Consider the following 57,671-nt stretch of genomic DNA (forward strand, 5'->3'; position numbering starts at 1 on the left):
TACGTAACTGTTGACTTCTAATTGAATTCAAATCTGGATTAGATGACATTGAAACAACCGTATAGTCTAAAGTTGATAATTCTTCTGCATCTGTCACACCATCTAATTTCAATTCGTAGTTCTTCTTTTTAGCAGACCGAAGTAATTGTTCTGCTAGTGGTACTAAATACTTAATAGGGAAAGAAGCTTTAGCAATCGCTACTCCTGCAGACATCGTTAACCCACGCCAATTGGGATCAATTTCTCGTTGATATTTAAACGTTTCTTTTGAATAAATCGCAAACTTTCTCAAAAAAGAACTAGCAAATTCCATTGCTTTATTGGATGGAACAGCAACAATTAAATCATCCCCTGCAGTAAGAATAAGTTCAATTGGCAGTACATTCACTTTGTCAGAGTCATCAGTGCCTTCATCATTATTAACTAACAGTGGAAAAGAGTCAGTTGTCGGATAAAGCTTAATAATTGTATCGATTACTGATTTTCTAATGCAGTTTTTTAAATGCTTACTAAACTCTCTGTAACCTTCAGAAGTCTTTATCTTTTTTAGTAATTTATTCATACTATTTCCATCAAAATACAAGAGACCAATTTCATTATTACCAGCTGCTTTACCAATAACCGATAGTTGTTTTGGCCATTCAAACGAATCATTATATATCTCAGCTAAATTCTCTCTAATCGGCGAAGAAACTTCCTTATATTCATCATAAAATGCTTGTTTGATTACTGAAGACGGGCTTATTTTAGCAAATGGAACTTCTGTTTCATTTCTCTTTGAAAGAGTTTTATACTTTTGTTCTACTTTGTTCACTTCATAGAATTCCTGCTGAATATCCTCTACCATCTCATACCCACTGTGCGAACAACGATAAATGATTCCTAAGTGCTTATTTTGTCCGTAACTTCTTCCTGCTTGCTTTTTTTGGCGTAACTTAAATTCTCCTTTAGAAACACTTTCGTAATAAGCATCATGGTTAAGTTCAACTACTTCCCAAGAGATCGATGCTGAATTTGTCCATTTTCTATAAAGACCTTCTATTAACTCACCACAATTTTTAGCGTCTTCTTCTTCTGCAAATTCAACCTTTCCGCTTCCACCATCAAGATAGATTATTCTAAACTTATCATTTTCTTCAAGTTTATTTTCAGAAAATCCAAAATAATCTAAAATAACCTTTTTAGTCTTCTCTACATTTAAAGTTTCCAACAGCATACTTGCACCACGAATTTCTTTAAGTTTTGAAGATGCGAACACGTATTCCTTTATTTTATCGGTGTCTAACAAAAGCAAGTAATTTAGTAACATCTGTCATCCCTCCCTAATTTGATTTTGATTTTGATTGCTCAAGAAGAAGCCTTCTTTCATCGCAATTTTTTTCTCTTTTATCGAAACCATAAAGTAAATTGACCTAATCCGAATGTTGTTGCTTTCCCAACATGAAACTTTTCGGCAAACATTATTGCAGGCAATAGTTCATCTAGTTCCTCCGTTCTTTTTAAATCAATTCTTCCAATTACCCCACCAAGTTTCATATATCTTTTTTTATTGGTAGAGTAACGAAGGATATCTTCCCACTTGCTCCTTTTCATCAGATATGTATGCTTAGGAAATTGTAATTTCGAAGTGTAAGCCTTAAATGAACTTCTTTCAATAGCAGTATCTGTATGGATACCTAATTGGAAAATCCTATGGTGAACTTGCCAAAGAAATCTTTCCATACTAATCTCTTTTATTAAATTTCCATTCTGCTGAATACGGAAGGGAGTTTCAAATTCAATTCTGAGATTTTGATAATCCGGTATAGCATATGTGAAATTAGTAGCTTCAGGTTTTTTTATGAATTCACTAGTGAAAACCTCCATTTTATCGTCTTTCAATATTTGAAGCACATTATCTACAGCAAATTGCATTTTATATTTTCCTAATTTAAAGAGATGGAACTGTTCAAATACATGATACAAGTTGGTTGCAAAGAGCTCCGCTTTTTTTCCAAATAGTATTATTTCAAATGTTAATAGATCTCCCTTTTTATATTCCTGATGCCTCTCATTGCAACGAATAATATAAGGGTGGGGCACAGTACCTCCCCGATTTAAACTATCAATCAAAGTTTTAGGTGATTCGAAAATAGCACTATATAAGCAATTATTTATGTACTCACACTTTTCGCAATTCAGCTCAAAGTCATGACAAACATTTTTCTTTACCTTTCTTGCTATTACTCCTCTAAGCATTGAAGTTTTATGTTCAGGTAGCTTCCCATTATTCAAACTTTTTAAGTTAACTTTAAAATGTATATATGGGAAATTTTCTATGTAGTTTTTCATGTGGCTATAGCTCCTTCATATAGTTGTTGGTCTAATTCTATTAACACTGCCTTTTGGATTAGTTTTATTAACGATTGCTTAGGATACAAATCGAACATATCTAAATAAGGTTTAATGAATTCATTTGGAGTAACACCTTTGGAAAGTTCGATGTATTCTTCTTTTGTCAAGTCTTCAAATCCATGTCCACCTACACCGTTATGTCTTAAATCTAGTAATCTATTAAAATCTTTATCTTTAAAAAGAAAATAGAGTTGAGCATAAATCTTCTCCTCACCTTTTAAAGATGAAATTACTTCAGGTCTATCTTTACGAATTTTAATATTATGTTTTGTCTGTATATGCTTCAAATGATTTCTGAGCTCTTTCTCGTATTTATGCAAATATTGACCAATTTCGTCTTTCGGTAGATCGAGTCCAAACTTTCTATTACTTCTTATCCTAAGTTGTTTCTTTTTAATATCCCAACCAAGTGCAAAAAGCAAAAACTCTTCAATAAGTCGATAGTAAATTACTGAAAAATCAATTAGCCTGTTTTCCTCAAAATAAAAGTTACTTAAGTCATATAGGAAGTAAATAAACTGTCTTTGATCTTTTCTTAATAATTGCTTCATTTCCTCTATAAACTCTAATTCCTTTTCAAATGCACCGTGATTAGATAAAACATCAAATAATACTTCAAAATACTTTCCTTTAAATACATCCAACTGAAATAAACCATTTCCAAAATCCAACAATTCACTGAAACGCTCATTTCCCCACTTATTATTAATAATTTTTTTTGCTGATTTAAAGTTACCTGATACAACAAAGTCTTTTACATGATGATATATTTTTTCATCTGACAAGTAGTCATTTGCAGCAATAGCATAGAAACCTCTAGATTTTTCAGACAGCTCCTTCTCGTTACGCGAAAATAAAATTAAATCATTAATATTCTGTTGAGAAAGTTCATGCGCAATCATATGTTGAAACGTGCGATTACCATTTGATAAATCTAAATATATAGTTGAGTCAGGAGATATGATCTTTGATAACATTTGTTCTATTTGTTGGATAACACTTTGAAAATCTTTATTTAACCTAATTATATGTGGAGTAAAATTTACCTTATTGTAAAAGGTTATAAATTCAAACTGTTCTAATATATTTTTAACGTCTTGAACTATTTCTTCACTAAAGACAATATGTATTTCAAAGGGGCTGTCAATTTTATTAGTTGCAAAAATATCATGTAATAACTTTTCTATGTTTTCAGTTGGAGATGCCTGGTTACCCTCTAAATAGTCATATTGGTGAATTAATAAATGCCTCATTAGGTAAAATTCCTTTCACAATAGTTCGAAGAATGAATCGGTTAATTTTTGTTATATTTTCGTCCGTATTAACCCCTAAATCCCTAAGCAGCAAGCTTGTATCCGAAACAAATCTCCTTTTTGCTTTTTCTTTGGTTATACCAAAGTAACCGGTGTATTCTTTCCATAAATTTTGTTCACTAATACCACTTCGACCGTGACCTATAAAACTGTTGTTTCTAAATTTCAGAGTGTCCGCAACATTCTGACTTTTCATGAAAAAATAAGCTCCATAATATCCGTCCAATTCCCAACTTTCATACATTTCCTCCATTTGTTCTATTACACTATGAAAACTTTTCTTCTTTTTAACCTGCATTTGAACTTGATTCGTCTGTGCATAATGATATAAATAATGCATGATGGCTTCACGCGCCCTATAAAAGCGGATTAAGAATGCTGACATATCACCCATATCCAGATACACATCTAGTTGACGGAATAACTCTACAATTAAGGCAAGGTCCTTCTCTTTCTTATTTGTTGAGTTAAGTTTTTCAAAGACAGATTCTGTTTCCAGAAAAAGGCTGCGTTCCCCTAAATATTTTTTCGCTTCTTTTAAATGGATTGAAGCATCCTCAAAAGCAAAGTTAAATCTATCAATCATCATATGTAATAAACTCTTAAGCCCCTTTGAAAGATCACTAACAGGTAAGTCATCTACCATTAAAAAGGCAGCATAGTAATCGTGGTCTAAAATAAACGCTCGGAATTGTTTGGTCCACTGTTCAGTTTTTCCTTTGATCGTTGTATTAACTGTATGTATTGATGTCTCATTATAATAAACACTTTCATATCTATCTTCCCATTGACGTATGCCTTCCAAAAATAACGCTTGTTCCGGAATAGGATCTCCAAATGAAACGACATGTCCAAATTTAGAAAAGGGATATTTAATGGATATTTCATGTACAACTGGCTCAAAATCAACCATTATCTCTTCTAATGGACTCTCTTTAGAACCAGGTATGATATGAACACGTATGCTTTTTTCTACATTAATTGTTTTATCCAATTCTTTATGTAGGTAACTAATAATTTCAGGAAGAAATTTTGCACTTATAGTTTCTTCAATAATAAACCAACAATGTATCTCTTTAATTTTTCGTTCTTTATTCAACTGTATAATAATTAGGTCTAATTTATTTAAAATTTCAGATAAATCATAGTAATAAAAAGGCTTAATCGAGGAATTTTGAGAGTATTTACCTCTTGATTTCTCTATTAAGCCTGGGAAAATAAAGTGTGGAATAAACATTTCATCCCTCCTTCAACTATAGTTCTTTCTTATCATTACCTTTCCATTACACAAATGTAATAATTACCCATAATTTTGTAAAAAAATAATTAAAGTAAAGATTTGACCCTGTAGTATGCTATAAAAAAGCTTTCCTACTAATTCTATGTATTAGGTCTACGTTTAATGCTTTAGTATTAGACTTAATATGAAATAACCTACTAAAGTTTCATTTTAAATATGTTCAAAAAAGAAAAGGTTGAAGAAAAAATTACTTGTTTTTCAACCTTTCTAGTATTCTAGTATTAATTCAATATGTTTCGTTGATCTTTTAAATATTTATCAAGATCAACCGTCGTCCTTGTTAATTCTAGTAACTCATTATTTTTAAAATATCGAATTTGTTTATCGATATAAGGATTAAGGTTATCTACAACAGCTACTAACGTTTCGTCATCCAAGCGTCTTATCTCATCAGGTGTTAATAGATCGCGTTTTTGAGGGTTTGAGTTAATCCCAATATTGCTATTCTCACTTAATGCTAGCGATCTACTAATCGAGACAATCTCTTTTTGTCCAAATAGCTCTGAAAAGTATTTCGCACTATCTACAGATAATCCTGGAAAGACAAATTTCGTTTTTAAATTATCTAAAATAGTATGTGCTTTTTCTTTTCCATAGTTACTTATTAGCTGATTTATGCTTTGTATGCCTATTGATATACTAATTTTTCTAGATCTAAATGTCGCTAGAGCAGTATCTATATTTGGAATAATACCTATATTGGCAAATTCATCTAAGAAAAAGTAGACGGGGACTTTAGACTTTCTTTCTACTAAGTGTGCCATTAATTGCGTGTAGAAAGGAGCCATTAAAGGTGCTAATGTTGCACTTTTATGTTCTGGAACAATGACATATAATACTGTCGGGCTCTCACTAAAGTATTTTGGATTCAATTCATTGTAACTAGTCGCATTAACTACTGTGGGATCGACAAACAATTGCGCACAAGAAGCTAGTACTGTTCTAATACTAGAAGCCGTCTTTTCTGATTCAGCTGCTTGCATAAAAATATTAAATTGTTTTTTCGCTTCTTTTGATTCCCCTTTAAATAACACCCTTAAAGTTTCTATCTCATTTTCTACTAGTAAGTCCATAGCTGTCGAAATTGTATTTTTAGGAGGCTCTAAACTTCTAACAAATAGTAATCCGGCAGTTAACAATGGGGTAGCCATATTAATCCATTCTGCGCCTCCAGAAACTCCCCCAGTCATTGCCTCGACAGCTTTATTTCCATTAGTTAAAATCATTTGTGCCAGTTCTCTAATTTCAGTAACATTTCTACATAACGAAAGTGGATTATAACGCATAGTATTTTCATGATAAGGGCTAAAAACTAATACTCTCTTACCTTGAGCGATGTTTGTCGCAGCAGTAGTTTTGAATATCTCCCCTTTTGGATCAGAAACGATACACGATGCATTTGGAAGTGAAAGCAGGTTTGGAATAAAATAGCTAGCTGTTTTGCCACTCCCTGTTGGTCCGACACATACCGCATGCTCAAAACTTTTTCTCTCACTTAATCGTAGAGTGCTTCCAATAATTAAACCATCTTCACCGGTTACTTTCTTCATATCTTTAAGTTTCGCAAATGAACTTGTACCCAGTTTTTCTTGCTTTACTAAAACAGGTCTTGGAGCTTCTCCTACCAGCTGGTTAGTTTTATTTAATAATTCTTTATGAAGTTGATCATCATCTATATTTGTTTCCCCTAAGTACCATTTAACAACAACGTCTAAACTATGTAAGCATGGAGGTAGAAGCTTTCCATATTCCTCAAAGTCATCAAGATCATCGCTCAAGATTTGAATGGCATTTAAATGTATGGCAATTACTCTTGGAATAACATCATCATCAAGTAGTGTATCAATTAATGGTTCAAGAGTAATATCTCCTGGATTGTTATAGATAGATCTGCTAAATAAATCTCTACAAATATCCTCTGCAATTCTTCTAGCTAGTATTAATGAAATTTGTGGTTCTACTACTGAAAAGCTTTTTAATTTTTCATAAAGCTTCTTAATTCGATCCATCTTGTCATTAATATTGCCCTGTATAAATCCAATAGACATATGCTACCTTCCTTCTTCCACCGATTAGATATTCACTAATTTAAATATTCAAAATATTATTACAATTATTATATGCCTTTAATTTGACGAAAACAAGAAAATTATGCCAATTTTAACAATTTATTTGAATTTTAGAAAATAGGGTGGATTTTAAAGTGATAGTACCTAAATATGAATTATTAAGGGGATTTATAATGTGGAATTAATACTCTGGACGAGTCATGTTCATTTCTACAAAAGTAGATGGAAACTATTACATAGAAAAACGTGGTGTGTTAATACTCTGGACGAGTCATGTTCATTTCTACAGACGAGCTAGCGGATGATTATATCCGCATCGTCGTGTGTTAATACTCTGGACGAGTCATGTTCATTTCTACCCGAGCGCAAAGAAAAAATTAGCGCAGCTTGGTTATGTGTGTTAATACTCTGGACGAGTCATGTTCATTTCTACTACAAAAGGAAAAAGCAACATAGAAATATACACAAAAATGTGTTAATACTCTGGACGAGTCATGTTCATTTCTACCTTACTTGGAAGTTTTACCCGTCGTGACGAAAGGTGTGTTAATACTCTGGACGAGTCATGTTCATTTCTACAATAAAGTAGGCAGAAATGTCTACAAAATTCTTTATGATGTGTTAATACTCTGGACGAGTCATGTTCATTTCTACAACGCTACATCTGCGATTCGTGCTTTGATGGAAGAAGATGTGTTAATACTCTGGACGAGTCATGTTCATTTCTACGTGGAAGAAAGACGATTTGAAAATGAATTAGTGCAACTGTGTGTTAATACTCTGGACGAGTCATGTTCATTTCTACAATGTGGATATCTGGTGACAAAGAGTTAAAGTTAAAGTGTTAATACTCTGGACGAGTCATGTTCATTTCTACAACAAAACGAGGTCATCTTAAAAGGTTTCTTTATAGGTGTTAATACTCTGGACGAGTCATGTTCATTTCTACTGTACCCAAATTTTACCTTACTATCCCAAGGCTTTCAAGAGCCAAATTACATGGTGCAGATTTTTTCTGTTTTTCAAAAATATATTATGTAAACTAAAATTAGCAACCTTTCAAAATACTACACTTTTCGGGTTTATTAGACAGAAATCGACACAATAGTGCTCTATTTATAGCAAATGTCTCATTACATGGTAACCTGCAATTTTACCCGTTTTTTTAACCATACACAAAATAAACCAACTACGAGTTAATAGTGCAACGTTCACTTAAAATTTAAAGAATTTTATCCCCATTAGTATATGTTTTTCAATGGTTTCTAATTACTAAGTTTCACCAGAACTCAGCTCTTCTCCACCATTTCATATAACAGAACACTATAATCTCTAATTTTATCTTTCAGCACAATTTTCTCTCGCCACTCTTTTGGAATTCCACCAACCCCATAATAAGCTCCAGCAATTTGCCCATAGACCGCTCCAGTTGTGTCTGCGTCATTACCAAGATTTACTGCTAAAAGTAGCCCTTCCTTAAAACTTTCACTATTGTAAAAAGCCCAAAGTGCCGCTTCTAATGATTTCACGACATAGCCACTACCTACAATTTCTGGTGGATTGAGTTTTTTGAACGATCCAGACGCAATTTCGCGAATTTCATCTGCCCATTTTTCCTCAGTAAGTGTTTGCATTTCGATCGCAAATGCTTCAGTTAGAAGTTCCTCTTTTGAGTAATTCTTAAGCGCACCCGCAATAATAGCTCCCATATATTTACACGCATCAATTGCAAGTGGAGCTTGGTGTGTCGTGCGCGAGCTTTCACCAGACATATGGATTGTTTTCTTGAAATCTTTCCAATATAAAAGCGGGATTGGTGCTAGTCGCATAATTGACCCATTGCCAGCAGAGTATTTGTCTGTCGAACCTGAGTAAGGATTTCCAGTTTTTTTATAATTAAATAAAGCATCAGAAACTGTATTTCCAATATCAAAGCAAACACCATTACTACTTAAATAACCTTCTTGTTCCCACTTTACATACCTTTCCAATTGGTCTTTTGCATGAAACCCATCACATTTGATTAAACTTTCAGCAAGACATAATGCCATCGACGTATCGTCCGTCCACTCTCCTGGTTTTAGGTTAAAGACTCCTCCACCAACCATGTCATTAATCGGTTCAAATGTACCTGGCGCTTTAAATTCCACCGTTGTTCCAACTGCATCACCGACTGCTAATCCGATCATACTTCCTAAAAATCTATCTTTCTTATCCAATCGTTATTCCTCCTAAATTGTTCAACTGCTACTTCTCTTGTAATATACTTTCAACAGCAGGTATTAATTACCTTTTTATTCCTTTTATTAAATTAATAAAGAAACACAAAATTCATATATACTTTTAAAGAATATTCAAAATTTTATTGTTGACTTCTTGAAATCGCCTATGGTATATTTCTAACTAATTTAAAAATAAATCAGCTGCAACGAAGTAGCTTGTATTCTCCATAGCAAATAGAGACTGGATGGTTGCTGAAAATCCAGATGGGGTGCAAAGCGAATTACACTGCAAAAAACGAGCTGTTTACTTAATAAGTGGATGAGTATTTTACTCATCAATTAGGGTGGTACCGCGGAGTCTCTTCGTCCCTTTATTGGGATAGATGAGGCTTTTTTTATTCCTTAAAAAAGTTAATATTTAAACAGCTGCAACGAAGTAGCAGTTAACGTCATAAAATATAGAGACTGGATGGTTGCTGAAAATCCAGATGCGTTAACTAGTGAATTACATTGCAATTTACATGCTGTTACCAATGAAGTGGTTGGATGTTGTTTATCCGACAATTAGGGTGGTACCGCGGAGAGCTTCTTCGTCCCTTCTTATAGGGATAAAGAGGCTTTTTTCTATTCCAAGCCAAAATATAAGGAGGTATTCAAATGACAGTATTAACCGAACTAAAAGTGCCAAATCATTTAAAACAGTGGGTAGTTGATCAAAACTATTCAAAGTACACAGCAATTGATCAAGGTGTTTGGCGTTATGTAATGCGACAAAATCACAATTTCTTAAAAGATGTTGCTCACGAAAAATATACTACTGGTTTAACTGAATCTGGGATTAGCATTAATAAAATTCCTAAAGTAGAAGAAATGAATGAATGCCTTCGTCCTTTTGGCTGGAGAGCTGTAACAATCGATGGATTTATCCCTGCGGTAGCCTTCTTTAGCTTCCAAGCAAATGGAATATTGCCGATTGCATCAGAAATTCGTAAATTAAAAAATATTTTATACACACCTGCACCCGATATCATCCATGAAGCGGCAGGGCATGCACCTATTCTTTGTGATCCAGAATACTCGACTTTTGTAAAACTGCTTAGTAGTATCGGGGCAAAGGCAATCGCTACAAAAGAGGAACATGAGGTGTTCGAAGCGGCAAGAGCCTTATCCAATTTAATGGAAACTGGCATTGCAAGCGATGAAGAAATAAAGAAAGCTGAAAACCTACTTACAGAAAAGCAATCTGCCGTAAAAACTGTTTCCGAAGCTGAACAAATTGCAAGATTGTACTGGTGGACTGTAGAGTTCGGAATGATTGGAACAACTGATAATCCCAAAATTTTCGGTGCAGGTCTCCTCTCTTCCGTTGGTGAAAGTGCAAATAGCTTAACAAATAAAGTGAAAAAGCTTCCTTTTCAATTAGAGCATGTAATAGCAACTAGCTTTGACATATCTAAGCAACAACCACATCTATTTGTTTGTGAAAACTTCGAGCAGCTTACAAAAGAAGTTCTCCGTTTTTCAGAGACAATGGCATTCAAAAAAGGTGGCACAGAAAGTTTGGAAAAAGCGTTAAAATCAGAAGCTACTGCAACTGTCGAAATGTCTTCAGGTCTTCAAGTTACAGGTACTGTAACAAATATAATTAAAGATGAAAAAGATGAAGCAATCTTCTTTAAGATGGAAGGTCCGTCAACTTTATCTTTTGAAAATAAAACATTAAGTGGACATGGAAAAGATAGACACTTTCATGGTTTTAGTTCTCCAATAGGAAAACTTAAATCTACTAATAAACAACTAGAAGATTTCTCAGCGATTGACTTAATTCAACATAATATTGTTATTGGCGAAAGGACAACATTGTTATTTGAAAGTGATGTTCAAGTTAGTGGTACTGTTCGTGAAATAATGAAGAGAGATAATAAAATCATTTTAATTACATTAAAAGAGGTTACTGTTACTCATAATGACAAAATACTATTTGAGCCTGAATGGGGCGAGTTTGATTTAGCTGTCGGGTCTACAATTACATCTGTCTTCGGCGGAGCAGCTGATCCAGAAAACTTTTTTCAAACTGAAGATATAAACCAAAGTGTCGGACAAATTGGTGCCAATAAGTTAGAACATAACTGCCTCGACACGATGTATGAGTGGATCAGAAATATTCGTGAGAAAGGCCAAGTAACGTTCGAGGACGAACAAGAACTACGCCGAATTGAAAATACTTTAAAGGTAAACTTCCCAAAAGATTGGTTATTACGCTTAGAATTAGTTGAACTACTTCATACCAATAGTATTTTGCATGAAGTAGAATTGCAGCTCCGTAGTCAGCTTGATAAGTTAAGTATGGTTGACGACAACTTAAGTGAATTAATTAATAAAGGATTAAAACTATTAAAATCATAAGTACACATTTTTCTTGAGAGGAGTTGTTTTTAATAATGGATAATTCTTATGATGTAACAGTGATAGGAGCTGGTCCCGCAGGCATTTCCGCTGCAATCTGGTGCAAACGATTAGGATTAAATGTCATAATTGTTGAAAAAAGAAAGAAAATCGGCGGACAGCTCCAAAAAATACGTAATGACATTATTGATTATCCAGGGCTAATTTCTTCTAATGGAGATGAGTTAATAGATTCTTTTGAAAAGCATTTGCAAAAATTAAATATCCCTATAAAGCTTAATGAAAAAGTTCTTACGATTGATAAAGAAAACAAAGTAATACTTTCTGAAAATCATTCATGGTTTAGTAAATATGTTATTACCGCAACTGGTAGTGGTCCAAGGAAATTAAATATTCCTGGTGAAGAGCAATTAAACGAACACACTAAGTATTCTTCTACTAGTAAAAACGTTGATTGCTTTAGAGGTAAAACGGTCGCCATTATTGGTGGTGGCGACCATGCTTTTGAAGGAGCATTAAATATAGCAGGCGTTTCAAAACGTGTATTCCTCATTCATCGTAGTAATACATTTAAAGCAAGAAAAAAATTTGTTGAACAAGCAATATCCAACCCAAAAATTACGATAATGAAAAACAGCCAAGTGACAAAGATAAATCACGAAAATAACGCTGTAAAGTCAATAAATATAAGTAACAAAGAAAATCAAACACTAGAAGTAGATATTGTATTAATTAGAATTGGCGTATCACCAAACGGTAAAGTCCTCCCTATTGAAAGTCATGACAATAAGTCTTCATTAGTAGACGTCGATAAAAACTTAAGAACATCAGTTCCATGGATTTTTGCAACCGGAGATATTATAACTCCTCCAGCATTATCTAGTATTTCTACCGCTGTTAGTCAAGGAATGATTGCAGCAAAAACGATTAGTCTCGAGGTGTAATCTCTTGAAAAGTTTTACAGATCACTCAGGTTACAAAGTTAATATTACATTTAATTCAGCTGTATTTTCAGAACCGAGCGATGTTCTTATCTTTCCTCTATATAATGAAGGAATTATTTTAACAAACCATAAAGAGCGAGGAATCGAACTTCCAGGTGGCAAAATTAAAAATAATGAAAGTGCCATAGATGCTGCTGTGCGAGAAGTGTATGAAGAATGTGGTGCTTCTTTATCCTCCATTCAGTTAATAGGACAATATTCTATACCAGACTTCAATGCCTCTGGCTTAGTAAAATCAATTTTTGTGGCAAAAGTCTCGGAACTAAATGCAATTAAGCAAACTACTGATACATATGGACCGGTCATATTTGAAACACTTCCAACTACAGCTGATCTAATGCGTGAAGACTTTAGTCCGTATATTAAGGATGAAGTTTACCCATTGACTATTAATCATATTCGGTCAACTAAAAAGTTAAATTCATATCTAAAATTAATTCATATTTAAAGTAGGCAAGTAACAATGATGTTACTTGCTTTTCTTCTTTTAGTTAATGAAGTTTCAGTTCAGAAACTCCCCTATCTGTATATACTTTTAAAGGAGTTAAAAAGATTCTCCAAAACAACGTTTTATAAAAGGAGACATGAACATATGACGAAACGTTTTATGATATTAAGTATTGCATTTCTCTTATTACTCTTATCTGCATGCAGTAATGCTAGCGAAAAAGAGGCACAAAATGAAAACCCTAAGGAAGGTGAAGAAGAAACGAACGAAGACGCCACTAAAGATGAAGACGATCAACCTAATAATGAAGATGATTCTGGCAAAAAAAATGAAGAAGAGGCAAATAACAAACCAGTGAAACCAATTGTTATCGACTTTGATGAAACGTTAAACACGATAACTGTTAATGGAGTGAGAATTGGTGATACGATCGATACTGTTGAATCTTTAATTGGTGAACCACTAAAAGTGGACTACGATGAAGCATTTTCTATTCACACTTATGAGTTTCCAGACGCATCATATGCTGAAAGATTGGTGTTAATTTTTGAACAGGAAATATTAGTTGAAATTGCTGCATCAACTTCCAAGGAAGGCAATTTAGTTACGAAAAAGTTGATACGAAAGTTTCCAGGTGTATTTTTTATGGCTACACAAGTAGTTACAGACTATGAAAATATTCAGGCAAGATATGCTTTGTTGCTTTCAGAAGATGAGGTCATTGTAGTTGATACCCGCGAAGAAGATGGAGAAATTCGAAATTTCTTCTATGTAACACCTGCTTACTATTACGGAATGGGCGATGTAAATGGAACAAACTACTTTAAAAACAAGGAATATTTCACACAAGTAAGTAAAGACCTTTTATTAAACTATTAAGATATTCCTCCTACCGCACACTTTCTAACTAGCTCATATATATGAGCTAGTTTTTTGTTTGCCAAGATGTTTCTAATTCCCTCTCTCAAGCCGCTCTTGTCGAAATATGACTAATGGTTTTTTATTAATATTTCAATTCCTGTGTTGACTTTCTAGATAACTGCATATATTGTATTAAGTGTACTACATAATATAATACACCTAATACAAATTAACTGAATATAATAAAGCTGAAAGGAGGAAACAACTTGCTTTTCCAATTAAATGACCGTAGCAACACTCCTATCTGGGAACAGATTGTTAACCAAGTAAAGGAAATGATCTTAAAAGGAATTATGCAACCTAACGACAAGCTACTGAGCGTTCGTGAGCTCTCTTCTACCCTACTTGTTAATCCAAATACTGTTAGTAAGGCATATCAGGAACTTGAGCGCCAAGGAATTATAGAAACACGGCGCGGCAAAGGAACATTTGTATCAGAAAATATAAAAAAACAGATAGATGATGAAAGGATCATTGTTATGAAGGAATCATTAAAACAATTGATAGTTGAAGCATCATACCTAGATATTGACCGTGACACGTTAATGGACTGGGTCGAAGATATCTTAGATGAATTAGGAGGAACAGATCATGCTTAACGTTAACCATATTTGCAAAGTTATCGATGAGAAACCAGTATTACAAGACATCTCTTTTTCCATCGCTAAAGGCTCAATCGTAGGCTTGGTTGGAGAAAATGGTGCAGGAAAAACGACCTTACTCCGCTGTTTAGTTGGAATATTAGAACTAGATAAAGGTGAAATCACATTTAACAATAAAAATATTATGACAGAGCCAGAAGTAAAAAAAAGTATCATTTATATTCCTGACTCCCATCACAATTTTAATAGCTATAGTGTGAAAGAAATTAGTAGTTTATACGAAGCTATTTATCCTAATTTTGATATGACATATTTTCATTCCTTATTAGAGCGATTTAACCTACCTGCAAATAAACAACTACGGAATTTTTCTAAAGGTATGAAAGCACTATTTTTTATTATTCTTGCAATTTCAGCAAAAGTAGAATTAATCATTTTAGATGAACCTACAAATGGGTTGGATGCTATCGTCAAAAGGAATGTGTTGCAGCTTTTATTAGAGGAAGTTTCTGAACAAAACATATCTTTACTTATTTCCAGTCACCATTTAAATGAATTAGAAAAAATTACAGATACTGTTTTACTTATGAAAAACGGAAAAATTAACTCTACTTTTAACATGGATGAAGTAGATAAGGAATACAAAAAAATTCAAGTTGTATTTAAGGGCGACTTTCCATCTAAGTTAAAGAGTCTAACGAATTTACAAATTACCAACCATACAGGCCGTGTCTATACCGTCGTTTTAAAAGGCAAAGCAAATGAAACATTGTCGCTATTGAAAGAGGAAAACCCATTAGTAATCGAAGAGTTACCAATGTCATTGGAAGATATCTTTATTACGGAGATCGGAGGTTAAAACATGTTAAACAAAGCTTTGTGGAAAAAACATTATAAAGAAACGAAATATTTAATTTGGGGATTTTGGTTAGTGTCCTTGGTTTACCCTCTAAACATCATTAATTATGAAAGAATTGCAATTGATATAATGGAAAAGAACCTTTTAAACGGAAGCGAACCTCCTGCTCTTTTTTTCAACTTCGAGCCGAGTGGATTTATTTCCTTATTCCAAATGATTTTATTAGTTGGAATCGCTTCTATTTTATTAGGCTTAGAACGCTCTAATCAATCGATGGATTTCACGTTAACATTACCTTTTAAAAGGCACGTCTTGTTGCGTAGTAAATGGTCTATTGGAGTTATTACTATTCTTTCTGCAAATTTTGTAAGTTTTATCTTTACGTCAATTATTTTATACAATTCATATTTAATAACACTTATTCCTTATCACCTTTTTTTATTTTACTATACTTCCAGTGTTATTTATCTTATTGGTATTTACACGTTTAGTTTATTAATTGGAAAAATTGTCGGAAATCATATCGGTCAATTTGTCTTAACTTGGATATTTTTATTACTTCCAGCTGGGGTATTTACACTACTCTCACATGGAATCAGGTTTCATTACGAACACTTAACAGAAACGACTCTTAATAACAGTTTTTATATGTACGAGACTTTCTTTCATGCAATAACTATGCCGATTAGCTTAATAGCAACTGACTTTGCTATTGAAACCGCTCAACTTGATGGATTAGAGCCATATCGTTTCTATGCTTTCTTCATACCACTCGTTATTACTACCTTATTTTTAAGTACGACAAGGTACTTATCAAAAAATATGCGTAGTGAACACAATGGCAAATTAATTATTTATAAGCCATTCGAATCTTTATTCATTTTCGGAGTTGTTATTTGTTTCTACTTATTAGGAGGAACGCTTATTACTTCTATTATGTATCCATTGGAAACGGTAGTAGTTTATCACATAGGTGGCTTAATTGCTGGTGGAATTGCGTTTGTAACAATAAACTTACTTCTTAATAAAAACATTCGTTTTAAAGGTATAGGTGGGGTTAAAAATGTTTAATCGCTTTCTCTGGAAAAAGCATTATAAGCAATCAAAGTTCTTAATTTGGACATTTATCTTTGTTTCATTATTTTATCCTATAAACATTTATTTTCAGATTGGAAGACTACAAAGTGAACTACAACTTGTTCCAATCACAGGGCATCATTATTATTTTAATGCTAGTTATTGGATATCAATCATCCAAATACTATGCCTTGTCTTACTAGCTACCATCTTTCAAGGGCGCGAAAGATCCAATCAAAGCATAGACTTTGCATTGTCGCTTCCTTTAAAAAGAAAAGACATTCTACTAAGTAAATGGAGTTTCGGTGTTGTTACAATAGTAGCCGTCAACGTTTTAACGATGCTAATTACAACCCCTCTTGTTTACTATTCTATCTTAAGTAATTACTTGCCATTACACACGATTTTCTTATACTTTTTTGCAAGTACCATTACTTTAATTGGTATTTATACGTTATGTCTACTTGTTGGGCAAATTGTAGGAAATCAATACACGCAACTTTTTGCGAGTGCAATTTTGTTACTGTTTCCTTTCTTCTTTTGGATTCTCGCTTATATGGGATTTATGGTCCACTATGAAAATCTATTTGATATCACGAAAATCACCTTTCATTTTGAAGGACTAATATTATCATTAATGTTTACGACAACGATGCCTGTATTCCTAGTAAATTTGGATTTAGGAGCTATGTTGACAGCTAATACTCCTGTTAGAGAAGAACCATTTCGTTTTTTTCTAAAAGCTCTTTTTACGCCAGCCTTAATTACGGTTTTATATTTAAGTTTAATAGGTCTATTCTCTAAAAAAGTTAATAGCGAAAATAACGGAAAGTTATTGGTCTATAAACAACTTAATAAAATCATCAAAATTGCTATTGTTTTATGTTCTTACCTAATTGGTGGCTGGGTCTTTGCAGGCTTTATATTCGAAAAAACTGCACCAGTGCTATTTTATCATGCAGGCGGCATAATCTTTGCTTCAATCACCTATTTCGTTATTTGGATGCGAAATAGAAAGAAATAGTAACACTAAAATTAAAAAAAGAAAGGTGATTAATATGAACTTGTTCATCTATATTATTTTTATCTTGTTATATGGATTAGTTACATTATACGGTGTAGGTCCATTGTTACTAGCAGATGGTTCAAGTGAGGAAAAATTAATCTTGTTACTAGTAGTTAGCTTGATATATATTCTTTTAACTTTTGTCTTCGTGAAATGGCTCAAAAAAAGAAAACACTTGATTAACTGGGTTGTATATACAATTTTAGGGCTCCTAGTTATCTTTGCATCATATCTCAGCTTAGGCACACTTTTTATATCAGAAAGACCTTTTGATGAAAAAGTGATAACTATAGTAGTATCTATTTTCTTATATATTATTGCAGGAGCAACTTATTATTTATGGAATAGAAACAAATAAAAAACGATTACCTAATTACCAAAGGAAAATTTTTAATAAGAGAGGAAAACTAACTTGATTACTTTAGAAAATATTAGCCATAAATTTGAAATAGGAAAAAAAGGGAAAAAGACTATTATCCCCGTACTAAATGATGTTTCTTTACATGTAAGAAAAGAAGAAATCGTTACGATTGTTGGACGCAGTGGATCTGGTAAATCAACATTACTAAACATTATCAGTGGCTTCATTCACCCAACAGAAGGAAAAATTACGATCGACGGGACGGATGTTACGACATTTAATGAAGCAAAGTTCGCAGACTTTCGTCTTGAACATTTAGGGTTTATCTTTCAAAGTTTTCAACTTATTCCAAGTATGACAGCGTTTCAAAATGTTGAGTTACCCTTAATATTAAAAGGAGTTCCTGAAAAGGAACGAATTGAAAAAACGAACAATATGCTAGAAACAGTAGGTATAAAAGATTTTGCAGACCACTATCCTAGCGAACTATCAGGTGGTCAGCAGCAACGAGTAAGTATTGCGAGGGCATTAATTGTTAACCCCCCTATTATTCTTGCAGATGAACCTACTGGAAGCTTAGATAGTGAAACGGAAGAAGATATATTAAATTTCATAAAAAAATTAAACAGTGAATTGGGAATTACGTTTTTAATCATTACACATGATGAAAGGGTTGCCCAAATTGGACATCGCACGTTAGAAATTGCAGATGGAAAACTCGTTAAGGAGGCGGCATTAGTATGAGATTTAAAGACCAGTTTAACTTCGTCCGCCAAAATATGAAAAAGAATCGCTCACGAATATTTATGACTGTACTTGCAACAGCAATGGGCTGTGCCTTTCTAATCGTCCTTGCTTCTGTCGGGTTTGGCTTACATAAATCCGTAGTGACAGAAGTTACCGAGCGAAGAGCTGTTACTGAAATAAGTGTTCACGGTAAACAAGGTGATGATGATATTTATTATAGTATTACTGATGAAGATATTGAGTATTTTGAAAGTTTAGAGGATGTAAAAGCAGTAACGCGCCGAAAAAGTATCCCTTACCACACTGAAGTTGTTGTAGATGAATTCAAAGGTTATACAAATTCAATCGTTGCACATATGCCATCGGAATTAAAATCTGGATTTGAACTATCTGCAGGGAGACTACCAGAAAAGGAAAATGAAATTATTGTAGGTTACAACTTTATCGAACAGTCATTAAGACCTTCTGACTTATCAGAAGATACAAATCCATACGATGAAAATGGAAATTTAAAAGATGACTATAAATATAATGGCGACCTTATTGGCAAAGATGTAATAATGCTAGTTTATACGTCAGATGAAACTGGAAATAGACAAGAATTATCATTTCCTTTAACAATTGTCGGTATCGGCGCTGAGCCAACGAGAAATTGGATGCATGATATAAATGTTTATATATCAGAAGAAAAATATATAGAGATAAACGGTGCTATCTTTGAAAAAGATACGTTAGAAGATGATCGCCCTTATAATGAAGTTAACATTTATGCTAAAAACTTGGGTGCAGTTGAAGACTTAACAGAACAATTAGAGGAAAAAGGATATGGTGTTTGGTCTGTTGTTAGCGAATTAAAAGAAATTAATATTATGTTCACAATAGTCAAAGTCGGACTATTATTTATTGGAACAATTGCTATTCTTATAGCTTCGATTGGTATATATAACACAATGACAATGGCTGTAACAGAGCGTGCTCCAGATATTGGAATTATGAAGGCAATCGGTGCAAATCCGAAAACGATTAAAAACATTTTCTTAATTGAAAGTAGTTATATTGGGCTCCTCGGTGCAATTTTCGGAACCATTATCGCTTACGTCATAAGCTTTGTCGTTAACTTCGGACTTCCTTTCGTGATCAAAAGCGCATTTGGCGCTACACCACCAGAAGAATTGATGTTTTCTTACATCCCATGGACGTTACCGATGATTTGTATCGTGATTTGCTTATCAGTAACAATTTTATCTGGTCTTCGCCCTGCGAAAAGGGCAACAAAAGTTGATGTATTAAAAGCAATGCGTAGAGAGATATAATAGTTTTTGACCTCCCTCCTTCCTTTCCTAATGAAGGAGGGTTTATTTATTGTCACAAACTGTCATAAGTTTTTCAAGGGCTTTTCATATGAATCCTAGTACATAAGTTATATACTTGAATAGTAGAGATAAAGAATTTGATAATAGGAGCGATAAAAATGGACGTAAAGTTTAAACTCGGAAGATGGATTATACCTTTGCTATTAATAGCTTGGGGTCTTACTGGAATTTATATTGTAGAGGACTCTGAAAATGCTGTAGTCCTACGTTTTGGACAACATGTAAATACAGTAACTGACGCAGGAATTAACTACCACCTCCCTTATCCAATTGAAACCGTTTGGACGGAAAATGTAACTGAGCCTAAACGTTTTGAGTTCGGCTACCGTACAGTTTCAGGTGGAGACACGCAGCAAAATGCTCAATTTAGGAGTGTTGAAGAAGAATCAATTATGCTAACAGGTGACGAAAACTTAGTTGAAGTAGAAACTTCGATGCAGTTTGTAATCACAGATATAGAAGCGTTCTTATTTAATGTAGATGATCCTTATGACACACTTCGCATGGCAGGAGAAACAGCCATTCGCCGTGTCGTAGCAAACCATTCATTGGATGATGTTCTAACAGATAATAAAGAATTAGTTCAACAAGAAATCCAAGTATTAACGCAAACAATCATTGATGAATACCAATTAGGAATTGCAGTTCGAAATGTACAATTACAAGATGTAAACCCTCCAGAAAGTGTAAATGCAGCATTTAAAGATGTAATCGCTGCGAAGGAAGATAAACAAGCTGCAATTAACCAAGCAGAGACTTACGCGAATGATATTCTTCCAAAAGCACGTGGTGAAGCAGCAAAACTCATAAATGATGCTCAAGCTTATAAGCAAAAGCGTATTTCTGAAGCAAACGGTGATGTTGCAAAGTTCGTTGCAATATTAGAACAATACACGCAAGCGAAGGAAATTACACGTAAGCGTATGTATTTAGAAACTATTTCAGAAGTGATGAATAATCTTGAAATGTACTTCCTAGATGAAAATGGAAATACATTACCTTTCCTACCACTTCAAAAACTGCAATAACTAAAAAGAAATTATCGTGAGGAGCGTTAAACTATGGTAGATAACCAAGATCAACTTGAACAAAAAAGGCGTGAAAATGCAGCAATCCTAAGTGAAGCAAAAAAATATGGTTTTTTACTTGCTTTTATAGTATTAGGACTTGTTTTATATAATCTATTAACTTTCCGAGTTATTGAAACGGAACAATCTGTTGTTACTCGATTCGGTGAAATTAAAAAAGTTATCGTTTCAGAAGAAAACTATGAATCTGTAGTTGCACAACTAAAAGAAAATGAAAAGCTAGATGACGTTACTGTAGTAAAAGGAAAAGGACTTTTCTTTAAGTTACCTTTTATCGATGCTGTTAACGAGTTTTCTGACCGTTTATTAACTTACAATACTGATCCTCGTGAAGTTACGACACGTGATAAAAAGAAGTTAGTGTTGGATAACTTTGCACAATGGAGAATTACAAACGTAGCTCTTTTCAAACAAGCAATGAAAAATGAAAGAAATGCTCAATTACGTTTAGATGATCTAATCTATTCGAACTTAAACAAACAAATTGGTAGAACAAATGCACATGATATTATTGCTGATATGGAGCAACAAACTGCTATGATTGATGCAGTAATTGCTGAGGTTAATGCGGATTTAATTGCTTACGGGATGACAGTGGAAGATGTTCGTATTAGACGTACAGAACCACCTAAAGAAAACAATGAAAACATCTATCGACGTATGCGTACTGAACGTGAACGTATGGCAAAGAAATATCGCTCTGAAGGTGAAGAAGAAGCAACAAAGATTCGCTCACAAGCAGATAAAGAAAAAACGGTATTACTTGCTACGGCTTATGAACAAAAAGAAACAATCATGGGTGAAGGTGATGCAGAAGCGACACGTATTTATGCTGAAGCATATTCACAAGATGCAGAATTTTACTCATTCTACCAAACTTTACTAGCTTATAAAAAGCTTCCAGAAGGAACAAAAATTGTCGTACCTCTTCAATCTGAATTTGCAAAATACCTTTTAGGGAATAATTAAAAGATAAACGCCCTCACGTCTAAAAGTGAGGGCGTTTATTGTGACTATAATGGAGGTTTTTATGAAAATTCCATCACCAAAATAAAAGTTAATATTGAAGTAAGTGCTAAACTACTAGCAATCCACCAATTTTTATTCGTTTCATTTTTAAGTATCAATAAATTAAAGAGAATAAACAATAAAATAAATATTAGCATTGTTACAAGCGCTTCGATTGAAAAGAGCTGAAAACTTCCTCCAAAGCTAAACATTATCCATAAATAAAAATAGATGTAGACTGATATCAATCCTATGGCTACGTTTCCGAAGGCAAATAATATTAATTTGCTTAGTTTCAAGTTATCTCCCCTTTTTAAACTTTTGAAAGATATCTTACCTACCTCTAGCTTAACATATGGTTATTTGTCCTTATAACAATTTGTATTTTGTAGTTCCATTTTCTATTATTTAATAACTATTTTCTAAGTATTTGTAAATTGGATGCAACTGCAGCAGTTCAGAAATTGTAATAAAAGTATAACCACGCTCCTTAAGAGCTGGCAATACTTGTTGTAAGGTTTGTATTGTTTGCGTGCGATCTCCGCCAAAGTCATGGAATAAAATGATATCGCCATTCGTTGCATTCTTTAACATTCTTCGAACCATATAAGAAACTCCAGGGTACCGCCAGTCAAAAGAATCCATGTGCCAGGACCACATAATAACGGTAAAACCTAAACCGTTTGCAGTGTTAATAATTTTTTCATTATAAAAGCCCCCTGGTGGACGAAAGTACTTTGTTGATTTTCCAGTTAATTTAGTAATAGTATTTTCTGCATTAATTAGTTCCTCTTTCATTGCTTTTGTAGAGAGACGATGAAAACTTGGATGTGTAAATGTATGGTTTGCAATTTCATGCCCCTCTTGTACTTGTCTTTTTACGATATCTGGACTATTTTCCATTCGAGAGCCAACTGAGAAAAAGGTAGCTTTTACATTATGTTTTTTTAGTATATCTAATATTTTTGGTGTAAAAGTTGGGCTAGGGCCATCATCAAAAGTTAAAGCGAGCACCTTTTTATCTGTCGCTACCTCCCAGACTGCTTTCCCTTCCCTTTCAAAATAGTATCGACTTTTTTTCGCCTCAACAATGTGTTGGCTCGGTCCTATAAAAATAAATACAAATAATAACAATAATGAAATATAAATAAAAGCCTTTGTCTTCATAAACTCATCTCATCCCCCACCAATTCAATAATTCTTGGTCGGTTTAGTTTGTCAGGATAGTTGTTAATTTATGTATACAGAAAACTGTAGAAATAAAAAACCGCACCATTTCTGATGCGGCTTCCCCTTTTAAAAGTCCATTTGACCCATTATTACTTGTTGAATTACTTCCATAATATCGATTTTTTTATCTGTATCCGGGTTAATTTTAAATGTTACTGGCTTATTGATATTTGTATAATCCGTAATAATTGCAAAATCGATTGTAACACTATTCATCATCTCTGACTCTGTAATAGTAAAGCTAACAGAAATTTCATCTTCAATAATGTGTCCATCTTTATTAAATAATGTCGTAACCGAAAAATTATTAAATGTTAATTGATCAATGAAAGTCATATCTAGTTCTGCTGTTTCTTCAGGATCAAGTTTAGCCAACACATCTAATGCTATTGCTTTGACTTCTTCATTGCTCAAAGTAAGTTTCACTTTATTTTTAGCTTTTTTTGCTTTATCTTCTTTCGTCAACTCTAATGTAGTAAAGTTTTCTTTAGCAATGGAAGCAATAAGATCACTAGATTTCATTTCAGGAGCGATTGTTAATTCCTCTAAACTAAACTCTCCTTCCATTTCTTGCGACAGTGCCTCTAAATCAGCAAAAATAATATGGTCTTTTAAAATACTTAAATCTACATTTGGTGGTAGCATGTCAGCCACAAACATATAAAACTCATCATACAGTGCCGAAGCATCTACATACATCATATTGTTTTTCATATCCATTAATAACGTTGTTTTTATTGTAGGCTTAATAAAGCCGAATTCGATTGCTGCATCTAATGATAATTCATACTTTTCATTTTCTGTATCTACGACACTATTAACTTTAATATCTGCACTGTTAATAGTTTTGATGATTTGTTGTTCTTCTGCAGTTAATGGAACAGTTGATTCTGACTCTTCAATCTCTAGATTAAGATCAACTGTAGAACTACTTTCGTAAGTTTTTGCTTCTTCTAATAATTTATATCCATCAGCGTATAGCTGCTGAGGATCTACTTCTTTATTACATGCAAGTAAAGAAAAAGAAAGTGCTGCAGTAATAACAATAGCTAACAATTTTTTCAAATTCTCTCACCTCTTAAAGTTTTTATATTCTTGCTGTGAAACTATTATAGTCTACATTATTTTTTATAAGTTATAAAGTTTTGTATATTTACTTTCTAAATAATCAACTAAATATTTTGCGTTTAACTCTTCTCCAGTTGCCATCTTAATAAGTTCTGAAGGTAAATATAACTTACCATATTGATGAATTTTCTCTTTCATCCATTCCCTAATTGCAAGAATGTTACCATTTGCAATTTGTTCATAAAAGTCTGGCATTTCCTTCGTAATAGTATTTAACAATTGGGCTGCATAAAGATTTCCTAACGAATATGTGTGGAAGTAGCCAATAGCACCAAATGACCAGTGCACATCTTGCAGTACACCAACAGTATCGTTCTCAGGGACAATACCTAAATATTCTTCCATTTTTTCATTCCAAATTTTCGGAAGATCCTTTACAGCAATATCTCCGGAAATTAATCCTTTTTCAATTTCATAGCGAAGCATAACGTGTAAGTTATATGTAAGTTCATCTGCTTCAACTCGGATATTGGATGGTTGCACCTTGTTTACAGCTCGGTAAAACGAGTCTAAAGTTACATCACTTAAATGGTTCGGAAATGCTTCTTGAAGTCCATTGTAGTAAGCTTTCCAAAACTCTTCAGACCTACCAACCATATTCTCAAAGAATCGTGATTGAGATTCGTGAATGCCTAGAGATGTCCCACGGCGTAGAACTGTTCCTTCAAAACTTTCATTAATCCCTTGCTCATAAAGCGCATGTCCCGCTTCATGAATGGTTGAAAATAGAGCAAATGCTATATTATTCTTTTCATAACGAGTAGTAATACGAACGTCATTACCATTTATTGTACTTGCAAAGGGGTGAATGGTTGCATCTAAACGACCAGCCTCTAGATCATAGCCAAATTCCGGTAAAAGGGTAAGTAAGTATGCCTCTTGTTCTGCAATATTATAATCTTTTTCAAGCATTGAAGTATCAGGTTCGTTCCCTGACTTTTTAATGCGGTCAAGAAGATCAATGCTACTTTTCCGTAATCCAGCAAAAATAGGATCAATTTCTTCGACAGTCAATCCTGGTTCATAATCATCCATCAGAGCATCGTACGGATGTTTTTCATAACCAAAATACTCAGCAAATTGTTTTTTTATTTCAACCATACGTTCTAAATAAGGTTGATATAGTGAAAAGTCATTATTTGCTCTAGCATCTTCCCAGGCATTATTCGCTTCTCCAGTTAGGACGCTATATTCTTGGTACAGTTCTGTAGGAATACTCTTGGAACGAGAATAACTATGATTTCTAACACGAACGATAGCTTTATCTGTTTCATTAAGTTGTTCGTAAACTTCAGGGCTTGTTAAATATTCTAAAAGCTCGCCCATTTCTTTAGATACACTTAGTTTAAACACTTCTGTAGAAAGGGCTCCAATTGATTTTGCAAAAGTCATTCGCCCCTTTTTTGGAGCTTTTACTTTTGCGTCCCAACCTGCTAAACTAAGAACACTTGAAAAGGCACATATTTTTTCGTCTAATGCCTTAAACTCTTCTAATCTCTCTTTTAAATTGACTGTCATTTGCATCAATTATCCCCCTGTCAGCAATCTCTTTCTTACATTAAGTATACATGGAATTACTTAGTGAGGCGAATGAAAACTATTTTTTCTAATTATTATTTCTCCTGGGCAAAATGTGAGCTTTTATACCATTTTCGTTGACTTCTTCATTTAGAAATTCATAAAGCCCATGATCGTATAGATTCATGAGCTTAATAAACTAATTATTGCTTTCACCAATATTTTTAATTATTTGTTTAAAGTGTTTAGAAGCTTCTGCAAACTCTTCTTCCGTTATTTTTTGTATATTTTTTACTTTGTTATTTTCAATAACTGCTTCTGCAATCCCAATATTTTCTTCGTCTTTATCGAGACGATTCATTGCAATAATTTGTTTTCCACGCATGACGATATTCGCAATAACAATATATTTCATTTTACCTTCTTCAGTTTTTAATGTAATTATTGCATTCTTAGTGAAAAATGGGATTTTATGGGCTTCAAGTTTTTTATCTTTATATCGGTTAAAATCAATAATATTATCCATTTTTTAACCTCCATCAATAGTTTCATTACAAAAATACATATGAGATACTATTGTCTGATAAATCAAGTCTGGCAACATAATCTCCATATAACTATATTTTACGTATCACTATTCATGCAGGATTTCCTAATAAATTATAATAAAAAAAACATAAAAGCACATGCCAGAAAAGAACATGTGCTTAGCTAACCTAAGTATTTTTCTTTATCGAATAGGTCTCTTTAAAGCTTCTAAATCAACTTCCATACTTAACATTCGATCCATTACCATATCCTTGGCATCGTGAACACCTTGGTTGTAAAAGTGTGGACCAATTTGTTCTAAAAAGAAATCTAATAAAAGTTCTGCTGCTAAATCACCAATTTCATCATCTCGCTCTTCATGAAAATAAGCTTGGATAGAGTTGATTATTTCTTTTTTAATATCTTTTGAAATGTTAATATCCATATGTGTGTCTCCTTTTACCTTAATACATTATAGTTTAACATACTAACAAACTGTCATCTTCGTATGATAAATGCCAAGAAAACAACAACTGTTAAACAAGTTCCGCGCTTTCTTCATTAGTTAGTGCTTATGATTAAAAATAACTCAAATAAATTTATACAAATTATTACAGCTAGGTGATAAAATGGGTAAGATAATTAGATTTTCTAAAGGGGGACTTACCTATTAATCGATTAAAGTCAGCAGAAGATAAAGAGTTTGGATTAGGTGTATTGTACGCTATCCTTGCTTATTCATCATGGGGGATTTTACCTCTTTATTGGAAATTAGTAGATACAGTACCGGCATCTGAGATATTAATGCACAGAATTTTTTGGTCTTTTTTCTTTTTAATATTTGTTCTCATCATTACATCCAGATGGGCGCAATTTATTAACGAGTTTAAAAGGATAACAAAAAATAAAATTAGTATGTTATTAATACTAGCCGCTGCAATATTGATTACTGCAAATTGGTTTATATACATATGGGCTGTTAATAATGAACAAACCGTTGAAGCAAGTTTAGGCTATTATATTAATCCTTTAGTTTCTGTTTTGCTCGGAGTTATTGTCCTAAAAGAAATATTTGCGTTTTGGCAAGGTATATCTTTCTTTATTGCAGGAATTGGAGTATTCATTTTGACAATTCAATTCGGTGGTATCCCTTGGGTTGCTTTAGGGTTAGCATTCACTTTTGGCTTTTATGGACTTGTTAAAAAAATGGCAAAGTTAGGACCGATTGTTAGCTTAACAATTGAAACGATGTTAATGGTGCCAATCGCTCTCATTTATCTTTCCAGCTTACAAATTACAGGTGAAGCTGCCTTTGCTAATAGTTCCTTCTTTATTACAGTGGTTCTCATTGGAGCAGGTGTAATAACTGCGATGCCACTATTATGGTTTGCTGAGTCAACAGCTAGAATCCCATTATATATGGTCGGATTTTTTCAATATATTGCACCGACAATTCAATTAGTCCTTGCTATATTCTTGTTTAAGGAACCTTTCTCTACTGTGCATTTAGTAAGTTTTAGCTTCATATGGATTGCCTTACTATTATTTTCATGCGCTAAAACAAAGCCAATGTTAAGATTGCAACACAAAATGATTAAGAAAAAGACAGTGCATACAACATAGTTCATTAAAAAAGTGGCTATTCAAAAGCCGAACATTGAAAGTAATCGTAGTCAAAATACGTATACTCCTACGGGAAAAGCACGAGTCCGAAGACCCCATAGTGAGGTACGAACGTGGAGGCTGAGGCCGTGCCCGTGGAAAGCGAAGTATTATGACGGAGCATCATATTATTCGTTAGCAACATAAAAAACGAACTCATTCAGAATATACATCTGAATAGTTCGTTTTTTTCAATGAGTAGAAAGGTTTTGTTCCAGCCTCTTTTACTAATCTTCTTTCTTCGTTCCTACATTAAAGAACTTCGAGATAAATACGATGTCATCTCGACCATCAAGTTCATTATAATCAATAACTTTATAGCCAATTCCAGTATATTCAGTAGTGCCTCCATCTTTATATACACTTGTTTTCCCCGCAAAAATAGGAGGTTTTTGATTTTTTGCTTGACCATAATCAACTCCAAACATAATAAACGGACCTATGACAATGATCGCTATCCCAAAATAAAATAACTTTCTTGAAAAACTCATGATGCTACTTCCCTTCCCTAAAAAAATTATTGTAACGATAACTTAACTGCCAACTTCGCATGTTCTTTTACCGTGTCTATTAACAAGAGTTCAACATCTTTTTGCTGAACGATAAATGCTAATTCTGTGCATCCTAAAATAACTGCTTCTGCACCATTATGTTTCAAATCATCAATAATTCTTCGTAAAAATTCTTTCGAACTATCTTTAATTATACCAAAACATAGCTCTTGAAAAATTATATCATTTACTACACTTCTGTTCTCGCCATTAGGCACCATTACATTAATTCCCGAAGAAGTGAATTTATCCTTGAAAAAGTCTTCTTCCATTGTAAATTTTGTCCCTAAAAGACCGACATTTTTTAAACCCTTTTCTTTTAATGCATTGATTGTAGCATCAGCGATATGAACTAGTGGTATCGTTATGAAACCTACTAACTGGTCGGAAATTTTATGTATTGTATTGCTGCAAATTATGATATGCTCCGCTCCTGCCCGTTCCACTTGCTGGCAAGCTTGTACTATTAATGATGCAACTTTTTCCCAATCATTATTATGCTGAGCTTTTTCTATTTCCGCAAAATCAACACTAGCGAGAACTAGTTTTGCAGAATGGTATCCTCCAAGTGATTTTTGAATTTCCTTGTTGATAATTTTATAGTATTCAACGGTTGACTCCCACGTTATCCCGCCAATTAATCCGATCGTCTTCAACTCTAACCCTCCACTTCGTCTTTCAGCCAAACTAAAGCACCTTATTACATTCTTCCTAGTGAAAACTATACTATTTTTCAAATGGCCCTTCCACAATTAAATCAAATCAATAAAAGCTAAATTATAATTAACCCCTAGTCTTGCATCTAAGTTACTCATTGTGAGATGATTTCAATGAATTGAAATTTTTTCTTAAAATAAAGGAGAAACTTATGGAAATGACTAAAAAAGGTGAATGGTTAGAGATAATCATCCCTTCAGAATGGCATAACATCTCAATAGAAGATGTGTTAAAAGATTTTTTTCAAGTTGCTAAAAAACCACTTCATCAATTACGAATGGACAAAGGTGTAAAAATAAACGACGAACTTTTTCCTTGGACAAAGCCCCTATCAGAAGGAGAAGTGTTTCAAATAAAGCTTTTTCCTACTGAAGACTATGGTGTTGTTCCTACCGAGATACCTCTAGAAGTTTTATATGAAGATGATCATTTATTAATCGTCAATAAACAGGCAGGTATTGATACCCACCCAAGTGATGGAAGTCAATCAAATACTTTGTCAAATGCAGTTGCTAATTACTTTCAAAAGTCTAATGTTAAAACAAAAGTTAGGCATATCCATAGGCTGGATAAAGACACTTCTGGAGCTATTCTCTTTGCTAAACATGCAGTTTCTGGAGCAATTTTGGACAAAATGCTTGAACAAAGAATAATAAAACGGACATACATTGCTTTAGTAATGGGGCAGTTTAACTCTAGTAAAGGTACGATTGATAAGCCAATAGGAAAAGATCGTCACCATGCTACGAGAAGGCGCGTTTCACCTACAGGCCAATCTGCCAAAACAAATTATGAAGTCTTACAATATGATGAGGAAAATAATACTTCACTAGTTAAACTTCAGCTTGAAACAGGACGAACACACCAAATTAGAGTTCATATGAGCCATATTGGCCATCCCTTAAACGGCGATACATTATATGCTGGGAAGCGAGGGAATAGGCAAGCGCTACATGCAGCAAAAATTGAGTTCCCACATCCAATTGGAGGGGAAAAGATATCTTGTATCGCCCCTTTTAATGACAAGATCCCATTGTTCCATTTTAATATTGAAGAAATCTAAAAAATATATTAAGAATTTAACATATACTGCACGTCGATTATTAGTTACAACCAACAATAATTGGCGTGCAGTTTTTTTATAAAAGTATTTTAAATATTATCATAGGTATTCACGTCTTTAAATATATGTATAGGTTTTGCCATTTGGAAAATAGTAATGGTAAAACAAGAAGTTGGTGATTTATGAATCGAGTAATCTTTACTTTCTTTACAATAATTATTTTTTTATATTCTCCATCTATCCCTTCCTCTTTTCCAACAACGGAAACTAGTGTATTCGCTGAGAAAGCAATTCCCCCTTATGCTAAATGGGGACGACTTGCTATGGAGAAAACAAAAGAAAGATATCCAAATAGCGATATTATTGATTACTTGCACATAGGCAGAGAAGTAAAAGGGGACGTTACCGTAGAAAGGTTTAAATTATGGTTAAGAAACAATAAAAAAGAATTTGGTGTTTTTATTACTATCTCCTTCAAGACAAAAACTGGTGACCTATTAGATATAACTTTTAGAGAAACAACACAATAATATTAGCTCCTCTTCATAATTAGCTCTCGAAGAATTTTTCATTCTAAATTAACTCGTAGCGACTATATTTATGAAGAGGAGGGTAAATTATGGGAGATATCATCCATTTTTTTTATCGAAGACCTGGTAGTAATGTTGTCCGACAACTAAAAAAAGAAATGCCTAATTTAATTGATATTCGTGAATTTGATAAAGATATGAAAAAACTTGATGCAGAAATAGTCTACTCCGTTGTCTTATTGTTAGATCACTTCCGCCCTTCTACGAAAGAAAACATCTTTCAAACCGTTAGAAAAAACATTTCCCTGAAAGAGTTATTTCAAGGTAAGGTCGACTTACTTTATGCTGCACTTCTAGCAATTAATGAATATTGGAGAATACCATACTTAAAATCGAAAATTGATATACAATCTTTATTTCTACAATTTCATGATATCTCAGATATATATGGACATATCCTAAAACATATTTATATAAGTGATGATACATGGAAGCACTTAGTCTGGCAAAAACATAAACAAAAGGAAGATGAGCTCTATACACATGACGGAACAGGTAAAATGCTTTTAAGATGTTACTTAAATCAAAAGCGAATTGAACTATGGATCAATAATATATCTCTATATCAGACCTATGAATCAAGTAATAAAGCGAAACGGATGTATGAAAGAATACTAAAGTTAGATGTGGACCATGCATTACATTATATCGATATTACGTTTACATCTGATGAAAATGAAAAAGATCAATAATAACTATCTCTCGTAGCTGAAAAATCACCATGCTAAAGATAAAACTGCACCCACAATAATTTGGAGTGCAGTTCGCAGCTTTATGGTAAATCGATAAGCATAAATCGTGATTTATCTAACCCTTTAATTTTTAGTTTTGAAGTTTCAGTAATTCTAGCATCGTCTCTTTTACTTATTTGAGTTTCTTCGTTTAGTAATAGCTTCCCCTCAATTACAAAGATATAAGTGCGTCTCCCTTGTAATTGTTCAAATGAAAGCTCCTTCTCTTCCTCTAAATCGGACAAGTAAATCGTTAAATCTTGATGGATCTTTGCAATTTCATTACCTGTTGTATTCTTTGATACTACTGGTAATAAATTATTCTTTAACTTATTTATATCAAATGACGTTTTCTCATATGAAGGTGGAAGTCCTTCTTTTTCAGGTAAAAACCATAATTGTAACAAGTTTACATCTTCATCGAGTGAAGGGTTTACTTCAGAATGGATAATCCCTGTTCCAGCTGACATTCGTTGAACACCACCGAATGTTGTTGTAGCTGTAGTTCCAGTACTATCTTCATGTTTTAAAAATCCATCTAAAACAATTGAAACTATTTCCATTTCCCTATGTGGATGTGAGCCAAAGCCTTTTTGAGGTGCAATGATGTCATCATTTAACACTCTCAATGGGCCGAATTGCATGTTATTAGGGTCATAGTAATCAGCAAATGAAAAGCTGAAATTCGTTTTTAACCAACCATGGTCATTTGAATAACGTTCTTCTGCTTTGCGAATTTTTATCATTAATTTCTCATCTCCTTAACCGAATATTAGTGTATTAAGCGAGTAGTTACCTGCTCCAATTAATGCAATACCAATTACTGTACCTATAATTACCAAATTATATTCATATCCATTTTCTGTTACCCATAATCCATTTGTACCGTGAACCTTAATTATAGCTACAGCCATTGTACCAGCTATTAGAACTGCTGCTACTGGCATGAATAGTCCTGCCGCAAACAAAGCCCCACCTATAAGTTCTGCTAGTCCAGCTAAAATAGCCATCATAACCCCAGGCTTTATTCCGATTGATTCAAAGAATCCTCCTGTCCCTTTAACACCATGACCACCGAACATCCCAAATAATTTCTGTGCACCATGTCCTATAAATAGTAGCCCTATTAGTAATCTTATTAATAATAAACCAATATCCATCATTTTTTATTATCTCCCTTACATTTATTGTTTCGAATTCGAGATATTATTCCAAAGGTTATCTCAAATTCGAGATATATAAATGTATATATCTCGAAACTGAGATTTATGACATAAAGCAATTTCATTATGATAATGAATCTGCATATAAGCCTAACTTTTTCATTAATGAGATAGCATCATTTTTTTCTTGTATATTTAAACCAGCGAAAATCTCATTAAGTCGAATTTGATGTTTAGGAAAGATATCATCTAATAAAGCTCTTCCTTGGTCGGATATAGTCGCATACGTAATTCTTCTGTCTTTAGGACATGGTTTGCGTAGCAAGTATCCTTTTTCTTCAAGCTTATCAACAACATAAGTAATAGTTCCACTAGCTAATAAGATTCTTTGCCCAATTTGTTGCAGGGGTTGATCACCTTTATGGTATAGAAGTTCTAATACGGCAAATTCTGTTGTGTTTAAGCCATATTTTTTTATATCTTCTTTGACTAAGTCTGTAATCGTGCGATGTGCCTTGGATAAGGTTACGAAAAGTTTTAAAGTAACTTCGTTTTCTAATCTATCCATCAAACCAAACCTCTCAAAAATATTATCTCGAATTCAAAGTAATTATAAATTGCAAATTAGAATTTGTCAAAGATTTATTCTCACATTACAATTTCAAAGAAAAGATCAGGCGTTTTGCCTGACCTTTTCTTTAATCATTTTGACGATTGTAATTAGCTTCATCTTTTACTTCAGAACGAAATCCATCTAACGCTTCACGGCGGCGATCATTTTTTTCTTCAATTTGCTGACGCTCATGTTCACTCATATCAATCTCTGGGTTGCGTAACGTATCTTCAGCTTGTTCCATATTTTCGATAGTATGTTCTATCATATCTTGGATCTTTTCAACGTTATCGCTACGATCATCAGGCTTTGCTGGAGTTTGTCTATTATTTGCCAATGTATTGCCTCCTTCTAAATTGCTATTTCCTACAATTGTATTTTGTTTCAGACCTGCTGATTTCATACTGTTAAATCGATATATTAATTCGTTTTGAAAAAGCTTTTCGTTTACTTCTATTAGGTCGGCCTTTAATACACCAGAATATCCATTGGTTTTCATTAATTCCATACACCCATTTGCAGCAGATATGCAGTAATTTACTCCAAGTATGTAATCTGACAAGACCTCATTTTTCACTTTATTTTTATACTCTTTCGTTTTTTCTAAAAAAGTAACTATTGTTTGAAATAATCTAAATGTCACTTCATTAATGTTAACCGATTCTCCTCGTAACGATTTTGTCAATATATCGTTGTCTTCGTCACAACAAGTAAAACATTGTTTAATTTCACTTTCTAAAGAAATGTTAATGTCAGATAAGCGAAACGATTCGTTAATTAACCTCATCCCCAGACCAGCAATAATGGCTGTTGATGATCCCCCCCAAGGATTACCGTATGAGCCTATAAGTGAATATATATCCTCGCCAATCCTCATTAGTAACACCTCTATTAAATAGTCAAAAGAAAAAAGCAAGGAAGACCTTGCTTTTAGTTACCCATTCTTCTTTCTAACCTTTTTTCTAAGCGGTCTTCTATTCTTTCCAATGCTTCACTATCCTTTAATAACGCCCTTTTGTTTTCTAATACTAATTCCTTAAAGCTTCTTTTGTTCATATTTCTCAAAATAATCCCTCCTTGATAATAATATATTTAATAAAGTTTTCCCTAAATTCCCAAATTCTAAACAAGTTTTTAGAATATTAGAATGATTTTTTGCAAATAAAAAAAGATGCTTCACTTTCAGCACCTTTTATCGTTTTGATTTTCGGAAACCAGCTTTTTCAGCTTTATCTTCTGAGCAAAACATCTCTTCTGCAATCGTTTGTTTGTAATATGCCCCACTCGGAAGGTGATAAATTTTGTCACCTTTCGAATTAATATTTCCTTTAATATTACAGTCAATAGTAGATTCTTCAACATCGTCAAGATCATCGTAATTTTCAATGCTCCAAATTCCAACATTTTGCTTTCGTGCTTCGTTTTGGATAGCATAAAATTGATCGACATATTTAGTGTTAGGTTCGTAAATGTAAGCAACTCTTGCTAACCCTTCTGCAAGAAGAAGTTCATTAACCATTTCTCCACTTTCCGTGTAAACATAAGCCAATAACCTTCCATATTTGTCTCGTTCAGATATACCAAGCTCGATTCTCACCTTTTTACCTTCTAGTAATTCTTTTACAAAAGTACTCGCCTCTGGACCAAATGGTTGTACAGGCTTTGACGGATGAACTGTTTCAGGTGTATCGATTAACAATAGTCTTATTGTTTCTTCTTTATTATTTATAATGACCTTTATCGTATCACCGTCAACAACTTTCGTAACCTCATATAAATAATCCCCATCACTAGTGCAACCCATTAGCAAGGTTATTAATATGGAAAAGAAAAGCAGTATAAGTTTTTTCATATTAATTATCCATTTGCTTAATATATTTTACCATCATTTCTTCATTCATAGCACCTAAGGCGATGTTAGTAATAACCCCATCATTATTAATAAACCAAGTCGAGGGAATTTGTAATACTCGGTAAGTAACACCAACTTCATTATGGATATCTAAAAGAATTGGGAATGTTAAACCTAGTTCTTCTTTAAACTCTTCTATACTTGAAACTGTGTCTTGGGAGGTCATATTTACAGCCAATATCTCCACACCTTGATTTGCATATTTTTCATAAAATCGTTGCATATCCGGCATCTCCGCGCGACAAGGCGGACACCATGTTGCCCACATGTTTAAGATTACTTTTTTTCCTTGATAATCAGACAAAGAAACTGTTTCTCCTTCTAAATTTTCTATTGTGAAATCAGGTGCTTTGTTCCCTATCTTAATACCTACTTCTAACTTATCACTATTTTCCTTCGCTGTATTTTTATTTTCATCTGGATTAGTGGATTGTTCATCTTCGTGAGCTCCGTTTGCACCATTTTGAGAAGAATCCTCTTTTGTAACATAATCCATTATCCCCCATATCACTAACCCTGATAAAATAATTCCTGCAATTATATTTCTCCACATAAATAAATCCCCCTAATTATTACTTGTTCGTTTTATTAATAGTATGATTAAGATAACAATTGAAACTGTAATGTATATTACTTGTTGCGTTGAAAATGGACCAATAAATGGTAATGATGAATTCAAAAAGTATTCTAACACAATTTGTGCGATACTCCACCATATGATTATTTCTAGTAAGATTACTTTTTTTAATGGAAACGAATTTTTGATTATTAATAATATAAAAGATAGTGCTACAAAAAGTCCTATAATATGAACTAATCGAACCTCGGCATAAATGATTGCTGAAAAAACATTAAAAAATAGGAAAAATGATATCACTCCAGTCAAAGCTGTATCAATAAAGTAAGCAACGGCAATAGCTTTCTTCTTGGCATAATAAAATAATATGGCAATAAAAGACAGGATTGCTAACATTGTCCCAATTGATCCACCATTAAAGAAAAGTAGTGCCAATGGATTTTCTAACGTTCGGATAGGATAGATAATGATGTATGATAACTTCCAAACAATAATACTAATAATAAAAGCATTGGACAAACTCTCCAAAATTTCTTTTGCTGAACTGACATTTTTCAATCTGTATTTCGCAACTAAATAAGAAAACATCATAGATAGAGCAATAATAACTAAGCTTATTTTAATGATAAAAGGTCCCAATTGATATACAGGTTGCAGCACGATATTCTCCTCACAATAATTTATTATTATGTTTATCATACCAAATGCAATCAATATTAAATATATAATTGCTTATTACATGACGTTAAAAATAAAAGGCTGGGAACAATATTATTATGGGAGGTGAAAGCTATGGGTAAAACAAAAAGAAATCCTTCTCCAGAAGGGGTAGGTGCCGCAAGTGTTCAAGGTAAAAAAACACGTGGATTTACTGCAGAATATCAAAGTGGCTATCAAGGTCAAGGTAGGAGTTCTAACCAACAATATAAGAAGAAATAATAATAATGGCTTTACCTTGATAGGTAAAGCCTATTTTTGATAAATATGAAAAAGCTAGAATAACATAAAGTTATCCTAGCTTAGTAAGCCTGGCAACGTCCTACTCTCACAGGGGGACAGCCCCCAACTACCATCGGCGCAGAAGAGCTTAACTTCCGTGTTCGGTATGGGAACGGGTGTGGCCTCTTCGCCATCATTACCAGACATTAAATTGGTGGAGCCTAGCGGGATCGAACCGCTGACCTCCTGCGTGCAAGGCAGGCGCTCTCCCAGCTGAGCTAAGGCCCCGAAAGATATATAATTTGTGAATTTTTTTAAAATGGTGCCGAGGGCCGGACTTGAACCGGCACGGTAGTCACCTACCGCAGGATTTTAAGTCCTGTGTGTCTGCCAATTCCACCACCCCGGCAAAAGTAAATCTTGGAGCGGAAGACGAGGTTCGAACTCGCGACCCCCACCTTGGCAAGGTGGTGTTCTACCACTGAACTACTTCCGCTTAATTAGGACTTTATTTCAATATAAAATTATTGTGTATTATATATGGTGCGGGTGGAGGGACTTGAACCCCCACGCCATACGGCACTAGATCCTAAGTCTAGCGCGTCTGCCAATTCCGCCACACCCGCATATATAATGGTGCCGGCAAGAGGACTTGAACCCCCGACCTACTGATTACAAGTCAGTTGCTCTACCAACTGAGCTACACCGGCAAGTTTTGTTCGTCGCATCATGTCGACTACTAAAATTTATCATGATTTTTAGAAACGCGCAATACCTTTTTTAAAAATATTTTCAGTGTATATTTTCCAATAAGAAAAACCTCTACCACAACTATGATGGCGAGGCTTTAGCTTCTTAATTTCCCAATGTTTTTACTACTTCATTTTCTAACCATGAATCAAAGAATTCACGCACTTGTGGTCCTACAACTTCTTCAAACACGCTTATTAAATCTTCCCTTGATGCGTTTTTATACGAATACCTCTCTACATACAATTTTAATGCCTCATTCATTTTTTCTTCACCTATAGTTTGATCTAAATGATAAAACATTTGGCTTCCAAAATAGTAAATAGAAAGGATATAAGTTTGCCACTCAGCAAAATCTTTTGCAGGAAGTTTAATGAGTTGTCCTTCTTCTTTGAAGTTTTCAATTTCTTTTGATAGATATTTTGTTTGACTATTTAATGTTTTCTCACCAACGATTGGATAATGCTTTAATAAAAAATTCAACGTTGAGTAATTTGTTAAACTTTCATCTAACCAAGGTTCTTCAATCGCATTATTTCCTACAAGAGCATACCACCACTGATGTGCAGTTTCATGAGCAATAACAGTATAGCCGTAAGTTAATTCCTTCTCAAATGCTTGACTTTGCACAAATACGAGGCCTGGATATTCCATTCCACCAAAAAAGCCACCTGTTGCTATTACATCAAATTCTTTATATGGATATTTCCCATAGCGTTCACTAAAATATTGTAACGATTTTTCTGTTGCTTCTAAATACTTTTGCATCGCCTCTTTTGTTTGATTTCGATACCAAACATTAACAACAACATCATCGACCTTTGATTGCAATAATTTGTAGGAATCATCCATAATTACCATAGCAAAGTCTCTTACGTTTTCAGCAACTACATGATATGATCCAAAAGTTTGATTACTTACTGTAACTATTCTTGACTCGTAGTCATATCCAGAAGTAGCAATTTGATAATTAGTCGGCAGTTTAATTGTCATATCATAGGAGGCAATATCACTAAAGAGAGGATCTCCAATTGGATGATACGGATTTAAATACCAACCTTCTTCGGTATATACCGCTTTAATGGGTATCCAACTTCCAAACCATGTCGATTGATCGTCATAAGAAAATACTCCGTTATTTTTGGGGACATCAATGATAAAACTCATTTCAATCGAAACCTCTTCATTTTGTGTCCAAGACTCTAGAGGAACCTCCATAATTGTCCCATCAATTTTACTATTTACTTCTTTTCCACTTACCTTCACGTCAAAAACATCCATTTTTCCAGGAGTACGCTTTTCACCAAAAATAAAATCCCAGTCTTCTCCTTTCAATGGAATCTTTTCTTCATAGATCATTGGATATAGGTGAAAGTATATTGAGTTTTGGTCCACACCAGTATCATTTATTGCTTTTACAATAAGTGTTCCACTGATTTGCTGAATCTCTGGATCGAATGTTCCATTAAATTTATAGACCGTATTTCCATGGTCAACATTTAATTTACGAGCTTTAGATACTTCATCATCTTGTTTTTTATTATCATTTGTTTCTTCTTCATTTTGATTTTGATTCTCACTATTTCCTTGTTGGTTTTCATCAGCATTGTTTTGTTCATCATTTTGATCTTGATGATATTCAGACTGTTGGTTTATTGAAGTATCCTTTGCATGTTGGATCATTGCGATTCCAGCATATGTCGAACTAAAAATAAAAAGAATAAGTATTATGTAAACTTTTCGAGTATCCATTAAGTCAACTACCTTTCATAGCTATATTACATAGACAATAATCCTATCCTTCTAATACATTCTATAATATTTATAATAAACCTTTACACGAATAGGCACTTGATGTGATAAAATAGAATTTAATTAATCCCTACTAAACTTATAGGATTAATTATTAAAAACATACTGGAGGCTACTATGACACACATATATATAATACATGAAAATAAAGAGTGGACAGCACCTTTACTTAAACATTTAGATGATATGCAACTTCCCTATAAAGAATGGTTTTTAAATGAAGGAACATTAGATTTATCAGACATTCCACCTGAAGGGATATTTTACAATAGAATTAGCGCATCGTCTCATACTAGAGACCACCGCTACTCTGCTGAGTATACTGCTAGTGTTTTAGCTTGGCTTAATGCTCATAATCGGATAGTTCTAAACAGTGAACGAGCATTAGCTTTAGAAATTAGTAAAATAGCTCAATATTCATCGCTACAAGCAAATGGCATTAAGATACCTAAAACAATTGCAGCAATTGGAAAAACGCAAATAATTGAAGCTGCGAAAAAAATGACACCTCCTTTTATAACAAAACATAATCGAGGCGGAAAGGGTTTAGGTGTCCAACTTTTCCACTCAATTATTGCATTAGAAACGTATATTAATAATGATCAATTTGAAAAACCTATTGATGGCATCACACTCATTCAAGAGTATATTCAATCACCTGAACCTTATATTACGAGATGTGAATTTATTAATGGGAAATTTTTGTATGCTGTCAGAGTAGATACATCAGAAGGGTTTGAATTATGTCCTGCAGACGCATGCAGTATTGGAGATAACTTTTGCCCAACAACCACAAAAACAAAAGCAAAATTTGAAATTATTGAGAATTTCAATCACCCAATTCTTACAAAATATGAAAAATTCTTAAGTGAAAATGACATTACTTTTGCTGGTATTGAATTTATAAAAGATAAAGCAGGAAATCTTTTCACTTATGATGTTAATACGAATACTAACTATAATACAGATGCCGAAAATAACGTAGGAATTTACGGCATGAAAGAAATAGCTAATGTTTTAGGGACAAAATTGAAGGAATTAAAAGCTATTAAAAAGATATAGGAGGAATTATATATCTCATCTTTCTAACTTAACTTATTTTAAATCAATAGTCCCTCATTACTCTTATTCATAGTGAGAGAAATTTTATATAAGTCACGTAGAATGCTATCATTATTAGTGAAGGAGGGATATCAATTAGTTTAAAAAAGGAAAAACAAATTGATATTATGATTGATGAAGGTCTAGGTGGTGGACAAATTAATCGTACATCAGATAAAGACAAACTTAAATCACCACTTTCTAAGCAGAAACATAAGAAGGAAAATGAAATGATTGAAAACTTTTCTGAGGCAATTAGCTTAGGAAACGAAATGGAACAGCTTGAGAATAAAGAAGAGCTAAAAGAAAAAGGGCTAACACCTGACCCAGATAATACAAAATAATACGTAAAAAAACCGCTCTATAGAAGAGCGGTTTTTTGTTTGTAAATTAGTTATTTTGAAGCTTATCACGTAGTACCATTTGCAGGATACCACCGTGACGGTAGTAGTCAATTTCAACTTCAGAGTCGAAACGAGCAACAACTTCGATTTCTCTTTTATTACCAGCTTCATCAGTAACAGTAACTTTAACCATATCACGAGGTTTAATGTCATTTGTTACTTGTACGTCGAACGTTTCTTTACCAGTTAAGCCTAGAGATTCGATTGTATCTCCCTCTTTAAATTGAAGTGGAAGTACACCCATTAACACTAAGTTTGAACGGTGAATACGCTCGAAGCTTTCAGCGATAACTGTTTTAATGCCTAAAAGGTTCGTACCTTTCGCAGCCCAGTCACGTGAGCTTCCCATACCGTAATCTTTACCAGCAATAACAACTAAACCTGTGTTATCTTCTTGATACTTCATTGCAGCATCATAGATGGGCATAATTTCTTCTGTTGGCCAGTAAGTCGTCCATCCACCCTCTGTTCCAGGAGCGATTTGGTTTTTAATACGGATGTTTGCAAACGTACCACGCATCATTACTTCATGGTTACCACGACGTGATCCGTATGAGTTAAAGTCACGGATATCAACGCCTTTTTCACGTAAGTAACGACCTGCAGGCATATCTTTTGCAATCGCACCAGCTGGTGAAATGTGGTCAGTTGTAACTGAATCAGCAAATTTACCGATAACACGTAAACCAGTAAGTGGTTTAACTTCTTCAATATCAGCAGATAAGTTTTCGAAGAATGTAGGGTTTTGAATGTAAGTAGAATCTTCATTCCACTTGTAAAGCGCGTCATCAGTAGTCGCGATTTCATTCCACTCTTGATTGCTATCGAATACTTCATCGTACTCTTTCTTGAAGATTTCAGGTGTTACAGCTTGCTTAATTACTGCTTTAATTTCTTCTGTCGTTGGCCAGATGTCTTTTAAGTAAACATCGTTACCATCTTTGTCTTTTCCGAATGAATCATTGTTAAGATCAAAGTCAACAGTTCCTGCTAGCGCATAAGCAACTACTAATGGTGGTGAAGCTAAGTAGTTAGCTTTTACTAACGGATGTATACGTCCTTCAAAGTTACGGTTACCAGAAAGTACAGACGTAACTGTTAAGTCACTGCTAGCAATCGCTTCTTCGATTTCATCAGCTAAAGGACCAGAGTTACCGATACAAGTAGTACAACCATAACCTACTGTATTAAATCCTAAATCCTCTAAGTATGAAGTTAAACCAGCTTCATCTAAGTAGCTAGTAACTACTTTAGAACCAGGAGCTAGTGATGTTTTCACATACTCAGGAACTTGTAAGCCTTTTTCAATTGCTTTTTTCGCAACTAATCCAGCACCTAACATTACTGTAGGGTTTGATGTATTTGTACAAGAAGTAATGGCTGCAATCGCAATTGCACCAGTCTTCATCGTAGAAGTTTCACCATTCGGATGTTTAACTGTCGTTTCTTTATTGATTTCATCTTCAGAAAGACCAAATCCGCTTGGACCTACTGGTGAAGTAAGTGCTTTATGGAATGATTCTTTCATCGCTGAAAGTGGAATTAAATCTTGTGGACGCTTTGGACCAGACAAGTTCGGCTCAATTGCAGAAAGATCGATTTCAACAACGTCAGTGAACGTAGGGTCTTGAGCATCTGGCGTATAGAACATACCATTAGCTTTTGTATATTCTTCAACTAATTTAATTTGCTCTTCAGAACGACCTGTTAAGCGCATGTATTCAAGTGCTTCTTCATCAACTGGGAAGAAACCACATGTAGCTCCATACTCAGGTGCCATGTTTGAAATAGTTGCACGGTCAGCAAGTGGCATTTCTGCAAGTCCAGGACCGAAGAATTCCACGAATTTCCCAACAACTTTCTTCTCACGAAGTACTTGCGTTACTTTTAATGCTAAGTCAGTTGCAGTAGTTCCGTTAGGAAGCGTTCCAACTAATTTAACACCAATAACTTCAGGAACTGGGAAGTATGAAGGTTGACCAAGCATTCCTGCTTCAGCCTCGATACCACCAACACCCCAACCTAATACACCGATACCATTAATCATCGTTGTATGAGAGTCAGTACCAAATAAAGTATCTGGGTATGCAATGTACTCGCCATCTTTTTCTTCAATACCGTGAACAACATTTGCTAAATACTCTAAGTTAACTTGGTGAACGATACCAGTTGCAGGTGGTACAGCACGATAGTTATCAAATGCTTTTTGTGCCCACTTCAAGAACTCATAACGCTCAGCGTTACGTTTAAACTCAAGATCCATGTTGAACTTAAGTGCATCTGCTGAACCAGCTTTGTCTACTTGTACAGAGTGGTCGATTACTAAGTCAACTGGAATTTCAGGGTTAATTTTATCAGGGTCTCCACCCATGTCAGCCATAGCTTTACGTAATGACGCTAAGTCTACTACTGCAGGTACACCTGTAAAGTCTTGTAGGATTACACGTGAAGGTTTGAAAGGTACATCAATGTCCTTTTGCTCACTAGTTCCCCATTTTGTTAAGTTTTCAATGTGCTCTTTTGTAATTACACGACCGTCATATTGACGTAAAACTGATTCTAAAAGTACTTTAATGGAATACGGAAGTTTTGAAACATTTCCGATACCAGCTTCTTCAAGCGCTTGCAGCTTATAGAAGTTATACTTCTTGCCGTTAGCTTCAAAAGAAGAACGCGCTTGGAAAATATCTTGGTTAGCCATATGTACTACCTCCTTTTGAATTCATACATTCCTTATCATATACTAATGAGCTAAAATTGTCGAAAGATAAATCAATATTTACACCGACATTTTTCATTCATTACACAATTATCATATGACACAATAGTTAATAAGTAAATTTCAATAATTTTATCATTTTTGATAAGTTAAACTTATGTTTCAAATAAATAAAAAAACATTTGTTTTATAACAAATGCTTTTTTGATATAGAAATTAAATTATATCAATTTTCCCACTACCAACATCATAGATAAGTCCTTGAACAGTAACACTATCTTCATGTCCTTGATAAACTGGATGTTTTTTGAGATTCTCCACTTGTGCTTGGACGTTTCTTTTTGAAACATCATCAATTTGTAGTGACTTTCTCTCTTCTTCAGAAACTGCTTTCTCGATATTTTCAATCCAAGGAGATAGTTCTTTAGGTAATGCATTGCCTTGGCAAGCAGCATTTATCGCACCACAATTCGTATGACCGATGATAAGAATTTTTTTTATATTTAGGACATTAAGTGCATAAAACAATGCAGCTGTGAAACTTTGATCACTTTCTACTACTTGATTACCAACATTGCGATGAACAAAAAATTCTCCTAAGTCTCCCATAAATGTAACAGCAGGATTAATTCGAGAATCACTACAGCTAATTACAAAATAATCTGGTGACTGACCATCAGAAAATCGTTGAAAATAATCGGCCATCCCACTAGTTTTTTCTTGAACAAATTGTTGATTTCTTCTTAATAAATCTTCCATTGTATCCATTCAGAGCACCCCAGAAAATATATTTGGTATAATATACCGTAAAATATACCGTAAAGTACTCTCTTTTTCAATGGTTAATGTGAAAAAAGCAAGTGACAAAGTCACTTGCTAAAGATAATTATTGATTCTTTTTTCTTTTTTTGTTGTTTTGCTTTTGCTCTTCAGTTAAAGGCTCATTTGAGAACTCTGCATTATATCCAGCACCAAGACCTTGTGCTTTTGCTTGATTCATTCCTGGAATTACATGATTCGCTTTACGTTTAACCATCGTAATCACTCCTCATTAACTTGTTGGACAATTTGTTGTAAGTCGTTTCTATATTGCTCTAATTGATGTCTTTGATGCTCAGAAGATACTTCCAACGCATTTTCAATTTGCTGGTAAGCTTCATTCACTTCGTTTTGTAAGTGTTTCAGCTGCTTACCGTATTCACTACTATCGGTAACTAAATGCTGTTCCGCATTCTTTGCTTGTGTGTACCCTTGCTGAGCAGCTTGAAATGCTTGTTGTTTATCTTTATGAAACGGCATACTTCTTCCTCCTTAATAGAAAGCTTTTCATTGTTATTGTTTGCCCACGTGAAAAAATCATACATGAATAAAAGATAAAGACGAAAGCAAACTATTATAGAAGGAGGAGTGGTTACTATGGCTGAAAAGAATTCATATAAAGATCAACGTAAGAATGCTCCAAAAGGCGAAAATCCAGGGCAACCAGCACCGATGAGTGGATCTAAAAAAGTAAAGAAAAGAAATCATGTAGGTGCAACAGACGGAGAAGGGTAAATCCCTTCTCTACTTCTCTAAGCTAGTTAATTTTCATTAATGCCTCTATTACTTGCTTTACTTCTTCATCTGAAATTGTTCTAAAATCAATTAAAACTTTCTCATTTTTTATACGAACAATGACTGGAATTTCAGCTTCTCGCAATTTGGTTGCTAATTGTTGTGACTCATACTTACTATGAATCATTTCTACGACAACTGTTGGCATTAATACATCCGGCATTGTGCCTCCACCAACTTGCGAAAAATCTTGAACTATATTCCAATCAAAAGATGACTTTAACAGCTCCAGCCTTTTTACAAATGTTTCAGCTCTTGATTTAATCGTCTCTATTGATTGTAGTAAATCTCTAACTGTAGGTATCTCTGTTCCTCGTTCTAAAATATAAGATTTTAATGTCGCTTCTAAAGCTGCAATCGTCATTTTATCGACTCGCAACACACGAGCAAGCTGATGCTTTTTTAATTTATTTATGATTTCTTTCTTTCCTGCAATAATTCCAGCTTGCGGACCACCTAACAGTTTGTCACCACTAAAAGATACGACATCCGCTCCATTTTTTATCGCTTCAGACACTAAAGGCTCTTCCCCAATACCTGAAGATTGAAATGAAAACAAGTCTCCACTTCCTAAATCTTCATAATAGATAACGCCGTGACCCTTACTAATTTCAACTAGTTCTTTTGTTTTTAATTCTTTTGTAAAGCCGACAACTTTAAAATTACTCGTGTGCACCTTCATGATCATTGCAGTATTATCATTGATGGCATTTTCATAATCAAATTCATGTGTTTTATTTGTCGTTCCTACCTCGACTAGTTTTGCGCCACTTTCCTCCATAATTGCTGAAACACGAAATGATCCACCAATTTCAACTAATTCTCCACGCGATACAATTACTTCTTTCTCTTTTGCTAGCGCTCTTAAGATGAGGTAAACAGCAGCAGCATTATTATTCACAACCATCGCTGCTTCTGCTCCAGTTATTTCTTTTATTAATGTTTCTAAATGATCGTGCCGCGAACCTCTAACACCTTCATCTAAGTTATATTCTAAATTTGAATAATTCGCTGCAACTTTGACAACTTGTTCAATAGCTTTTTCACTTAATCTAGCTCGTCCTAAATTAGTATGTAAAACTGTCCCAGTTCCATTGATGACAGGTTTAATCGTATATGATTGAAAAGATTGCGCTCTTTTTTTAACTCGATCTATTATGTGGGATAATAGAAGTTCTTTCGTTGGGGGTGTCTCACTGTCCCAAGACTCTTGAAGAAATTGTTCTCGCACATTCATAACTTCTTCTTGCATCCATTTCGTTAATTGGGCACCTATAAGACCATTTTCTAGAAGATTATTTAAAGTAGGTTCATTTTGTAATTGATGAACAGAAGGTATAAATCTTAACCATTGTTTCATTCGTGCTCCTCCTTAAGGCTATAAAAAGGACACCTTAAGAAAGGTGCCCATTTATTTTGCTAATTTGTCCATTTCCTCAATCATTGCGTTCGTAGCAGGAAACTTGCCGATTTCAAGCTTAGAATAAATCTTCGTTCCATTAACTGTTACTTCAAATGCTCCTTTTGAACTAGGAATCAACTCTAATGAAGTAATGTCATGACGGTAATGATTAAAAAGTTCTTCCGCGAAACTCGCGGCTTTTGGTGCGTAGTTTCACTGCATGCAAAATTCAACAGATACTTTGTAAGACATGTTGCGGCCTCCTTTTAAGTAATTCTACGTTTTATTTTAGTATAACAATGTAAAATACGCAAAAAAGGTGCTTGTTATCTTATTACTGTCTTATTTTGCAAAACACGTATATACTAATAGTGAAAAATAGGAGGTGCATTTTTGTGAGTGAACAAGAAAAAATACGTCTAACAGCGCTTTCCACAAAGGCTGGATGAGGATGCAAAATTGGTCCTGAAGACCTGTCGCAAGTTTTGCGACATTTACCAGAAAGAGAACATGATCCAAACCTTTTAGTTGGTTTAGATACTTCTGATGATGCGGGAGTATATAAAGTAACTGATGATATAGCTTTAATTCAAACTGTTGATTATTTTACACCAATTGTTGACGATCCATACACATTCGGACAAATAGCAGCAGCCAATGCCCTTAGTGATGTATACGCAATGGGAGGCAAGCCTAAAACGGTTTTAAATATCGTCGGATTCCCTATCAAAGCATTAGGCCCTGAAGTGTTAGCTGAAATATTAAAAGGTGCTGCTGACAAAACAAAAGAAGCTGGTGCAATTATCGTCGGAGGCCATTCAATCGACGATCAAGAACCTAAATTTGGCTTATCTGTAACTGGTTATGTTCACCCTGATAAATTTTATAAAAATGTCGGATCCAAACCTGGTGATGTTTTAGTCTTAACAAAACCAATTGGTGTTGGTGTGTTAACAACTGGAATTAAAAGAAATGAAGTTACAGAAGAACAAGAAAAAGCTGTTACTATAGCTATGGCAACATTAAATAAACGAGCAGCTGAGCTTCTTGAAGAGTTCTCTCCAACTGCAGTCACAGATGTAACTGGATTTGGACTTCTAGGTCACAGTACGGAAATGGCTAAAGGAAGTAAAGTAAGTTTTGATATCAAGTTGTCAGATGTTCCGGTACTAGATGGTACATATGAGCTTATTCAAAAAGGAATTGTTCCTGGCGGGACAAAAGCTAATCATAGCTGGTTAAAAGATGATGTAGAGTATGATGAATCACTTACATTTGAAGACGAAATGCTTTTGTGTGATGCAGTTACTTCTGGTGGATTATTAATTAGTATGCCAGCTGATCAAGCCGAGCAATACGTAGAAAAATGTAAGAATAATGGTATTGAAGCTGCATCCATCATCGGAACAGTTAGCGCGAAAAAAGAAAAAAGCATTTACGCAAAAAGATAATAGATCTTACTGGTGAATGGCAGATGTCATTCACCTTTTTATTATTTATTTTAGAACAAAAAAAACCTCGAGGAATCGTAAGTAATTCTTTTACGACCTTCGAGGTTTTTTTGCGTTTAATACTGCTATAGATTAGTTGGCATAAGAAGCAGATTGGTTTCGCCCATTTGATTTCGCTTGATATAATGCTTTATCTGCTTTAAAAATAAAATGTTCAAAACTTTCTGCTACAGGAATCTCACTGCTAATTCCTATACTTACTGTTATATACTGAGAAACTGAAGAAGATTGATGGTTAATTTTTAGCTCTTCAATTGCATTTCTACATTTTTCAGCTACCAAATTCGCTTCTTGTGCACTTTTTCGAGGTAGAATTGCAACAAACTCCTCTCCTCCATAACGAGCAACAAATCCTGAATAACTTTTTATAACCTTTTGAAGAGTACTTGCTACTTCTCTTAAAGTCTTATCACCATTTAAGTGACCATATGTGTCATTATACTCTTTGAAACAATCAATATCTAAAAATAACAAAGAAATAGGGTCTTTATTTACAATAGCATTTTTCCACTCTTTCTCTAACTCTTCTAATAATAATCTTTTATTAGGAACATCGGTTGTTGAATCAAAGTATGAGAGTTTGTATAGTTTGTCATTCGCTTGCATCAACTGTTTTTGATAGGTTTCAAGTGATTTTGTTCGCTCATTTACTTTCTCTTCTAATTGGCTATTTAATATAGCTAATTGATTAGAAACGTGTTCTAACTTCGAAAAAGCATATGAGAATCTTTTTGCTATTAAATAAGATTGTGAAAATATGAAAACGAATAAACCTAACGCAGCTAGTTCCATTGTATCAATAATTAAATTATAAAATAAAATATCATTCACAACTGTAAGGGCAAAGAAAAGGCCACAAATGGTAACGATAATAGAACCTTCTATTTTCATCTTTATCGCTCTTCTAAGAAAATAGACTAAGTATAAAATAACCAATATGGTTAATGCTTCATAATAAAACAAGGTGTTAGAAGATATAATTGGCTTTGTGAAAAGAGCGATAGCAATAAAGACTAATGAAAGATACGTAATTATTTTACCAAATAGCTTTGAAACGATGTGTTGAAATAATATCCATGTGAACCAATAGAACAAAGGCAGACAAGCAAAGAAAGACAAATATTCAATTTGAAGAGATAAATTATATGAGATTTCCGGAAAGATCCTTAATAAAAATTTCTCTCCAACAACGCCTATTCTAAAACTAATTAACAAGCAAAACACACCGAAGTAAAATGCAATTCTATCAGATCTTCTTAATAGAAATAATACTATATGGTATAGTCCTGCTAAGAATACAATTCCAAATAATATTGTGTCAAAAATAATTCTATCATTCGTTTTTTGAAAGATTTTTTCATAAGGTCCAAACTCAATACTTGAGAAGATACCTCCATCACGGAAACTCCCGTTGGCAACTTGCAGTACAATTTCCACATTTCTCTGTTCGGTAACAAAGAAAAATTCGCGTGGTCTAAGGCTAGCTTCCATTTTCTCTATATTCTCTGCAACTTTACCGTTTTCTCCCAATAATTCTCCATTAACCCAAACCTTGTACGATGAATTAATATTAGGAATTCTCAAACCATACTTACCAGGAGTGTGATTTGTAAGTTTTGCTCTATACGTTGCATACCCTAGTCCAGGTAAATCTTGATCTTCAAACTTATTCCAATTATATGGAACATGAACATATTTTACTGGAGTTTTACTATTTTTCAAATCATCTGGTGATGCTAGTGTCTTCCAATAAAATTCCCATTCTCCATCCAAACTATATATTTCACTCTGAGAATCACTGAGAGTATCAAAATCAAAAGAGCCTTTTTCCATAGCAATAGTTTCATTTATTTCCGTGGTACATCCAGATAAAAGAAACACCACTGCTAATATTATATAATTAAAAAAGATCCACTTTTTCATAGTATTTCCCCTAATGTACGTAAATAAATTAATATTAGTTCACCTACTAATAATATCATAGAATCATGAACATTTGCTATTATAATAAACTTATTTTGGAAATTGGGTTACTAGGACTTCCCATAATTATTCTAATATGTGAGAATATTATGTAATAGAAATAGGAAGGGGCGTTTAAATGATTACGACTAGTAAAAAAAATACAATAAAAAGTTTTATACTAAATTTTGCACGACCTCTCGATAGAAGTCTATTCATATTTAACTTTAAGACTATAAATAAAGATGAAGTAGTTGTCGAATTGATGAAATACCAAAATGAAGATGGCGGTTTTGGGAAAGCAATAGAACCTGACTTTCGCTTACCAGGTTCATCACCTATGGCCACAACGATTGCAATGCAATATGTGAATGAACTGCAAGTAGCTCCAACACACCCTATCATTAAAGATGCCATTAATTATTTCCTTAATACATATGACCAAGAACAAAAGCGCTGGTTTACTGTACCCGAAGAGGTGAACAACTACCCACATGCACCGTGGTGGCATGTGAATAAAGAAACTAAAAATGCTGGTGTGGAAAGCAATTGGGCAAATCCAAATGCGGAAATTGTTAGTTACCTAGTACAATATTCTGAACTAGTTCCATCTACCTTCTTACAGGAAGTATTAGATCTCGCATTAATGAAATTTTCAGATGATATACACAAGATGGAGATGCACGATCTTTTATGTTACATAAGGTTATTTGAAGTTTTACCGAATGAAAAATATCCAATAGAAATAAACAAACTTGTTAGCAGAGTCCAGGAAGTTGTTCAGACTACGACAGATGCCTGGGAAAATTATGGACCAAAACCACTAACATTTGCTCCAACACCAAAGTCGTTGCTTTATCCTTTTTTGAAAGATGAAATTGAAGTTAATATACAATATGAAATTAAACATTTAAATGAAAGAGGATATTGCGAACCGAATTGGGCTTGGGGACAGTATGATCAAGATTGGTTGAAAGCAAAAGAGGAATGGAAAGGGTATCTTACCGTTAAATTGATGAAAAGCCTTAAAGAATATGGCTATTTAGAAAAAGAAACAGCTAGCGAATAAGCGCTAGCTGTTCTTTGTAACTCTATCTAATATGAATAGATGTGCTACTATAACCTTCTTTTGTTTTATTCACTTCAAGAATAGCAGGTATCGCTTGCTTTAATTCTTGCACATGAGAAATTACACCGATCATTCTTCCAGTTTGTTGCAAGTCAATTAATGTATCAATTGCTTTCGTTAAAGACTCCTCATCCAATGAGCCAAATCCTTCATCGATAAACATCGTTTCGATTGAGATTCCACCTTCATATGCTTGAATAACATCTGCCATACCTAATGCTAAACATAGGGAAGCATTAAATTTTTCTCCACCTGATAATGTTTTCACATCCCTGATTTGACCTGTATAGTTATCATATACATCTAAACCTAATCCACTTTGAACATTGTTTTTTTCAATTCTATCACTACGCACTAAGCTAAATTGTCCGTTAGATAAACCTTTCAGTCGTTCATTTGCTATTTGGATAATATGGTCGAGGAATTCAATTTGCAAGTACCTCTCAAATGAGATTCGTTTATCGTTATTCCCGCGAATAACATCATACAAATCCAAAACTAGTTGATACTCTTTTTCCGTTTTCATCGCATTTTCACTAGTCTCTTTTATTCGATTATCTGCTTCTATCGCTCGATCGAGGAAATTGGAAACTTTCTGCAATTCGGTTCGCTTTTGCTCAACTTTTTCAGTTTGATTATTAACTTCTGTTTTTAGTTCAGCAATATTTACTAGATTTTTCTCTTTTAATTCTTCCTCAAGCTCGTTGATTTGTTTTTTCACAGTTGCATAATCTGTAACATACGTGCTAACTTTTTCTTTAAGTTTAATTCTATTCTCTTCACTTATTATCGCTTGTTTATATTCTTCTCTTTCTTTAAAACCTGACTTATCTAGAGCATCATTAAACGTTTTCTTGCTTCTTTCTAACTTTTCTTCCGCTTCTTTTAACGAAGTCACTGCATTATTAAGATTAGTTTCCGCAGTCGTCTTAATTTCTCTAGCCTTCTCTAAAGCTTTTTGCGCGTTTTCCCAAGACTTTTCAAGCCTATCTTTATTTACATGTAATTCATTCAACTTTTTATTTATCTCAGATAGTGACCGTAATTGTTCTGGAATATTTGCGATACTTTGTTTAAGAAGGGATTTTTCTATTGTATGTTTACTTTTAAGCTCATTCGTAATTTTAATAAGTTCTTCTTTTTCCAGATGTCTTTTATCAATTTCAACTTCTAGTTCATGTAATAAATCCTTTTGTTTTGATAGTTCCTTTTGATCATTAGTAAGTTCTTGAACTTTTTCTTTAAGTTTTCTACCTTCATCAACTAGTACATCATATTGTACCGTTGCATTTTCGATCTGGAAGTTTAACGCTTTTGCTTCTTCTTTGCATTCATAGATTTGCGTAAAGACTGCGTCAAGGTTTGCGTTAACCTTAGATAATTGATTTTGCAGTTCGTCACGATCACTACTTTTTCTTTCGAGCATTTCTTTAGATGGAATGTCAAAAGCCTCTATAGCTTTTTTCGGGTGATCGACACTTCCACAAACAGGGCATTCTTTTCCATCATGTAAATGTTTTGCTAATATGCTAGCTTGCCCTTCCACCCATCGTATTTCTAGATCTTTATACACATTATTACTTCTTTCAAAATTCTCACTTAGCTCTTTTTTATCAGCTTCAAGTTTTTGTTGCTGCATTTCAAGGCTCATATATTTCTTCAATACTTTTCCTTGGTCTCGCATATTCAATAAGGCTTCTTGCTTTTCATTAAAACCCTTTAGTTTATCTTCTAAGTTTTTAATAAATAGTTTTCGCTTCTCTTTTTCCTTTACTTTTGCCTCTAAACCATTTGCTATTACTTGCAGAGCTTTGTTTTTACTCTCAGACTCTGTTGCTAAATTAGCTACTTCTAATTTCTTGTTTTCATATCCTTCTACTACAGGGATCCATTGTTGTAAGTGATCTATCTGTTTATTTATTTGCTCTCGTTCTTCTTTTTTAGCTTCTTCTTTTTTATACTCATTAAGATTGGATTGTAAGTTCTGTTTTGCTTGTTCTGCTTCTTCTTTTTTATCCTGAAAATTACTAGATTTCTCTTTTAAGATTGATTCTGCTTCATTAAGGTGCTGCTCATATGGCTCGATTCGATTAGCTTCTTCTGCTAATGTAAGTTTCTTTTCATATTCAGCAATTTCAGGTTTCATATCGTCAAGCTTTATTTTTTCATTTCGCTTTTCTTCCAATAGTTGGAAACGACCATTAGTTGTTTCTCCTTGATGGAGTGATTCTGTCACTACCTTTAACTTATCTACTTCTATATCTAGTAAAGATTGTTGCTTCTTCTTTTCATTCTTATAAAATTCAATTTCTTGTTTAAGTGCTTCTAGAACTTGGTGAGAATTGAATTGGTCTTGCTGGAATATCTCAGCAAGCAATGAACCTTCTCGAGGTGGCAAGGATGCTTTTGCATTATTAATATGAACGTCTCTCTCTTTAATTTGAGCTTCATATTCACTTTGCATGCTTCTTCTACGTTCATTCATTTTTTCGACAATACTTTTGTAAACCGTTGTCTTAAAAATACGTCTTAATATTTCCTCTTTCTCTACGGTTTTTGAAGTTAATAACTTCCTGAATTCCCCTTGTGGAAGCATTACAATTTGACTAAATTGATCTTTTGTTAATCCTATTGTCTCTTCAATTTTTTGATTAACAGATGTCACTTTAAATGTTTCACACATCGGTATTACTTCGTCACCAGTAAGCTCATAAAATTCAAATTTTTCACCAGTAGCACTTTTGTTTCCTTCCTTCACATGTCCTAATTGACGAAGGACAGAATATGTTTTACCTTTTAATTCGAATTCAATATATACAGATGTATGCGTATCATCATCTGCAAATTGACTTCTAAGCATTTTCGCTTCACTTCGGTCTTCCCCACTCGCTACACCGTAGAATGCAAAGCATATTGCATCAAAGATTGTCGTTTTTCCAGCTCCCGTTTTCCCTGATACGACAAATAAACGGTTTTCGTTCAGTTTTCTAAAATCGATCGTTTCTTCCTTTTTATAAGGTCCAAATGCAGTCATTACTAATTTTATTGGTCTCATTTTCGCTCACTCTCCACTTCCAGCATTTCTTGAAGAACATCTGAAAATAGGCTTTGTGTATCTTCTGAAGGCTCCGTTCCTTTTACTTCTTTATAAAATGACTTAAATAAAGATTGTTGGTCCATATTTGCTCTTTTTTCTTTATTTTCTTGCTCTTCATGCAAATGAATTCTCGAAGATTTACGTTCTACATGCATTGCATTTGGATATACCGCACGTATTCTCTCCATCGGTGAAATAACAGGTGTTTCGTCTAAGAGTCTAACAAATACATAATCTTCATTTTGTTCATGTTTTTCAATGTCTTCCATTAATCCCTCGACAATCCGAATATCTCTTTTAGCTTGAAGGAATCGTTTTTCTACATTTATTTCCCCATTTTTATCAAGCTCAACAATAAGAAAACCTTTCTTATGTCTTTCTTCTGATACAGAGTATTTTAACGGGGAACCTGCATAGCGAATCTTTTCATGTTTCACGTGATGCGCTTGGTGCAAATGACCTAAGGCTGTATAGTGAAAATCAGTAAAATGTGCTGCACTAACATGTTCTGCACCACCGATTGATAGTGGTCGTTCAGAATCACTCGTATTCTCTCTTTTTTCTCCAGTTGGTGTAACAAAACAGTGCCCGACAACGACATGACGCGCCTGTTTATCTTTTTGTTCATTTATTTTTGCGATAATTGCTTCCATCGCATCATTGTGAGTTTTAATATCTTCTAATCCTAGTTCATGCTTGACTAAACTTGGCTCAGTATAAGGGATTAAGTGAAAATGAACCTCTCCATGCTCATCGTTATAAATAACTGGTGAGAATGTTGCGCTTAAGTTGCCTGCAATGTGAAAACCAACGGAGCTCATCATTTTACTTCCGAATTCCAGTCTTCTAGGACTATCATGATTTCCAGCAATAGCGAGTACTGGTGTTTTTAGTTCTAAGACAATTTTGCCTAGCATGTCATTCAGTAAATCAACCGCTTCGGATGTTGGAATTGAACGGTCATATAAATCACCTGCGATAATAACAACATCAGGTTTTTCGTTTTTAATCTCTTCGATAAACTGAAGTAAGATATGCCTTTGATCTTCTGTCATATACACACCTTGCAATAATTTTCCTAAATGCCAGTCAGCAGTATGAAATATTTTCACTTTTAGCACCGTCCTTAATTTATATTTATCTTTCATAGTAATCTATTAATCTTTTTGTATATTAGTTGTCTAATAACATCATAACATAAACCATTATTTACCATTTAGAACAAAATAGGAAGTTGTCCATCTAACTTAGACAACTCCCTATTATTATATTATATCGCACTTCGTCTCTTTATTCTTTTAATTGGGATGATTGTACCGAATAAAGCTATAATTGCACAAGCTAAATAGATTGTAGGAACACCTAAATAAGCAAAACTAGCAATGGTTCCGAAAATTAGAAAATCAAAACATGAATCAATAATTGATAATAATGATATTGTCGTAGCCCGAACATTTGAAGGGATTAGGTCATTACTTAATTGTGAATAGATTGGATATCGAATAGCTTTAATAAAACGTAAAAATAAGAAAACAACTAAAGCAATTAATAATGAATCCTCTACCTTTGCAGCAACAAACAATAATAGAGCAGAAAAGATACCCGTTCCATAAAAGAGCCAATACCTTGAAAATAATCCAGTTAGCCACCCTATTGAAATAGAAGCAATAAACCCAATAATACCGGATACAGCATAGGCTATGCCGATGTATGCTACTGGTAAACCAGCATTTGATAAATACAATTGATCAAACTTTTCAAAAACAGCCGCTGCAGGGATAAAAACTATTGTTAAGTTTAAAAACATGAATAGTAATTGTGGCTCTTGTTTAATCGCTCTAATACCATCTTTAACATGTACAAAAGGATTTTCTTTATAATCGGTTGCCTTCGTTGGATTTTTAACGAAAAACAATAAAATGATTTCTACTAATTGGAATGCTAAACCAAGTAATATTAAAAATATAAATTGATCTTCCTTTAAATCTTTAGCTACATAAGAACCAATAATTACCGCAACTGTCATCGTAATAAAAGTTGCTGACTGTATTTTACCCATCGCTTTATCCATTTTATTTTGTTCGTTTGATAGCTTTAAAGACTCATAAATGAGCGCTTCATCAGCACCAGAAAAGAATGATGCCGATAAACCTAATAAGATACTACTGAGAAAAAAGAGCCACGGTTCGTATGCTAACAGGAGGATGCTTATCGAGAAGAACTTTACTGTCGCACCTGTAATAAATGAAACTTTTGCGCCAAATTTATCTGCAAAGATTCCAGTAGGAACTTCACCCAGCAAAACACCCGCACTCCAAAAAATCATTACAAATAAAATATTTGTCTCCGATAATCCTCTTTCTATATAGAACAGTGTTAACACGGGTTGCAGAAAACTAACTGTTCCAAAAATATTCGCCCAAAATAATAGTTTAATATTATGTCTTGCTAATGTATGTTTATTCATTTTCTAATCTCCAATTTTCATTTAAAAAACTGCCCTCAATGATGGGGCAGTCCGTTTACTAGCAAATACACGTTTTTTTCTTAACGCCTACTTTGCCTCTAGCTTCTACTTTTTGAATGTAATCTCGAGCTAGTGGAACTTTACAAGCTGTATTACCAACGTCCACTTGAACTTTCCCTATTTTTTCAGCTACAATATGCGCTTCTTCATGCAAGGCTTTGACAAAGGAGCCAACCGCAATGACAAAACCGTTCATTGTATATCGCACACGATTTTTTTCGTCATGAATTGTCTCTTCAATTCGGTTTAGCAGTTCTCTAATTTCGTTTATATCTAATTCTTCATCCGGTGTAATTGAAAGGTAATTTGCATACGTGCTCCACCCTGCTGTGGCTATTTGCTCATTCTCTGAATCAATCCATTCACGAGCTAGTTCTAAAGCGTAGGGACTCTCAGCTGCTACCCAGGCAACCGTATATTCGGAAAGCATGTACCAATAAGCATTCTTTACCCATTGTTGTAA

General features: G+C 33.8%; 56 protein-coding genes, 5 tRNA genes, 1 rRNA gene, 1 pseudogene and 1 CRISPR repeat array (2 of these 64 cut by a window edge). Of the genes and pseudogenes, 23 read left to right on the forward strand and 40 right to left on the reverse strand.

The window, feature by feature from the left end; genetic code table 11:
* The 6 genes from CIB95_RS12590 to CIB95_RS12615 all read right to left on the reverse strand — a co-directional run.
* Positions 1-1,309 carry the 5' portion of a Cas10/Cmr2 second palm domain-containing protein gene (locus tag CIB95_RS12590; protein WP_094925709.1) on the reverse strand. 365 nt of this gene lie to the left of the window's left edge, so the window shows 1,309 of its 1,674 coding nt (coding positions 1-1,309); its start codon is at positions 1,307-1,309; the stop codon falls past the left edge of the window.
* A gap of 77 nt (positions 1,310-1,386) precedes the next feature.
* Positions 1,387-2,331: a CRISPR system precrRNA processing endoribonuclease RAMP protein Cas6 gene (cas6, locus tag CIB95_RS12595; protein WP_094925710.1), complete on the reverse strand. Its 945-nt coding sequence runs from the start codon at positions 2,329-2,331 to the stop codon at positions 1,387-1,389.
* A complete protein-coding gene (locus CIB95_RS12600; RefSeq protein ID WP_094925711.1) occupies positions 2,328-3,647 on the reverse strand; it encodes a hypothetical protein in 1,320 nt (439 codons plus the stop codon). Before CIB95_RS12600 ends, cas6 begins: the two co-directional genes overlap by 4 nt.
* Positions 3,619-4,944, reverse strand: coding sequence for a hypothetical protein (locus CIB95_RS12605; RefSeq protein ID WP_094925712.1), 1,326 nt, complete (start codon positions 4,942-4,944; stop codon positions 3,619-3,621). Before CIB95_RS12605 ends, CIB95_RS12600 begins: the two co-directional genes overlap by 29 nt.
* 284 nt (positions 4,945-5,228) lie before the next feature.
* Entirely contained in the window at positions 5,229-7,055 is a 1,827-nt protein-coding gene (locus tag CIB95_RS12610) for a type IV secretory system conjugative DNA transfer family protein (protein ID WP_094925713.1), read from the reverse strand.
* A gap of 199 nt (positions 7,056-7,254) precedes the next feature.
* A CRISPR array of direct repeats spans positions 7,255-8,025; the repeat unit is 36 nt; unit sequence GTGTTAATACTCTGGACGAGTCATGTTCATTTCTAC.
* A 340-nt stretch (positions 8,026-8,365) separates the two neighbouring features.
* The gene (locus CIB95_RS12615) at positions 8,366-9,295 is read right to left on the reverse strand and encodes an ADP-ribosylglycohydrolase family protein (RefSeq protein ID WP_094925714.1); all 930 of its coding nucleotides are present in this window, start codon (positions 9,293-9,295) and stop codon (positions 8,366-8,368) included.
* Between the two features lie 660 nt (positions 9,296-9,955).
* Here CIB95_RS12615 and CIB95_RS12620 point away from each other — a divergent pair.
* The 13 genes from CIB95_RS12620 to hflC all read left to right on the forward strand — a co-directional run bounded on the left by CIB95_RS12620 (position 9,956) and on the right by hflC (position 22,219).
* Positions 9,956-11,704: an aromatic amino acid hydroxylase gene (locus CIB95_RS12620; RefSeq protein WP_094925715.1), complete on the forward strand. Its 1,749-nt coding sequence runs from the start codon at positions 9,956-9,958 to the stop codon at positions 11,702-11,704.
* A gap of 35 nt (positions 11,705-11,739) precedes the next feature.
* Positions 11,740-12,648: an NAD(P)/FAD-dependent oxidoreductase gene (locus CIB95_RS12625; protein WP_094925716.1), complete on the forward strand. Its 909-nt coding sequence runs from the start codon at positions 11,740-11,742 to the stop codon at positions 12,646-12,648.
* Between the two features lie 4 nt (positions 12,649-12,652).
* Positions 12,653-13,156, forward strand: coding sequence for an NUDIX domain-containing protein (locus tag CIB95_RS12630; RefSeq protein ID WP_158217635.1), 504 nt, complete (start codon positions 12,653-12,655; stop codon positions 13,154-13,156).
* Between the two features lie 144 nt (positions 13,157-13,300).
* Entirely contained in the window at positions 13,301-14,035 is a 735-nt protein-coding gene (locus CIB95_RS12635) for a hypothetical protein (protein ID WP_094925718.1), read from the forward strand.
* A 248-nt stretch (positions 14,036-14,283) separates the two neighbouring features.
* Positions 14,284-14,676, forward strand: a complete 393-nt coding sequence (locus tag CIB95_RS12640) for a GntR family transcriptional regulator (protein ID WP_094925719.1) — start codon at positions 14,284-14,286, stop codon at positions 14,674-14,676.
* Positions 14,669-15,538: an ABC transporter ATP-binding protein gene (locus tag CIB95_RS12645; RefSeq protein WP_094925720.1), complete on the forward strand. Its 870-nt coding sequence runs from the start codon at positions 14,669-14,671 to the stop codon at positions 15,536-15,538. The genes CIB95_RS12640 and CIB95_RS12645 overlap by 8 nt, the downstream gene beginning before the upstream one ends.
* 3 nt (positions 15,539-15,541) lie before the next feature.
* The gene (locus tag CIB95_RS12650) at positions 15,542-16,609 is read left to right on the forward strand and encodes a hypothetical protein (protein WP_094925721.1); all 1,068 of its coding nucleotides are present in this window, start codon (positions 15,542-15,544) and stop codon (positions 16,607-16,609) included.
* Positions 16,602-17,639 (forward strand): ABC transporter permease subunit, encoded by a 1,038-nt coding sequence (locus CIB95_RS12655; protein WP_094925722.1) that lies wholly within the window; start codon positions 16,602-16,604, stop codon positions 17,637-17,639. The genes CIB95_RS12650 and CIB95_RS12655 overlap by 8 nt, the downstream gene beginning before the upstream one ends.
* A gap of 34 nt (positions 17,640-17,673) precedes the next feature.
* The gene (locus tag CIB95_RS12660; RefSeq protein ID WP_094925723.1) at positions 17,674-18,039 is read left to right on the forward strand and encodes a DUF6954 family protein; all 366 of its coding nucleotides are present in this window, start codon (positions 17,674-17,676) and stop codon (positions 18,037-18,039) included.
* Between the two features lie 54 nt (positions 18,040-18,093).
* On the forward strand, positions 18,094-18,786 hold the full coding sequence (locus tag CIB95_RS12665) for an ABC transporter ATP-binding protein (RefSeq protein ID WP_094925724.1): 693 nt from the start codon (positions 18,094-18,096) through the stop codon (positions 18,784-18,786).
* Positions 18,783-20,102 (forward strand): ABC transporter permease, encoded by a 1,320-nt coding sequence (locus tag CIB95_RS12670; protein WP_094925725.1) that lies wholly within the window; start codon positions 18,783-18,785, stop codon positions 20,100-20,102. Before CIB95_RS12665 ends, CIB95_RS12670 begins: the two co-directional genes overlap by 4 nt.
* Before the next feature lie 158 nt (positions 20,103-20,260).
* The gene (gene hflK / locus CIB95_RS12675; protein ID WP_094925726.1) at positions 20,261-21,190 is read left to right on the forward strand and encodes an FtsH protease activity modulator HflK; all 930 of its coding nucleotides are present in this window, start codon (positions 20,261-20,263) and stop codon (positions 21,188-21,190) included.
* Positions 21,191-21,223: 33 nt separating this feature from the next.
* Positions 21,224-22,219: a protease modulator HflC gene (gene hflC, locus CIB95_RS12680; protein WP_094925727.1), complete on the forward strand. Its 996-nt coding sequence runs from the start codon at positions 21,224-21,226 to the stop codon at positions 22,217-22,219.
* Between the two features lie 59 nt (positions 22,220-22,278).
* Here hflC and CIB95_RS12685 read toward each other — a convergent pair whose 3' ends face one another.
* From CIB95_RS12685 to CIB95_RS12710, 6 genes are all read right to left on the reverse strand, one after another.
* Entirely contained in the window at positions 22,279-22,557 is a 279-nt protein-coding gene (locus CIB95_RS12685) for a hypothetical protein (RefSeq protein ID WP_094925729.1), read from the reverse strand.
* 109 nt (positions 22,558-22,666) lie between these two features.
* Complete coding sequence (locus CIB95_RS12690) at positions 22,667-23,425, reverse strand: polysaccharide deacetylase family protein (protein WP_094925731.1); 759 nt, start codon at positions 23,423-23,425, stop codon at positions 22,667-22,669.
* Between the two features lie 129 nt (positions 23,426-23,554).
* Positions 23,555-24,553: a hypothetical protein gene (locus CIB95_RS12695; protein WP_094925732.1), complete on the reverse strand. Its 999-nt coding sequence runs from the start codon at positions 24,551-24,553 to the stop codon at positions 23,555-23,557.
* Between the two features lie 63 nt (positions 24,554-24,616).
* Positions 24,617-26,134: a carboxypeptidase M32 gene (locus tag CIB95_RS12700; RefSeq protein WP_094925880.1), complete on the reverse strand. Its 1,518-nt coding sequence runs from the start codon at positions 26,132-26,134 to the stop codon at positions 24,617-24,619.
* A gap of 199 nt (positions 26,135-26,333) precedes the next feature.
* Positions 26,334-26,660: a hypothetical protein gene (locus tag CIB95_RS12705; RefSeq protein ID WP_094925734.1), complete on the reverse strand. Its 327-nt coding sequence runs from the start codon at positions 26,658-26,660 to the stop codon at positions 26,334-26,336.
* Between the two features lie 204 nt (positions 26,661-26,864).
* A complete protein-coding gene (locus CIB95_RS12710; protein WP_094925735.1) occupies positions 26,865-27,107 on the reverse strand; it encodes a DUF2164 domain-containing protein in 243 nt (80 codons plus the stop codon).
* A gap of 224 nt (positions 27,108-27,331) precedes the next feature.
* Between CIB95_RS12710 and rarD the strand changes: the two genes are divergently transcribed.
* Positions 27,332-28,285, forward strand: coding sequence for an EamA family transporter RarD (gene rarD, locus CIB95_RS12715; RefSeq protein WP_094925737.1), 954 nt, complete (start codon positions 27,332-27,334; stop codon positions 28,283-28,285).
* A 266-nt stretch (positions 28,286-28,551) separates the two neighbouring features.
* Here the strand turns inward: rarD and CIB95_RS12720 are convergent, their stop codons facing one another.
* Together CIB95_RS12720 and CIB95_RS12725 are read right to left on the reverse strand one after the other, a co-directional pair.
* Entirely contained in the window at positions 28,552-28,815 is a 264-nt protein-coding gene (locus CIB95_RS12720; RefSeq protein ID WP_094925738.1) for a hypothetical protein, read from the reverse strand.
* Positions 28,816-28,841: 26 nt separating this feature from the next.
* Entirely contained in the window at positions 28,842-29,531 is a 690-nt protein-coding gene (locus tag CIB95_RS12725) for an aspartate/glutamate racemase family protein (RefSeq protein WP_094925882.1), read from the reverse strand.
* Positions 29,532-29,743: 212 nt separating this feature from the next.
* On the opposite strand from CIB95_RS12725, the gene CIB95_RS12730 reads away from it, so the two are divergent.
* The 3 genes from CIB95_RS12730 to CIB95_RS12740 all read left to right on the forward strand — a co-directional run bounded on the left by CIB95_RS12730 (position 29,744) and on the right by CIB95_RS12740 (position 31,937).
* Complete coding sequence (locus CIB95_RS12730) at positions 29,744-30,655, forward strand: RluA family pseudouridine synthase (protein WP_094925740.1); 912 nt, start codon at positions 29,744-29,746, stop codon at positions 30,653-30,655.
* A gap of 182 nt (positions 30,656-30,837) precedes the next feature.
* A complete protein-coding gene (locus CIB95_RS12735) occupies positions 30,838-31,185 on the forward strand; it encodes a DUF3889 domain-containing protein (RefSeq protein ID WP_094925741.1) in 348 nt (115 codons plus the stop codon).
* A gap of 89 nt (positions 31,186-31,274) precedes the next feature.
* Complete coding sequence (locus CIB95_RS12740; RefSeq protein WP_094925743.1) at positions 31,275-31,937, forward strand: hypothetical protein; 663 nt, start codon at positions 31,275-31,277, stop codon at positions 31,935-31,937.
* An 80-nt stretch (positions 31,938-32,017) separates the two neighbouring features.
* Here the strand turns inward: CIB95_RS12740 and CIB95_RS12745 are convergent, their stop codons facing one another.
* The 8 genes from CIB95_RS12745 to CIB95_RS12780 form a co-directional block, all read right to left on the reverse strand.
* Positions 32,018-32,722, reverse strand: a complete 705-nt coding sequence (locus CIB95_RS12745) for a pirin family protein (RefSeq protein ID WP_094925744.1) — start codon at positions 32,720-32,722, stop codon at positions 32,018-32,020.
* A gap of 15 nt (positions 32,723-32,737) precedes the next feature.
* The gene (locus CIB95_RS12750) at positions 32,738-33,139 is read right to left on the reverse strand and encodes a DoxX family protein (RefSeq protein ID WP_094925746.1); all 402 of its coding nucleotides are present in this window, start codon (positions 33,137-33,139) and stop codon (positions 32,738-32,740) included.
* Positions 33,140-33,263: 124 nt separating this feature from the next.
* A complete protein-coding gene (locus CIB95_RS12755) occupies positions 33,264-33,707 on the reverse strand; it encodes a MarR family winged helix-turn-helix transcriptional regulator (protein WP_094925747.1) in 444 nt (147 codons plus the stop codon).
* A 130-nt stretch (positions 33,708-33,837) separates the two neighbouring features.
* On the reverse strand, positions 33,838-34,629 hold the full coding sequence (tlp, locus tag CIB95_RS16630) for a small acid-soluble spore protein Tlp (protein WP_408607230.1): 792 nt from the start codon (positions 34,627-34,629) through the stop codon (positions 33,838-33,840).
* 53 nt (positions 34,630-34,682) lie between these two features.
* A complete protein-coding gene (locus CIB95_RS12765) occupies positions 34,683-34,808 on the reverse strand; it encodes an FbpB family small basic protein (protein WP_094925886.1) in 126 nt (41 codons plus the stop codon).
* Between the two features lie 136 nt (positions 34,809-34,944).
* Positions 34,945-35,604: a thermonuclease family protein gene (locus CIB95_RS12770; protein WP_094925749.1), complete on the reverse strand. Its 660-nt coding sequence runs from the start codon at positions 35,602-35,604 to the stop codon at positions 34,945-34,947.
* 1 nt (position 35,605) lies between these two features.
* Positions 35,606-36,217, reverse strand: a complete 612-nt coding sequence (locus CIB95_RS12775; protein WP_094925750.1) for a peroxiredoxin family protein — start codon at positions 36,215-36,217, stop codon at positions 35,606-35,608.
* Between the two features lie 12 nt (positions 36,218-36,229).
* Positions 36,230-36,901 carry a prolipoprotein diacylglyceryl transferase gene (locus CIB95_RS12780; RefSeq protein WP_094925752.1) on the reverse strand — a complete coding sequence of 224 codons (672 nt, stop codon included), beginning with the start codon at positions 36,899-36,901 and terminating at the stop codon, positions 36,230-36,232.
* Between the two features lie 132 nt (positions 36,902-37,033).
* On the opposite strand from CIB95_RS12780, the gene CIB95_RS16095 reads away from it, so the two are divergent.
* Entirely contained in the window at positions 37,034-37,180 is a 147-nt protein-coding gene (locus CIB95_RS16095) for a YuzL family protein (protein WP_142296512.1), read from the forward strand.
* An 87-nt stretch (positions 37,181-37,267) separates the two neighbouring features.
* Here the strand turns inward: CIB95_RS16095 and rrf are convergent.
* The 7 genes from rrf to CIB95_RS12815 form a co-directional block, all read right to left on the reverse strand.
* Positions 37,268-37,384, reverse strand: a 5S ribosomal RNA gene (gene rrf, locus CIB95_RS12785).
* Positions 37,385-37,392: 8 nt separating this feature from the next.
* Positions 37,393-37,468: transfer RNA gene (locus CIB95_RS12790), tRNA-Ala, on the reverse strand.
* 32 nt (positions 37,469-37,500) lie between these two features.
* Positions 37,501-37,589, reverse strand: a tRNA-Leu gene (locus CIB95_RS12795).
* Between the two features lie 12 nt (positions 37,590-37,601).
* Positions 37,602-37,676 (reverse strand) — tRNA-Gly (locus CIB95_RS12800).
* 45 nt (positions 37,677-37,721) lie between these two features.
* Positions 37,722-37,806 (reverse strand) — tRNA-Leu (locus CIB95_RS12805).
* Positions 37,807-37,814: 8 nt separating this feature from the next.
* A tRNA-Thr gene (locus tag CIB95_RS12810) sits at positions 37,815-37,890 on the reverse strand.
* Positions 37,891-38,035: 145 nt separating this feature from the next.
* Positions 38,036-39,682, reverse strand: coding sequence for a M1 family metallopeptidase (locus CIB95_RS12815; RefSeq protein WP_094925753.1), 1,647 nt, complete (start codon positions 39,680-39,682; stop codon positions 38,036-38,038).
* Positions 39,683-39,859: 177 nt separating this feature from the next.
* On the opposite strand from CIB95_RS12815, the gene CIB95_RS12820 reads away from it, so the two are divergent.
* A complete protein-coding gene (locus CIB95_RS12820; protein ID WP_094925755.1) occupies positions 39,860-40,804 on the forward strand; it encodes an ATP-grasp domain-containing protein in 945 nt (314 codons plus the stop codon).
* A gap of 167 nt (positions 40,805-40,971) precedes the next feature.
* Positions 40,972-41,187, forward strand: coding sequence for a hypothetical protein (locus CIB95_RS12825; RefSeq protein WP_094925757.1), 216 nt, complete (start codon positions 40,972-40,974; stop codon positions 41,185-41,187).
* A gap of 46 nt (positions 41,188-41,233) precedes the next feature.
* Here the strand turns inward: CIB95_RS12825 and acnA are convergent, their stop codons facing one another.
* The 4 genes from acnA to CIB95_RS12845 all read right to left on the reverse strand — a co-directional run bounded on the left by acnA (position 41,234) and on the right by CIB95_RS12845 (position 45,265).
* A complete protein-coding gene (gene acnA / locus CIB95_RS12830; RefSeq protein WP_094925758.1) occupies positions 41,234-43,948 on the reverse strand; it encodes an aconitate hydratase AcnA in 2,715 nt (904 codons plus the stop codon).
* Between the two features lie 234 nt (positions 43,949-44,182).
* Positions 44,183-44,734 carry a carbonic anhydrase gene (locus tag CIB95_RS12835; protein ID WP_094925760.1) on the reverse strand — a complete coding sequence of 184 codons (552 nt, stop codon included), beginning with the start codon at positions 44,732-44,734 and terminating at the stop codon, positions 44,183-44,185.
* A gap of 118 nt (positions 44,735-44,852) precedes the next feature.
* Entirely contained in the window at positions 44,853-45,002 is a 150-nt protein-coding gene (sspO, locus tag CIB95_RS12840) for a small acid-soluble spore protein O (RefSeq protein WP_094925762.1), read from the reverse strand.
* 5 nt (positions 45,003-45,007) lie between these two features.
* On the reverse strand, positions 45,008-45,265 hold the full coding sequence (locus CIB95_RS12845; RefSeq protein WP_094925763.1) for a hypothetical protein: 258 nt from the start codon (positions 45,263-45,265) through the stop codon (positions 45,008-45,010).
* A 117-nt stretch (positions 45,266-45,382) separates the two neighbouring features.
* Here CIB95_RS12845 and CIB95_RS12850 point away from each other — a divergent pair, with 117 nt between their 5' ends.
* Complete coding sequence (locus CIB95_RS12850) at positions 45,383-45,520, forward strand: small acid-soluble spore protein P (RefSeq protein ID WP_094925765.1); 138 nt, start codon at positions 45,383-45,385, stop codon at positions 45,518-45,520.
* A 22-nt stretch (positions 45,521-45,542) separates the two neighbouring features.
* On the opposite strand, the gene selA is transcribed toward CIB95_RS12850, so the two are convergent.
* Positions 45,543-46,940 carry an L-seryl-tRNA(Sec) selenium transferase gene (selA, locus tag CIB95_RS12855; protein WP_094925767.1) on the reverse strand — a complete coding sequence of 466 codons (1,398 nt, stop codon included), beginning with the start codon at positions 46,938-46,940 and terminating at the stop codon, positions 45,543-45,545.
* 51 nt (positions 46,941-46,991) lie between these two features.
* Positions 46,992-47,183, reverse strand: a pseudogene (locus CIB95_RS16580) (Rdx family protein); the annotation flags it as partial.
* Between the two features lie 194 nt (positions 47,184-47,377).
* Between CIB95_RS16580 and selD the strand changes: the two are divergent.
* Positions 47,378-48,433, forward strand: coding sequence for a selenide, water dikinase SelD (gene selD, locus CIB95_RS12865; protein ID WP_094925770.1), 1,056 nt, complete (start codon positions 47,378-47,380; stop codon positions 48,431-48,433).
* A 132-nt stretch (positions 48,434-48,565) separates the two neighbouring features.
* On the opposite strand, the gene CIB95_RS12870 is transcribed toward selD, so the two are convergent.
* Complete coding sequence (locus CIB95_RS12870) at positions 48,566-50,416, reverse strand: diguanylate cyclase domain-containing protein (protein WP_094925771.1); 1,851 nt, start codon at positions 50,414-50,416, stop codon at positions 48,566-48,568.
* Between the two features lie 178 nt (positions 50,417-50,594).
* On the opposite strand from CIB95_RS12870, the gene CIB95_RS12875 reads away from it, so the two are divergent.
* Positions 50,595-51,524: a hypothetical protein gene (locus CIB95_RS12875; protein ID WP_094925773.1), complete on the forward strand. Its 930-nt coding sequence runs from the start codon at positions 50,595-50,597 to the stop codon at positions 51,522-51,524.
* Between the two features lie 22 nt (positions 51,525-51,546).
* Here the strand turns inward: CIB95_RS12875 and CIB95_RS12880 are convergent, their stop codons facing one another.
* The 4 genes from CIB95_RS12880 to CIB95_RS12895 form a co-directional block, all read right to left on the reverse strand.
* Positions 51,547-54,639 (reverse strand): AAA family ATPase, encoded by a 3,093-nt coding sequence (locus CIB95_RS12880; protein ID WP_094925775.1) that lies wholly within the window; start codon positions 54,637-54,639, stop codon positions 51,547-51,549.
* Positions 54,636-55,793, reverse strand: a complete 1,158-nt coding sequence (locus CIB95_RS12885; protein WP_094925777.1) for an exonuclease SbcCD subunit D — start codon at positions 55,791-55,793, stop codon at positions 54,636-54,638. Before CIB95_RS12885 ends, CIB95_RS12880 begins: the two co-directional genes overlap by 4 nt.
* A 158-nt stretch (positions 55,794-55,951) precedes the next feature.
* Positions 55,952-57,148 (reverse strand): MFS transporter, encoded by a 1,197-nt coding sequence (locus tag CIB95_RS12890; protein WP_094925779.1) that lies wholly within the window; start codon positions 57,146-57,148, stop codon positions 55,952-55,954.
* Positions 57,149-57,206: 58 nt separating this feature from the next.
* Positions 57,207-57,671, reverse strand: partial view of a DNA alkylation repair protein gene (locus CIB95_RS12895; RefSeq protein ID WP_094925781.1) — the 3' portion only. It continues 246 nt past the right edge of the window; only the last 465 of its 711 coding nucleotides appear in the window; the start codon falls outside the window, past its right edge — the gene reads right to left on this strand; it ends in the stop codon at positions 57,207-57,209.

This window comes from Lottiidibacillus patelloidae (genome assembly GCF_002262935.1).
In the GTDB taxonomy this organism is placed as follows: domain Bacteria; phylum Bacillota; class Bacilli; order Bacillales; family SA5d-4; genus Lottiidibacillus; species Lottiidibacillus patelloidae.

Bases quoted from the DNA above. Each gene is read 5' to 3' on its own strand.
- hflC (WP_094925727.1), top strand. From the start codon at position 21,224: ATGGTAGATAACCAAGATCAACTTGAACAAAAAAGGCGTGAAAATGCA.
- CIB95_RS12870 (WP_094925771.1), bottom strand. From the start codon at position 50,416: ATGAAAAAGTGGATCTTTTTTAATTATATAATATTAGCAGTGGTGTTT.
- CIB95_RS12845 (WP_094925763.1), bottom strand. From the start codon at position 45,265: ATGCCGTTTCATAAAGATAAACAACAAGCATTTCAAGCTGCTCAGCAA.
- CIB95_RS12825 (WP_094925757.1), top strand. From the start codon at position 40,972: ATGATTGATGAAGGTCTAGGTGGTGGACAAATTAATCGTACATCAGAT.
- sspO (WP_094925762.1), bottom strand. From the start codon at position 45,002: ATGGTTAAACGTAAAGCGAATCATGTAATTCCAGGAATGAATCAAGCA.
- CIB95_RS12705 (WP_094925734.1), bottom strand. From the start codon at position 26,660: ATGGATAATATTATTGATTTTAACCGATATAAAGATAAAAAACTTGAA.
- CIB95_RS12720 (WP_094925738.1), bottom strand. From the start codon at position 28,815: ATGAGTTTTTCAAGAAAGTTATTTTATTTTGGGATAGCGATCATTGTC.
- CIB95_RS12820 (WP_094925755.1), top strand. From the start codon at position 39,860: ATGACACACATATATATAATACATGAAAATAAAGAGTGGACAGCACCT.
- CIB95_RS12600 (WP_094925711.1), bottom strand. From the start codon at position 3,647: ATGAGGCATTTATTAATTCACCAATATGACTATTTAGAGGGTAACCAG.
- CIB95_RS12690 (WP_094925731.1), bottom strand. From the start codon at position 23,425: ATGAAGACAAAGGCTTTTATTTATATTTCATTATTGTTATTATTTGTA.
- CIB95_RS12835 (WP_094925760.1), bottom strand. From the start codon at position 44,734: ATGGATACAATGGAAGATTTATTAAGAAGAAATCAACAATTTGTTCAA.
- CIB95_RS12625 (WP_094925716.1), top strand. From the start codon at position 11,740: ATGGATAATTCTTATGATGTAACAGTGATAGGAGCTGGTCCCGCAGGC.
- acnA (WP_094925758.1), bottom strand. From the start codon at position 43,948: ATGGCTAACCAAGATATTTTCCAAGCGCGTTCTTCTTTTGAAGCTAAC.
- CIB95_RS12735 (WP_094925741.1), top strand. From the start codon at position 30,838: ATGAATCGAGTAATCTTTACTTTCTTTACAATAATTATTTTTTTATAT.
- CIB95_RS12775 (WP_094925750.1), bottom strand. From the start codon at position 36,217: ATGTGGAGAAATATAATTGCAGGAATTATTTTATCAGGGTTAGTGATA.
- CIB95_RS12850 (WP_094925765.1), top strand. From the start codon at position 45,383: ATGGCTGAAAAGAATTCATATAAAGATCAACGTAAGAATGCTCCAAAA.
- CIB95_RS12635 (WP_094925718.1), top strand. From the start codon at position 13,301: ATGACGAAACGTTTTATGATATTAAGTATTGCATTTCTCTTATTACTC.
- CIB95_RS12605 (WP_094925712.1), bottom strand. From the start codon at position 4,944: ATGTTTATTCCACACTTTATTTTCCCAGGCTTAATAGAGAAATCAAGA.
- CIB95_RS12750 (WP_094925746.1), bottom strand. From the start codon at position 33,139: ATGATGGATATTGGTTTATTATTAATAAGATTACTAATAGGGCTACTA.
- CIB95_RS12670 (WP_094925725.1), top strand. From the start codon at position 18,783: ATGAGATTTAAAGACCAGTTTAACTTCGTCCGCCAAAATATGAAAAAG.
- tlp (WP_408607230.1), bottom strand. From the start codon at position 34,629: ATGAGGATTGGCGAGGATATATATTCACTTATAGGCTCATACGGTAAT.
- CIB95_RS12710 (WP_094925735.1), bottom strand. From the start codon at position 27,107: ATGGATATTAACATTTCAAAAGATATTAAAAAAGAAATAATCAACTCT.
- CIB95_RS12610 (WP_094925713.1), bottom strand. From the start codon at position 7,055: ATGTCTATTGGATTTATACAGGGCAATATTAATGACAAGATGGATCGA.
- selA (WP_094925767.1), bottom strand. From the start codon at position 46,940: ATGAAACAATGGTTAAGATTTATACCTTCTGTTCATCAATTACAAAAT.
- CIB95_RS12700 (WP_094925880.1), bottom strand. From the start codon at position 26,134: ATGACAGTCAATTTAAAAGAGAGATTAGAAGAGTTTAAGGCATTAGAC.
- CIB95_RS16095 (WP_142296512.1), top strand. From the start codon at position 37,034: ATGGGTAAAACAAAAAGAAATCCTTCTCCAGAAGGGGTAGGTGCCGCA.
- CIB95_RS12880 (WP_094925775.1), bottom strand. From the start codon at position 54,639: ATGAGACCAATAAAATTAGTAATGACTGCATTTGGACCTTATAAAAAG.
- CIB95_RS12620 (WP_094925715.1), top strand. From the start codon at position 9,956: ATGACAGTATTAACCGAACTAAAAGTGCCAAATCATTTAAAACAGTGG.
- CIB95_RS12740 (WP_094925743.1), top strand. From the start codon at position 31,275: ATGGGAGATATCATCCATTTTTTTTATCGAAGACCTGGTAGTAATGTT.
- CIB95_RS12890 (WP_094925779.1), bottom strand. From the start codon at position 57,148: ATGAATAAACATACATTAGCAAGACATAATATTAAACTATTATTTTGG.
- CIB95_RS12745 (WP_094925744.1), bottom strand. From the start codon at position 32,722: ATGATAAAAATTCGCAAAGCAGAAGAACGTTATTCAAATGACCATGGT.
- CIB95_RS12660 (WP_094925723.1), top strand. From the start codon at position 17,674: ATGAACTTGTTCATCTATATTATTTTTATCTTGTTATATGGATTAGTT.
- CIB95_RS12815 (WP_094925753.1), bottom strand. From the start codon at position 39,682: ATGGATACTCGAAAAGTTTACATAATACTTATTCTTTTTATTTTTAGT.
- CIB95_RS12755 (WP_094925747.1), bottom strand. From the start codon at position 33,707: ATGGATAGATTAGAAAACGAAGTTACTTTAAAACTTTTCGTAACCTTA.
- CIB95_RS12730 (WP_094925740.1), top strand. From the start codon at position 29,744: ATGGAAATGACTAAAAAAGGTGAATGGTTAGAGATAATCATCCCTTCA.
- hflK (WP_094925726.1), top strand. From the start codon at position 20,261: ATGGACGTAAAGTTTAAACTCGGAAGATGGATTATACCTTTGCTATTA.
- CIB95_RS12765 (WP_094925886.1), bottom strand. From the start codon at position 34,808: ATGAACAAAAGAAGCTTTAAGGAATTAGTATTAGAAAACAAAAGGGCG.
- cas6 (WP_094925710.1), bottom strand. From the start codon at position 2,331: ATGAAAAACTACATAGAAAATTTCCCATATATACATTTTAAAGTTAAC.
- CIB95_RS12770 (WP_094925749.1), bottom strand. From the start codon at position 35,604: ATGAAAAAACTTATACTGCTTTTCTTTTCCATATTAATAACCTTGCTA.
- CIB95_RS12655 (WP_094925722.1), top strand. From the start codon at position 16,602: ATGTTTAATCGCTTTCTCTGGAAAAAGCATTATAAGCAATCAAAGTTC.
- CIB95_RS12650 (WP_094925721.1), top strand. From the start codon at position 15,542: ATGTTAAACAAAGCTTTGTGGAAAAAACATTATAAAGAAACGAAATAT.
- CIB95_RS12645 (WP_094925720.1), top strand. From the start codon at position 14,669: ATGCTTAACGTTAACCATATTTGCAAAGTTATCGATGAGAAACCAGTA.
- CIB95_RS12875 (WP_094925773.1), top strand. From the start codon at position 50,595: ATGATTACGACTAGTAAAAAAAATACAATAAAAAGTTTTATACTAAAT.